Raw genomic sequence first — 57671 nt, 5'->3', positions numbered from 1 at the left:
TTAGGATAATCCGGCAAACGGCTTAACCAACTTTCTTTGTTTGAAAAATCGATATACGCTTCATCTATAACTACAATCCCCGGGAAATTTTGCAACAGCTCTTCTATTTTCTCAGCATTAAAAGCATTCCCCGTTGGGTTGTTGGGCGAACACAAAAATAGGAGCTTGCTGTTTTTATCGGCAACGCTTATAATTTTCTTTACATCGGGCTCAAAACTTTTGGTTAGAAGTACTTCCTTGTTTTCAATATCATTGGTTTCGGCCAATACTTTGTACATACCGTATGTTGGGGGAAGCGTAATGATATTGTCTTGCCTGGGTTCGCAAAAAGCCCTGAAAATAAGGTCTAAAACTTCGTCGCTTCCATTCCCAAGGAGAATCTGGTTGGATTTAACATTTTTTTGCCCAGCCAGTGCTTGTTTTAGGGAACGCTGCTGCGGATCGGGATAACGGTTCACGCCGTTGTTAAAAGGGTTTTCGTTGGCATCAAGAAAAACCATCTCCTTGTCGAAATCCTTAAACTCGTCCCTTGCAGAAGAATATGGCTTGAGTTTTTTAACGTTCTCCCGAACTAAAGTATTTATATTGAATGTTGTTGTCATTTGTTCGTTGTTTGTTGCTCGTTGTTGTTGCTTTTATGCTTCACTCAAATATTTGCGAAGCCCTATTTCTTCATCAAACTACAACTCACTTTAAATCTTTCAAGCGTATGGTTACTGCATTTTTATGTGCCTGCAAGCCTTCGGCTTCTGCCATAAGTTCTATGGCCGGCCCTATGTTTTTTATTCCGTCTTTTGTTATTTTTTGAAATGTCATGCTCTTCATAAAACTATCCAAATTTACACCGCTGTATTGTTTGGCATAGCCGTTTGTAGGAAGCGTATGATTGGTTCCCGACGCATAATCGCCGGCGCTTTCGGGCGTATAGTCGCCAATAAAAACCGATCCGGCATTTACTATCCCGTCTACATAAAAATTTTCATTGCTTACCGTGATTATAAAATGCTCGGGGCCATATTCATTAATCAATTCCAGTGCATCTTCCTTGGTATCGACATAAATAAGCCGGGAATTTTCTATTGCTTTTTCTGCAATTTCCCTGCGCGGTAAACCCTTAATTTGTTCCTCAATCTGGTCGGCCACGGAATCTATCATTTCCTTTGAAGTGGATACCATAACCACTTGGCTATCGATACCGTGCTCTGCCTGCGACAACAAATCGGACGCTACATATGAAGGATTTGCGGTTTCATCGGCCACCACCAATAACTCCGAAGGCCCCGCAGGCATGTCTATGGCTACATTGTAGCGTGTTGCCAATTGTTTGGCCACGGTAACAAATTGGTTCCCCGGGCCAAATATTTTATAAACTTTTGGCACAGTTTCGGTACCGAAAGTCATCGCGGCTATAGCTTGTATCCCCCCTATTTTATAAATTTTATCCACCCCGCACAGAGAAGCTGTGTAAAGAATGGCCGGGTTTACCTTCCCTTCCTTGTTTGGCGGCGTACACAATACTACCTCTTTGCAACCGGCCAATTGTGCAGGAATGGCCAACATTAAAATCGTGGAAAATAAAGGTGCCGTTCCGCCAGGGATGTAAAGGCCAATTTTTTCTATTGGGCGCTTTTCCTGCCAACAAGAAACCCCATTTACGGTATCTACCTTTATGCCGTTTGTTTTTTGGGCGGCATGAAAAGCTTCAATATTGTTTTTTGCGGTATTAATGGCTTCTTTAAGTTCTGAGGGGATTTGCTTTATGGCATCTTTAATTTCTGCATTAGAAACCTTGTTGTTCTTTAGGTCCACCCCGTCAAAAAGACTTGTATATTTTTTGATAGCTTCATCGCCTTTCTGGCTTACCTCGTTAAAAACCTCGCTCACGGTTGCCTCTATGTCTTCAATGGTCTGTGTAGGCCTTTTTAAAACCTCGTTCCATTGGCTTCTTGTTGGATTGTATATTTTGTTCATTTTGTTCGTTGTTCGTTGTTCGTTGTTCGTTGTTCGTTAATAAGATAAAAACCTTAATTCTTTAACTTAATTCCTTTTATCATTTTTAATAAATCACACCACCATTTTTTCAATAGGGCAAACCAAAATACCTTCTGCCCCAATGGCCTTGAGTTCGTCTATAATTTCCCAAAAACGGTCTTTGTTGATAACCGTATGTATGGAGCTCCAGCCTTCTTCTGCCAAAGGAAGCACTGTTGGGCTGCGCATTCCCGGTAAAAGCTCTATTATTTTGTCAATTTTATCATTTGGAGCATTTAAAAGCACATATTTAGAGTCGCGGGCCTTTAAAACAGATTGTATCCTAAACCTAAGTTTTTCTATGGATGTCCGCATTTCCGGACTTATTGTTGGGGAGGCTACCAAAACGGCTTCGCTCCTTAAAATGGTAATTGCTTCTTTTAAATTATTTTTAAACAACGTGCTCCCACTGGAAACAATATCAACAATGGCATCGGCCAAACCTATATTCGGGGCAATCTCCACCGAACCGTTAATTATATGAAGCTCGGCATTTATTTTTTCCCTTTGAAGGAATTCATTGACTGTATTTGGATACGAAGTGGCTATTTTTTTACCTTCCAAATCTTTTACCGATTTGAATTTAAAGTTTTTGGGCACTGCCAAAGACACCTTGCATTTAGAAAACCCCAATTTTTCAATTACTTCCAGGTCCCTGCCTTTTTCAATCAATAAGTTTTCCCCCACAATGGCCAAGTCTACCACGCCATCCCTTAAATATTGTGGGATGTCCCCGTTTCGCAAATACATAACTTCCAACGGGAAATTGCGTGCCGATGCCTTTAATTGATCTCTGCCATTATCAATGGATATCCCGCAATCTTTAAGAATCCGTAAGGAATCTTCGTTAAGCCTGCCCGATTTTTGAATAGCAATCCTTATTTTTTTTTCTTCCATTTCTATTTCGTCTTGTTGGTAATTATTTAATGTAAATAAAAAAACCCGTTTGATGTTACTCAAACGGGTTTTACATATGTTTTAAAATTGTACATAGCATTTTTACCTCGCTTGAGTGCAAGTATAAAAATGATGATGATGTACAGTGTTGAAATTCATTTTCTTTTAATCTTGTTACAAATTTAAGTCATTTAAAAAATGGTTTCCAAATAATATTTTACTTTTTTAGTTAAAATTGTAAAAATATATCGATTTTCCATGCAATAGTTATATTTAAAAAATATGGTACGTTTTTTTTCATATTCATGCATACACACAACCCCTTTAATAGCTCCATAAGGCATGTAAAACGTTATTGACATAACAAAATTACATAATAAAGGTTTGGTTCTTTTTATGCCATATAATTAAAAAATAATATCTTGTGCCACATTTAAACATTAAAAACAAATTTTACATTAATACAATGAGAACTTTATATGCTATTTTATTGGTAGTATTTGCTAGCACAACCGTTTTTGCACAAAGCAAGAAAGACTTAAAAGAAGAGGTCGCAAAATTGAACGATCAGCTTAAAGTTTTAAACCAAACCCAGGCCGACCTAAGTTTGGCACAAACAAAAGTTTCTAGCTTAGAAAACCAAGTAGATGAGCTTAAACACACAAACGAGCAATTGCTCAACAACATGAACAAGTTTTTGTCTACATCCACGCAACAATCCAACAGTATTGGTAAAACACTGGAGGCCCTAAACAAAAAAGAAGCACAATTAAAACAAGTAAGAGACGTCTACAGTGCCAACGACTCCATTGCTTTTTTGGTTCTTACTGACCTTAAAAAAACCTTAGGAGAAAATGCCCAGATTGGTGTTGAAAAAGGGTCTATTTTAATTAAAATGGACAATGGTTTTCTTTATGGAGACAAGGCAGATAATGCTAAAATAGAAGAACCGGCCAAAGAATTTGTAGGAAGAATTTCTGCAGTAATCAATAAATACGAATCCCTTATGGTTTCTGTTCAAAGCAGCGGAGGCGACTGGAATACCAATTCGTTAAGGGCGGCTTCGATCTCGGAATTATTGTTGGAAAGTTACAATGTAGCGCCTGCCAGACTTAAATCTACAATTACGGCGGGGGGAAGCAATGTTTCCTATGTTTTTCTTCATCCGGACTTTAATGCTTTCTACCTTGACATACGTGACGAATTAAAAAGCACAAACTAAAAACACATATAAGTATCATCCATTTTGGATAAAGAATTAATTATTTTAAGGCTTCCATGTTTAATATGGAGGCCTTTTTTTAGTTCTTGAAACAATAAAAACGTCACATATATTATCTATCAGCCTTATTCATCAATTTAATTATCTCAATTTTATTAAAATTAGTCAGTAATTAGTATTTTTATATACCCAAACTAATATTTAATGATTACTGAATAATGATAAAACTTACCCTTTTTCTCCTTCAAATAGACAGCACACCCCTTTTTAAAATAGATAATAACAACCACTTGTATATTTTTATTGCAGGACTGGTTATAGCATTTATTATAGGGTACAGAATTGGATATTCCATAAAAAAACATGCCCATAAAAGTGAACTGGAAAAATGCATGCTCGAAAAAACCAGGCTTTCCAATCATTTAAAAAAAGAACCCCTTTCCTTCACTGAAGACAATACCATTAAAGCAATTCAAACGCGCGGAAGAAGCGGCATGGCCTTGGATACAGATATTAAGGTAGCTACTGTAAAAAAACAAAAAATCACAAAAAAACTGGATTTCTCTAAAATTGGTGTCGCCACCGAAGCAAACAAAGACGATTTAAAGCGTATTGAAGGGATTGGCCCTTTTATTGAAAAAAAACTAAACAGTATTGGTCTTTTTAAATACGATCAACTTAGCAGATTAACCGATGATGACATTGAAGTAGTAACGGAGCTTATCGAGTTTTTCCCCGGCAGGATCAAAAGAGACGATTGGAAAGGGAAAGCACAAAAACTTAAAGAAGAAAATACTAAAAAGGTATAGCAGGGTTTTCTTTAACTATTTTATCGGAAAAATTAATCAAAAAATAAATCCCGGAACAAACTTAAAATTTTTCCGGGATTTATTTTTTTTATACCAATGGAAGATTATCCTTCAAGAATTTGTGCGGCATGGTCCTTGGTCTTTACTTTATCAATTACGCGCTCCACTACTCCATTTTTATCAATAATAAAAGTTTTTCTGTGAATTCCGTCGTATTCCCTGCCCATAAATTTTTTACGCCCCCAAACTCCAAAAGCATTGATCACCGTTTTATCTTCATCAGCTAGAAGCGGAAAGGGAAATTCGTATTTATTTTTAAAATTAGTTTGCCTCCTCTGGGAATCGGCACTAACGCCAAGCAAATTATATCCTTTTGCCTTTAACTCTTGATAGTTGTCCCTCAAATTACATGCTTCGGCGGTACAGCCGGGCGTGCTTGCTTTTGGGTAAAAAAATACAATGAGTTTTTTTCCTTTGTAATCGGCCAAGGTTATGCTATTTCCATCTTGGTCCTTTGCCGTAAATGCAGGTACTTTGTCTCCTGCTTGCAGTGTATCCATAAACAATTTTTTATTTGTAATATGTTCGGTTATTTTTGTCTAAAATTACAAAAAATGACCAAAGCAGAAAAGGTTGACTTTATCAGGAACACATTAAATAGCATATATCCCACGGTACCAATCCCTTTAGACCATACAGATCCATATACGCTTTTAATTGCCGTATTGCTTTCTGCACAAAGTACAGATGCGCGCGTTAACCAAATAACCCCGTTATTGTTCAGCAGGGCTTCGAACCCGTACCAAATGGTGAAATTGTCAATAGACGAAATACGAGATATTATAAGGCCCGTGGGGCTATCGCCTATGAAATCTAAAGGAATATACGGGTTGTCCCGTATTTTAATCGATAAATACAATGGAGAAGTCCCCGCAGATTTTGAAGCTTTGGAATCGTTGCCTGCCGTTGGCCATAAAACGGCCAGTGTAGTTATGTCTCAAGCTTTTGGCATTCCTGCTTTTCCAGTTGACACCCATATCCATAGGCTGATGTACCGATGGGGCCTGTCTAACGGGAAAAATGTAACCCAGACCGAAAAAGACGCTAAAAGGCTGTTCCCAAAAGCATCGTGGAACAAGCTTCATCTGCAAATTATTTATTATGCACGGGAATTTTCACCGGCACGGGGCTGGAATCTTGAAAAAGACATTATCACAAATACTATCGGTAGAAAATCGGTGATTAAGGAATATCAGTCCAAAACTAAAAAGACCCGCTAAAATATTAGCAGGTCTTTTCAGAAAAAGTTTAATTGAGTAAGGACTCAAATTCATACTCTTTGTACTTCATAACACTTAAAGCCTTAGAATAACTAAGTAAAAATTCAATAGTTGATTCTTTGGGATTTAATAAATCTGATTTTGATTCTTGAAAAGTGTAAAGTTTAGCCATGCCCCAAATTTTTATAATATATTTAAATAACGGGGCTTGCATATTAATATTGTGCTAGTTTGTTAAAACTATGTTATTCTTTTCTACCATCTTCCTCAAATTAATTATTGCATAACGCATTCTTCCCAAAGCTGTATTAATACTTACGTTTGTTTGTTCTGATATTTCTTTGAAGCTCATGTCTTTGTACAAGCGCATGATAAGCACCTCTTTCTGGTCTTCCGGCAATTCGTCTATAAGCTTTTTTACATCGGTCTCCACTTGATTTTTAATAAGTTGCTTTTCAGCATTCAAAGAAGGGTCACCAAGCACGGAAAAAATATTAAAATCGTCGCTGCCTTCAAATTTGGGCATCCTGGAGCTCTTTCTAAAATGATCTATTACAAGGTTATGGGCAATGCGCATAACCCAAGGCAAGAATTTACCTTCCTCGTTGTAATTACCTCTTTTTAATGTTTTAATGACTTTAATAAAAGTGTCTTGAAAAATATCTTCAGTAATATCCCTGTCGTAAACTTTTGAAAATATAAAACTATAAATCCTGTGCGAATGTCTGTTAATTAAAATTTCCAATGATTTTTCGTCGCCTTTTATATAACTCGCCACTAAGGCAGAGTCTTGAAGAATTTGCTCCATACAATTACTTTTTAATAATAAAACACCAATCCCCATCAGGGATGCGCTTTGTTAATTCATTAATTTTTAAAAAGTAATCTTATGATATAGGCGTTCGTTTTAGCAATGATAGGCACCAAATATAATATTTTTCTTAAAAAAATCACAAATTTTTTTCTCAAAAGCTCAATTTTCTTTTTAACCCCCAACTTCTAAAGCTGAAATTAGATTGTTATCTTTGTGGTTTGTTTTATTGTTATGACAGATATTTCTACTGTAAATCCGAAGGAAAATATTATAATTAAAGGGGCCAAACTTCACAACCTAAAAAACATCAATGTTGTTATTCCCCGAAACAAACTGGTTGTAATTACCGGGCTTTCCGGTAGCGGGAAATCCTCTTTGGCCTTTGATACGCTTTATGCAGAAGGACAGCGCCGTTATGTAGAAAGCCTTTCTTCGTATGCGCGTCAATTTTTGGGCCGGCTTAACAAACCCAAGGTAGATTATATAAAAGGTATTGCTCCTGCCATTGCCATAGAACAAAAAGTAAATTCCACCAATCCCCGGTCTACCGTTGGGACTACTACCGAAATATATGACTATTTAAAACTCTTGTATGCCCGCATAGGCCGCACCTATTCCCCTATTTCGGGCCAAGAAGTTAAAAAAAATACCGTTACCGATGTTATCAATTTTGTAAAAAGCTTCGAGGAACGTAGTAAATTGTTGTTGTTGGCCCAAGTACATATACCGGAAGATAGAAGCGTTTTAAAAACACTGGAAATATTATCGCAACAAGGCTATGCCCGAATTAAATATAAAAATGAAGTACTTAGAATTGATGAAATCGAAGAAGAAATAGGTCATGATTTCTATTTGGTGATAGATCGGATTATTGTGAAGGACGATGAAGATTTTTACAACCGTTTGGCCGATGCCGTCGATACTGCTTTTTTTGAAGGGAAAGGAAAATGTATTATTGAAAACCTTGATAATAACAAACAAACACTTTTTAGCAATAAATTTGAATTGGACGGGATGCAGTTCCTGGAACCCAACATTCATCTTTTTAGTTTTAACAACCCCTACGGAGCTTGCCCGCGTTGCGAAGGTTATGGGGATGTAATTGGCCTTGACGAAGATTTAATAGTTCCCAACACAGGATTGTCTATTTACGAAAATGCCATTTTTGCATGGCGTGGCGAAAGCATGAGCTGGTACCGCGATCAATTAGTGAACAATGCCTATAAATTTGATTTTCCTATCCATAAACCGTGGTTTGAACTATCGGAAGCGCAAAAGGAACTGGTCTGGAAAGGGAATAAATATTTTACCGGATTGACCGATTTTTTTAATGAACTGGAAGAAAAAAGCTATAAAATACAAAACCGGGTGATGCTCTCCCGCTACCGCGGAAAAACTAAATGTTCGCTCTGTAAGGGGAAAAGGCTTCGCGAGGAAGCCAATTATGTAAAAGTTGACGGGAAAACCATTACCGATTTGGTTGAAATGCCGTTGCATACCTTAAAGAATCATTTCAATGGCATTTCATTAAACGAAAACGAGATTGCTATTTCCCAGCGTTTATTAAAGGAAATCAACAATCGTTTAGGCTTTTTAAGCAATGTAGGCCTAGATTACCTCACCCTCAACAGAAAATCCAACACACTCTCTGGAGGTGAATCCCAGCGGATAAACTTGGCTACATCGCTCGGGAGCAGTTTGGTGGGGTCTATGTATATTTTGGACGAGCCCAGTATTGGACTCCACCCAAAAGATACCGAAAAGCTCATTACCGTATTACAATCTTTACGGGACTTGGGCAATACGGTTATTGTGGTGGAACACGACGAAGATATCATGAAAGCCGCCGATGAAATTATAGATATTGGCCCAGAGGCCGGAACGCTCGGTGGCGAAGTGGTTGCTACGGGAAGTTTTGGAGAGATTGTAAAATTAAACTCGCTTACCGCCAAATACCTAAGCGGTAAAGACCAAATTACGGTGCCGGGAGAACGTAGAAAATGCAAAAACTATATAAAAATAAAAGGCGCGCGCGAAAATAACCTTAACAATATAGATATTACCTTTCCCTTGAACACCTTAACCATAGTTACAGGTGTCTCGGGAAGCGGTAAAAGTACGTTGGTAAAAAAATTGTTATACCCCGCTATTTTAAAAGAAACCGGCGGATATGGTGAAAAAGCCGGGCAATTTTCGGGAATAGAAGGAGAATACGGCAGTTTGGCATCGGTAGAATTTGTAGACCAAAATCCCATTGGGCGCTCTTCACGTTCCAATCCGGTAACTTACATAAAAGCTTACGACGACATAAGAACCCTTTTTTCCAAACAAAAACTTTCAAAAATGAGGGGCTATCAGCCAAAGCATTTTTCGTTCAATGTTGATGGTGGTCGCTGCGAAACCTGTAAAGGAGAAGGCGAAGTAACCATTGAAATGCAGTTCATGGCCGATGTCCATTTGGAATGCGAGACCTGTGGCGGGAAACGTTTTAAAAAAGATATCCTGGAAGTTAAGTTTAACGATAAAAACATTGATGATATCCTCAATTTAACCATTGATGATGCCGTTGCTTTTTTTCAAAAAAACAAGGAAAAGAAAATTGTATCCAAGCTTCAACCGTTACAAGACGTAGGCCTTGGTTATGTAACCCTTGGGCAATCATCCTCTACCCTTTCCGGTGGCGAGGCCCAACGTATAAAACTGGCTTCGTTCTTGGTGAAAGGGCAAACTAAAAAGAAAACGCTCTTTATTTTTGACGAGCCCACAACGGGACTTCATTTTCACGACATAAAAAAACTGCTAAAGTCCTTTAATGCTTTAATAGAAAAAGGACATTCCATTATTGTCGTGGAGCACAACCTGGACCTTATAAAATGTGCCGATTACATTATCGACCTTGGCCCCGGCGGTGGCGAAAAGGGCGGAAATCTTGTGGCTGCAGGAACTCCAGAAGAAATTGTTAAAGTAAAGGAAAGCCATACCGGTCATTTTTTAAAAGATAAACTATAAAGTAACTCTTACTGAAATTAAAAGAGTTGAACTGAAGTATTCGTCTGAAAGTGAAATTATTGGTTCCTGTGGAGAAAAGACAACGGAAAAACTATATTTTAACGAGAACAATCTACTGGAAAGCAATTGGAAGGCTTGCGATGGCCCGGACTTGTATATAAAGTGACCATAATTGACTAATTTTTTCATAACCTGAGTTCGATTAATATTCCAGGGTGATTTTTATCATATAAAAAAAGAAATAGCCGTATATTTAATTAACTGATAACTAATAGTTTAACGGCTATTTCTTATGATAAACTTTGATGAAATTACGGATATTTTTTGTCTTGCCGACGAGTTTTGCCAACAATTCACCCCTTTTCTTGAAAAACACAGCATTGGTAACAAGCCCAAACGGCCGCCTACCATGTCAAAGAGCGAGATCATCACCATCATGGTCATCTTCCACCTTAGCGGGTTCCGTTGCTTCAAGCACTTTTACATTTATTATGTGCAAAAGCACATGAGGCCCGAATTCCCCAATACCGTTTCCTATAACAGGTTTACCGAACTTATGCAGTCCAACGTCCTGCCCCTTGCCATGTTCCTGAAAACATGCTGTATGGGCAAGTGCACGGGCATTTCCTTTGTGGACTCCACCGCCGTGAAGGTCTGCAAGAACAAGCGCATCAAGCGAAACAAGGTGTTCAGGGAACTGGCACAAGTGGGCAAGTCCACCATGGGGTGGTTCTATGGGTTCAAACTACACTTGGCCATCAACGACTGCGGCGAGATCCTGAGCTTTACCATTACACCGGCCAACGTGGACGACCGTGAACCGTTGAAGAGCGAAGGGTTCTTGCGGGGCATTTACGGAAAACTCTTCGGCGATAGGGGCCACATATCCAAACAACTGGCCGAAATCCTGTTCGTGGACGGCATCCACCTGATCACCCAATTGCGCAACAACATGAAGAACAGCCTGATGACCCTGTCGGACAAGATAACCCTCAGAAAACGCTCAATCATAGAGACCGTCAATGATGAACTGAAAAACATGTGTCAAATCGAACACTCAAGGCACCGTTCCGTGGGGAATTTCTTTACCAATCTCATCGCTGGGCTTATTGCCTACTCCTTCTTCCCGAAAAAACCTTCGCTCAAATATCAAAATGCATTGGTAACCAATCAGATAAACGCTTTCTGATTAATCGAACTCAGGTTCATATGTATTAACAACAACGAACCCTCACCTATTTTAACACATTAAAAACCAAATATTTAGTTAAAATTACGCTATGCTCATTTTTTGGCATACTGTTTGAATCAATCCAATTAAATTTCATAGTTGAATTTTTTTTGGTTGGTTAGTTGAGAAAACTCCGCATTCTATGCATAGCATAAGCGGGGTTTTCTTGTTTTTGGCAACTTCATCAAAAAAAGTTTTAGATGATACTTTTTTAGTGGTTTGCTGTGTTATTTAAACTGCCATCTATTTTTTGGGTTTCTAAAATTCACTTCATAAATAAAAAAATATTTTAACGGTAACATTTTCAGTAATATGCACCGCACGAATCATTCACCTTTAATTTTTGGCACGCAGTTTGATTCTTATGTAACAACAATTAATAATTACCTTACAAACCAACGAGGTTTTTATAATTAAACGAATGAAATCCGGTTAGGCCGGATAGCAATAACTCCCAATTAGCGGGAATAAAACCTAGAAATTATGAAGTATTTATATATCTTTTTTGTGTCTGTTTTTCTTGGTTCCAATCTAGGATTTGCAAGCACGGACAACAATAGCACTTATAGCCCTAGTAACGGTTACGGAGACTCCTTTATATTTGTGGAAAACGGTATTACATTTTCTGTTTTTCCCAATGGCGAATTCGATTTTTATATAGACAACCCTTCTTACATTGGGGCAAGTGTAAATACAGGGAATGTAAATATAACTTTTAACTCTGGATTTAGCTACGATGCTTATGTTCAATATGATGATTATGGGGCCGTGATTCAAATAGAGAACACTCCTATTTATTACGATTTTTATGGACGTGTTTCCAGAATTGGGGGCATTAACATCTATTATCAAGGAAATTATGTAAATAGGATTGGTGGTCTAAATATTTATTTCAATTCAAACGGCGTATACAATTACAGTACCGGATACATCAATGTATATAACAGGGTGTACGTATACAGGCCTTATTACAGATATTTTGTAAGGCCAAGACCTGCCTACTGCCTGGTATATTACCAACCATACAGGAGGTATTACAGACCTGTTAGGTATACCTATTACAAGCCATATAGAAATAATAACAGAAGGGCTTATGCCAGTGTTGGAAGAACATATCATTATAAAGAAAATAATGCCAGAAGGGCTGTATATACAAACGACAGAAGGGTAAGTGTAAGAAACGACAGGCAAGTGGCCAATAGCGTAAGGAGCAGAAGCTTGACATACGAAAAAACCAGGTCTTCTACCCCAAGTGCTAGAAATAGCAGCAATACTGCTAGAAATACCCGGAATAGTTATTCCAGGTCCACAAGCACCAATAGTAGAAATACCACCCCTACAAAAGGATACTCTAGTTCCACGAGGTATTCCAACAGGTCTTCTGCGGGAAATTCAACTGCTAGGAGTTCTGCTTCGGGAAACAGAAACACACAAACATATTCTTCAAGCTCAAGAGCTTCAAGAAGTAGCGGTAATTCTTATCCCAGCGCAAGTAGAAGCAGTTCCAGATCTAGCAGTGCATCTTCGGGCAATAACCGCTCAAAGTCAACAAACGTAAGTTCCCCTAGATCTACTTCAAGTAGTAGGTCTTCTTCTGCAACAAGATCTTCATCGTCTAGGTCTTCTTCATCTAGATCTTCTTCTGGATCAAGTAGAAGTGGCGGAAGGGGCTAATACAATTTTAGTTAAATAGTTCGTTAATAAGAGCCTGTAAGTATTGCACTTACGGGCTTTTTATCTTAATGTATTTATGGATCAAGGAATTAATATCTTCCGAAAGTTTTAACTTATAAATCATTCCCCCAAAGAAAATACCAATTAGCGCCGACTTTAATACAATGTTGATTATTGGATTAAAATTAAAGTCCCAATAATAAAAAATGGCCAACGTAATTATAATCAGCATAGCCGTTTTAAAGGTTTTAATGGTAAACGGTTGCATTTCAAGTTTTACCTTTACAAAATAAAGCTTTACCCCGTTGTAGATTGAAAAAGCCAAAAATGTTGCAAAAGCAGCCCCGTTGATGCCCCAAAGCGGGATAAATATCATATTAAGCAAAACTGTTATAAAAGCTAAAAAAACACCAAAGAAAAGTACCATCCGGTAATAATCCGAGTTAAAAATAATTGCATTGTTGTTTCCAATTAAATTGTCGAACAGCTTCGCCAAGGAAATTAAAAACACCACCGTTACCCCTCCGCTGTACTCGCTTGGCAACAACTTGTACATTTCATTAATATTCAACAAAATCAATAGAAAAATAAAGCCGCCTATAATAAATAAGTTTATGGAGCTTTTTTTATAAAGTACGTCCAGTTCCTTAAAGTTCCTGCCATTTAACAAACTGCTCGTTATTGGATATACAATTTGGTGCATCGACCTGGCGGGAACGGCAATTACAACCGCAATAAAAACGGCTACATTGTAATAGGCTATGTTTTCTATCTCTTTAAACATCCCCAGCATTACCTTATCTATATCCAACAAAACTGCTGCAATTGAACCCGCTAAAATAATAAGGAACGAGTATTTTAACACATTGCCATAATTGGCGGGCAGCTTAAATATAAATACGGGTTTTTTAAGCAAATAGGCACTTATGAGCATTAAGAGCATCCTTGAAAAATAGACGCCCATCATGGAATATATAAAGCCTTGAACCGATAAAATATTGAAAAACACCATAAACAGAAGCACCATTACCACAACCCGGTGATAAACTTCTTTCAAAAAATTTCCGTAAACCGATTTCATATTAACTTTTGCCCAAGCGTAAAAAACTTCAAAATAGGCCATGGAAAAAGCTAAAACATATATGGTCCATACATACGGTTGAAGGATTTCGTTTTTTTGAGTTAAGTAAGAAACAATCCAATCGTAAGAAACGGCTCCCAAAATCCCCACGGGAACAATAATAACCAAAGGCAATAAAAGCATGAATGCAGTAAAGGCGCTTTGCTCATTTTTATCTTTATAAGAAGTATAAAACTTTATCAATGCATTTTGAACCCCAAATGCCAAAATTGGCATCATAATATTCGACGCCGATAACAAATAGGCCACCACACCATAATAATCGTCTTTTAAAAAATTGGTATATAAAAACAAGGTGTTCAGGGCACCAATTGCAAAACCAATATAGGTTACTACGGTATTTTTGAATGTTTGATTAACTACTATGCCCATAACTAAATAATGGTTGCTAAATGCGAAGTAAGGTTTTTACGGTGATATTTTGATACACCAACCGAATTTACATACAATTTATCAGTTTTATAGGCCTCGTAACTGGAAAGTAATTGTTTCTTTAATTTATTTTTTTCTTCATAATTAAAATAAAAGCCTGTTTTTGTATCGTTTAAAATCTTTTCAACATCCCATTTTACGGGGCCAATAGCCATAATTGGCCGTTTGGAGGCCATATATTCAAATAATTTTCCGGGAATAATCCCCCGTGTCTTTTCAGCATTTATTTCTATCAACAACAGTACCTGGGAAGACCGTTGCATTTTTAACGCTTCATTATGCGAAATGTAGCCGAGAACTTCCAAATGCGCTCCAATACCACATTTTTTAATGCTTTCCAGCACATTATTACTAACTGCACCGGCTAGCCGAAGGCGAAAATCTTTGGCAAAATCATTATTTTCGCTTAGCAATTCCCCTATTGCTTCCCATAAAATTAAAGGATTTCTGCCCGACAATAACGACCCAATATGGGCACAGGTAAATTTATTGTCTAAAGAAACCGCTTCAAATTCTTCATCCAGAAAACCATTGGTAATTACTTCTATGGGCGTATTGGTTATTGTTGAAAATTCGGTCTTAGTGGTAAAACTGGTTACTACAACCCTATTGGCGTTATCGAGAACATCCCGTTCTAGCTTTTTGTGCTTTTGTTGCGACCTGCGGCTTAATTTAAGCTCGGAATGATACCCAATATTTGTCCATGGATCTCTAAAATCTGCTATCCATTTAACATTTAGCTCCTTCTTTAAATGCAGCCCAATAAGATGTAACGAATGTGGCGGTCCCGTTGTAATAATAGTATCTATGCCCTCTTTTTGGATATACGACCTTAAATATGCCACGGATGGCTTTACCCAAAATTTTCTGGCATCAGGGATAAAGAAATTGCCCCTTATCCATAACAGCATCTTTTCCATAAAAGACTGTTTTTTTGAAGTTATGATGCCTTTACTGATTTGTTGGGTCTTCTTTTTTGAAAAGATTGAAGCCAATTTATAGGGTTCGAATATAGGTTGCTTTATCACCTTTACTTCTTTTGGTACTTCGGCTACAAATGAAGCATCTTCCATTGGATATTCGGGGTTTTCGGGTACATATACCACCGGTGTAACTCCAAATTGGGGTAAATATTTAGCAAAGTTTAACCAACGTTGTACTCCCGGCCCACCCGCGGGCGGCCAGTAGTATGTTATGATTAATACTTTTTTCATTCACTAAAATTAAAAGAATTGTTAGGTCTATCTCAACAAGAAAGGTGTTTCAATTTAGGCCTCTGTTTCCTTTGTATGTTTATAACCGTAAAAAATTCCGCCCAGTAACAATAAAAACAATAACACGTTACTTGCCAAGGTAATTGTACTTCCTGTTTTTACCACCTGCGGATCAAACTTAAATACAATTTCATGTGTCCCGGCCGGTATTTTTAGCGCCCTTAATGCGTAATTAACCCTAAATTCATCGGTTTGTTGGCCATCAATGGTTACTTTCCAGCCATGTGGATAATACATTTCAGAAAAAACGGCCACTCCTTCATTTTTATTGTTTGCCTTATACATAAGCATATTGGGCTTGTAATCCGTAAGCTCAATAGTTGCCGTAGAATCTACATGGAAACTTTCCGGGGCAATTTCAGAAAATTTAGATTTGTCAAAAACAGCAGTTGTTTTTACATTCAGGCTGTCCAGCGCACCCATTTCTTCATTGGCAGAATTTGTAGCTTTTAATTCATTGACAAACCAAGCAGATCCGTTTGCATACGGGTTTTTTGCAGGATACAATTCACCTTTGTCATTTGGCCTTATAATATACTTTACATTAAGCATATTTAGCACGGCAACATTGTTTTTGGCTATTTGGTATTCAAATAAATCTTGCAAACGCATAGGCTTTCCTGCATGATAACCCCCTATGGATTTATGTAGAAACGACGTAGAAGCCCCGTTGATGCTCTCTTGGGTATTAAAAACCCGGTAATATCCTTTATCTTCAAGTATTTGCTTGTCTATTGCGGTAGTTGGAAAGGGATTGTCCAGATACCTGGCCGAAACAAAATCGTCTTGGTTTACATAACGTTTGTCCACTCCTACCAAATCTATCAAGATCAATACGCCAACTATTAAAAGTGCATAGTTGGTTTTTAGTTTTTCTTTCATTAATAACCAAACAGCCGCGGCCGCCAATGCAACTAAAACAAAACTCCTAAACAGATCTTTTGTATACAAGGCCGCACGGTCTTCCTTAATACTTTTCATTAACTGGTTAAGTCCCATTTGGTCAAACTGCTGACGGTAGTACGCATCGTTTACATGAGAAAAGTCGAGCGTTCCCTTGACCAGAAACAGCCCAACTAAAGTACCCAAAGAAATTAGCACGCTCCACTTCAAGGCATTTAGTTTTTCCTTTTTTTCTACGGAAGTGTCTAAAAGTTCTTTCAACCCCAAAATTGCCAATATGGGAAAACACAGCTCAAGGAGTACCTGTATGGAAGTAACCGCCCTGAATTTATCGTATAATGGGAAGTAATCAATCATAAAATTGGTCAGCAGGTTAAAATTATGTCCCCAAGACAAGGCCAAAGAGATTAACGAGCCTATTAACAGCCACCATTTAAGCTTTCCTTTCAACAGAAATAAACTAAACACAAACAAGAAAATTATAATTGCTCCAATATACGCAGGTCCCGCAGTACCGGGTTGAGCACCCCAGTACATCATATGCGCCGCTTGGCCTTCAACAAAGTCTTTTGCTTGCGCCGGAGGCACACCTTGTTTTGTTAAATACTGATATGTATTGGAGTTATCGCCTATTTTTTCATCGTTTCCACCGCCCAGTAGTCTCGGCACGTATAAATCCAGCGATTCAAAAAGTCCATAACTATACTGTGTTATATATATTTTGTCTAGTCCGCTTGTGTTTTCTTTTGGAGATCCGTCGGGGTTAATAGTTAAGTCGCTTATTCCCCTTGTGCTCCATTTGGCATATTCCTGCGTGGCCATTAAATTGGTAGCATTTGTAGCCACCGCCAAAATTACCGCAACTGCCAAAATACCTATAGTTTTAAAAAAATGTGGCAACTGTTTTTTCTTAAAAGCATCTATAAGAAATACAATCCCCATTACCAAGACCAACAAAAATAAATAATATGTCATTTGGTAGTGATTGGCATTTATTTCCAGGGCCATTGCAAAAGCGGTAAGCAAAAAACCAGCTATGTACTTTTTTTTAAATGCAAGTAAAATTCCGGCCAGCACAAAAGGAAAATAGCCAATGGCATGCGCTTTGGCATTATGCCCAACCCCTAAAATAATAATAAGGTATGTTGAAAAACCAAAGGCCAATGCCCCTATTCCAGCCAGTTTCCAATCTACATTAAGCATTAAGAGCAATATGTAAAAACCAATAAAGTATAAAAACAGATAATCTGCCGGACGGGGCAGAAAACGTATGGTTTTATCCAGTTTTTTTATATAGTCGTGTGGGTAATTGGCTCCTAATTGGTAAGTTGGCATCCCCCCAAAGGCACTGTTGGTCCAATAGGATTCTTCTCCTGTTTTTTCTTTGTAATCGTTGCGTTCTTTGGACATTCCAATATATTGCGCAATATCACTTTGAAATATTTTTTTGCCTTGAAGAACCGGAGAAAAATATATTAATGAGGCTAAGATAAAAACTAAAAATACCACAATATGTGGTACTATTTTCCTTAATTGGTCAGTCATTAAAGTTAAATTTAGTTAGTCAATTTCTTCAAATTCAATATATTCTCCAACTTTTTCTGAAGATTTTTTTGAATCAGTATTTTGTGGTTTTTTATCAATTACTGTTTCCCCTTCCCTATATTGCTGTGCTTGTTTATGTTGCTGTTGCTGTTGCCCAAATTGTTCGCCAAATTTCTTTTCCATCTTCTTGGAAGCATACTTAAACAAATATGGTCCAAAAAGGCGGGACAAGATTTTAAACCCGTACCAAACAAAAAGTATGATTAAGATTGTTCTTAATAACTGCATTGAATTCTATTTTGAAAATACTTTCAAAAATACAATAGATTAAGCGTAAAACAGGATATAAAACCTTAAAAAAATAATAAAAAGTATAAAAATACGATTTCATATAAAACATTCGTCATAATTATTCTGTAAACAACATATTTTTCGGGGTCGTTTTGATATAGTTTACCTTAAAAAAATTATTTTCGTTAATTGAAAAGCAATTTAACATGAAAAAACTTTATTACTTAACTGCTATGCTTGTTACTTGTTCCCTACAAGTAAACGCCCAATATACCGATGTTATAAATTCTAACCGTCCCGGAGCATCCTACAGTGCCTTTGCCGTTGGTAAAAATGTAATCCAGGGAGAAGGTGGCTTTTATTACGAACGTATGGAACATTCTTTGCTAGAAACCGAAGCCAACCGTTATGGAATGGATTATGCCATTCGATATGGCCTGCTGTTCGAACAACTTGAAATTATTCTCGACGGTACTTTTACAAAGGAAAACATGACAAATTATTCCGTATCTCCTTCTACTGAATATTCTAGAAGCAACTTTACCAAAAACACCATTGGCGCCAAATATTTAATATACGATCCCTATAAAAATCCAGAGAAAAACAAACCAAACCTGTATAGTTGGAAGGCAAACCACCATGTACAATGGAAAGACTTAATTCCTGCGGTTGCCGTGTATGCCGGAGCCAATTTTAATTTTGGAGACAACCCGTTTTTCCCTGACGATTCGCAAATAAGCCCCAAAGTAATGATAGCCACACAAAACCATTTTACGGCAAATTGGGTGTTGGTCATGAATTTTATATACGATAAGTTTACGGGAGACGACCCCATGTTTAACTACATAATTACCCTTACACATGCTTTTACCGACCCCCGTTATTCCATATTTATAGAAAATCAAGGATATAAAAGCGACGCATATGCCGATGGGATTTTTCGGGCCGGTGCCGCTAGGCTGTTTAATAAAAACTTGCAGGTAGACGCATCCATGGGTATTAATATAAAAGATACCCCATCCCGTTTATTCGGTTCCATTGGGATTTCCTACAGGCTGGACCGCCATGTAGATCCACGGCCTAGAATAGACAATGTTTCTGATGAAGACAAGGAGTTTATTAAGGAAGCCAAGAAAAAACGAAAAAAGAATAAAAATCCATTTGAAGAAATCGATATTAATGATTAAGAATATATGATTGAAGTTAAAGAAGTAACTACTAAAAAGGAGCTGGAACAATTTGTAAAGTTTCCGTTTGAACTTTACAAAGATTCCGAAAACTGGGTGCCGCCAATTATAAAAGAAGAACTTAACAACTTCAACAAAGACAAAAACCCGGCTTTTAAAGATGCAGAAGCCTGGTTTTTCCTTGCCCATAAAAACAATAAAATTGCAGGCCGTGTATGCGCTATTATTAATTGGAACGAAGTAAAAAAGATGGGCAACAGCAAACTTCGTTTTGGTTGGTTTGATGCCATTGACGATCCAGAAGTCAGTAAAGCCCTTTTCGACAAGGTTTTTAGCATTGGAAAGGAAAAACAACTGGAGTATATTGAAGGGCCGGCAGGATTTTCCAATATGGACAAGGCCGGGATGCTTATTGAAGGATTTGACCGGATTGGCAGCATGCCCACCAATTATAACTTTGAATACTATCCCGGACTCGTGGAGCAATCGGGATTTGAAAAAGAAGTTGATTGGAAGGAATATGAAATTGTTGTTCCAGAGACGGTTCCTGATAAGTTGGCCAAATTTTCAGAATTATTACTGAAAAAATATAGGCTAAAGCTACTTGAGATTCCAAATACAAAGACCTTATTGCCTTATGCCGAAAAGATTTTCGATTTAATGAACCGCTCGCATCAGCATTTAGAATCTTTCACACCTATCAAGCCATACCAAATAGAACATTACAAGAACAAATACTTAAAATTTTTAGACCCCGATTTTGTTGTTCTTATTGCTGATGAAGATGATAATTTAGTTGGATTTTCCGTAATTATGCCTTCGTTTGCAAAAGCGCTTCAAAAAGCAAACGGAAAACTTTTTCCTTTTGGTTTTTATCACTTATTGAAAGCACAAAAGAAAAACGATAAAGTTACACTGCTATTAATTGGCATTGCACCCGAATACATGCGAAAAGGGTTAACTGCCATTATTTTTAATGAAACCTATAAAACATTCTTGAAAAAAGGAACCAAAGTAATGGAGACCAATCCAGAGTTGGAAACCAACAACCAAGTACAGGCACTTTGGAAAGATTACAATCCACAGCTTATAAAAAAGTGGAGGACTTATAGAAAGTATTTATAAGATAGAAGTTTAAAACACAAAAAATCCGCCTTATCGGGCGGATTTTTTATATGTTATAAATATATTCTTTCTTATTTATCGCCCATGGCAGCTTCAACTGCTGCAGAAAGACGTTTGTAAGTTCCGTTTTCCAATCGGTCGCGAATAGCCGAAAATGCTTCTAAAGTTGCATTGATATCGTCCATGGTATGTGTTGCGGTAGGAATCATCCTAAGTAAAATCAACCCTTTTGGAATTACCGGATACACCACAATAGAGCAGAAAATTCCGTAATTCTCCCTCAAGTCTTTCACTAGAGCCATTGCTTCGGGAATACTTCCGTTAAGGTAAACTGGAGTTACACAACTTTGTGTGGTACCAATATCAAAACCCCTTGCTTTTAGTCCATTTTGCAATGCATCTACATTTCCCCAAAGTTTTGCTTTTAGTTCTGGCATGCTCCTTAGCATGTCCAAACGCTTTAAGGCTCCTTTTACAAAAATCATGGGCAATGACTTGGCAAACATTTGAGAGCGCAAATTGTATTTTAAGTAATCTATTACTTCCTTGTCTCCTGCCAAAAATGCACCGATACTTGCCATAGATTTCGCAAAAGTTGCAAAATAAACATCTATCTGGTCCTGTACGCCTTGTTCTTCGCCTGCTCCTGCTCCGGTTGCGCCAAGTGTGCCAAATCCGTGGGCATCATCGACTAGCAACCTAAAATTAAATTTTTGTTTTAGGGCAACAATTTCTTTCAATCGTCCTTGCTCGCCACGCATTCCAAAAACACCTTCAGAGATGACAAGAATACCTCCCCCGGTCTGTTCTGCCATTTTAGTGGCGCGTTCCAGGTTTTTCTCAAGGCTGTCCATATCATTGTGCTGATAGGTAAAACGTTTTCCCATGTGTAAACGCACACCGTCTATTATACAAGCATGCGAATCTACATCATACACAATAATATCATCTTTGGTAACCAGTGCATCGATGGCCGATACCATTCCCTGATACCCGAAATTAAGTAAATACGTAGCTTCTTTATTTACAAACTGTGCAAGCTCGTTCTGTAATTGTTCATGAAGGTCGGTGTGCCCGCTCATCATCCTGGCACCCATTGGATAGGCGGCACCATGCTCGGCAGCAGCCTCGGCATCGGCCTTTAATACTTCCGGATGATTGGCAAGCCCAAGGTAATCATTGATACTCCAGGTAATTACTTCTTTCCCATTAAACTTCATTCTATTTGAAATATGTCCTTCCAATTTTGGAAACACAAAATATCCCTCTGCCTGAGAAGCCCATTTTCCTAATGGCCCTTTGTTCTCAATAATCCTATCAAATAAATCTCTCATGTAAATGGAGGTTTTCTTTTAAAATTTGAAATAAATGTTAAATTTACAGCACGCAAAAGTAACGAAATTTAAACTCTTATCATAAAATATTTACTTTTCTTCTACAAGTTTTTTAAATTGCTTTTGAAACATTTTATCTAAAAACTTATCAGGAAAAACATGAATTGCCAACCAAAATAACCATTTTTTTGGGGCTACCAAATATCTTGTCTTTTTTTTCTTTCCTTCAAAAATTCCGTAGATTAAATCCGAAACCTTACTGGCGTCCAACGCTATACTTTCCATTCCCTGTACGGCCTTGTCCATATTGTCGTAAATTTTTTCATAAGGAGTGCCTTTGTATTTGTTTACCTGTGTTGATGCATCGGCTTTTGCTTTGCTCCATATTTCTGATTTTATGGGCCCGGGTTCTATTACGGTAACGTTTATGCCAAAGTCAAGCAGTTCGCGCCTCAATCCGTCAGAAATTGCTTCCACGGCATATTTTGAAGCAGAATAAGGAGCCATGAACGGTCTGGTAACCCGTCCAGAACCACTACTTATATTTATAATCCTGCCTTTTTCCTTGTTTGTATTGAACCCCAATAGTGGAAGAAAGGCCTGCGTTACCCGTAAAACCCCTAGAACGTTAATGTCCAACTGGTTTGAAAATTCTTCAACGGGAATATAAGCCAAAGGGCCGTTTACAGAAACCCCGGCATTGTTAACAAGGCAATGCAGGGAAGCGCCTCCTAAAACTCCTTCAACTTCAATAACGGCTTTATTTATGGCCACTTGATCCACAACGTCAAAAATCAACGGAAAAAAATTACCGCCCAATGCCGTTTTTAGTTTTTCTACATCTTCTTTTTTACGCACGCTGCCAAAAACCCTAAACCCTTTGTCTAAAAAAAGCTTGGCAGTACTGTATCCTATTCCCGAGGAAACTCCGGTAATCAATATGTTTTTCATTTTTTGTTTTTTCTGATGAAGTTCTTAATTATAATTCCAACTTAACTTCATTCATTGCTTTAATGGCATTCTGCTCGGCCTTATTGTCTTTATACTCCTTCCATTTCTTTCCGGCTATGTAATTCATGCCGTTGTCTACGGTAAACAAACGTATGAGGTTTGTTAACCCCTGAGCCTTGGTCTTTATGGAGTTATTGGCCCGTAAGGCTAGCGAATATCCCCCTTCGGAATAATACACATAGTGCCACCACAGTCTTGGAATAAATAGTGTTTCCCCGTGTTCTATTGTGGCCTCGTAGCCTTTTGCATATTTAAACGCAGGGTATTTCTCCAGATCGGGATGAAGCACATTTACGTGCGAATGGTTGGTAAATGGTAGTTTATACAATAATTGTGATTGGTCTGGATGGTACAAATAGACTTTCTTTTGTGTTTGAAAATGTGTTAAAAACACATGAGAGCAATCTATATCGTAATGCAGGTTTAATGCAGAGCCCTTGCCCCCAAAAAACATTAATGCAAACTTAAAAAAGCCATCCATTATCGTTGGCGTTTCGTAATCGTTTGCTAATTCGGGTGCCCGTTTCATTATTTGAAAATTATGAAATCTAAGGCTTGTTGGTTTGGTTTCTATAATATCCAGATAATCGCTAAATTTTTTATATGAAACCGGTTTCATATAACCATTCCCGGGGTTATGATAGGAATCATCATACATAGGAATTTCCCAATCTCCGTAATTTTCTTTAAAAAAGTCAAAAGTCCACTTCGTAGTCGCTTTCCAATTTTTGGCTAAATCTTTAAATACTACAGGTGTATTGGTTGAAAGATATTTTTCTTTAAATTCCTCCTTGGTGATGTTCTCTACTTTATCAACCAAATTGAAATTTGACATTGCTTTTTTATATTTTAATTTTTTCTTTTACTTTATATACTCTATTTTTTGTGTTTCTTCTGTGTTCACAGAATCAAAGAATCCTTGGGCACGCATCCAGTCGTCGCTATAAATTTTGCTCATGTACCTCGACCCGTGATCAGGGAAAATCATAACTACATTGCTGTTTTTATCAAACTCGCCTTCTTCGGCCAGTTGTTTAACGGCCTGCATTACAGCACCGCTTGTATAACCAACAAAACAACCTTCGGTTTTAGAGATTTCACGGGCAGTATGCGCGCTATCTTCATCCGTCACTTTAACAAATTTATCGATGATGTCAAAATCTGTTGCCGTGGGGATTAAATTTTTACCAAGTCCTTCTATTCTATATGGATAGATTTCATCGGCATCAAATTCCTTGGTTTCATGGTATTTTTTAAGCACGGAACCATAGGCGTCTACACCAATAATTTTAATGTCCGGGTTTTTCTCCTTTAAAAAACGTGCCGTTCCAGATATAGTTCCGCCTGTACCACTACATGCAACAAAATGCGTAATCTGGCCTGCTGTTTGTTCCCATATTTCAGGTCCAGTAGTCCTGTAATGTGCATCTATATTAAGCTCGTTGAAATATTGGTTAATGTAGACCGAACCTTTAATTTCTTCGTGCATACGTCTTGCAACTTGGTAATACGACCTGGAATCGTCTGCGCTAACGTGGGCCGGACAAACATATACTTTGGCACCCATTGCACGAAGCATGTCTATTTTATCGGGAGACGATTTAGAGCTTACCGCCAAAATGCAATCGTAGCCCTTTATAACGCTTACCATTGCGATACTGAATCCCGTGTTTCCAGAAGTAGTTTCTATTATGGTATCGCCGGGTTTTAAAACTCCCTTGCGCTCGGCTTCTTCTATAATGTGTAGTGCAATTCTATCTTTACTGGAATGTCCTGGATTAAAGGCTTCTACCTTAGCATAAAAATTTCCGATAAGATCCTGGGTTATTTTCTTTAGTCTTAGAAGTGGGGTATTCCCTATTAAATCTAAAACATTATCGTAAGCTTTTATCTTTTCTTTCATAAAAATTTGGTTAGATACAAACTTGTATTGAATTCCTCCAAACCTTGCAAATTTAGTTATTTTTTTTAATTACTCTTGGATTCCTTCCAAATCTAAAAGGAAAGCATATTCTTGAGCAACCTCTTTTAAAGCTTCAAATCTTCCCGAAGCTCCGCCATGGCCTGCATCCATGTTTATTTGAAACAACAGCAGGTTATCGCCTTTTTTAACATTTCTTAACTTTGCCACCCACTTGGCAGGTTCCCAATATTGTACTTGGGAATCGTGCAGCCCCGTAGTGACCAATAAATTTGGATATACTTTTGCTTCTACGTTATCGTAGGGCGAATAGGATTTTATATAATTGTAATATTCCTTGTCGTTCGGGTTTCCCCACTCATCGTACTCGCCTGTTGTAAGTGGTATGGACTCGTCCAGCATCGTTGTAACCACATCTACAAAAGGAACTGCGGCTATAACCCCATTATACAGCTTTGGTGCCAAGTTTACAACGGCCCCCATTAAAAGGCCTCCTGCCGACCCGCCCATTGCGTACATATGTTCTGGCGAAGTGTAATTTTCTTCAATTAAGTATTTTGTACAATCTACAAAATCGGTAAATGTGTTCTTTTTTGTAAGCAGTTTTCCGTTCTCATACCAGTTTCTTCCTAAGTATTCCCCACCACGGATATGGGCTATGGCGTATATAAACCCTCTATCCAGCAATGACAACCTAACGGATGAAAAATAGGGGTCGATCGTAGCGCCGTACGATCCATATCCATATAGCAGTAATGGATTTTTACCGTTTTTCTCGATACCTTTTTTATAGACCATTGAAATAGGGATCATGGTCCCATCGGAAGCTTTTGCCCAAACCCTTTCTGATGTATAATTGTCTTTGTTAAACTTTCCGCCAAGTACTTCTTGCTCTTTTTTAACCACTTTTTCTTTGGTTATCATATTAAAATCAATGGTACTTGCCGGGGTGGTTATAGAATTATATACGTAACGCAATGTATCTGTGTCGAATTCCAAATTAGTCGATGTAAATGCCGTATAGGTCTCGTTATCGAACGGGATATCGTAATCGGCCGTGTTGTCCCACCGCTTTATGTGTATTTTGTTCAATCCGTTTGTGCGCTCGCTTACTACCAAATAATCCTTAAATATATCGATGTCCTCCAACAGAACATCATCCCTGTGCGGAATTACTTCTTCCCAGTTTTCCTTGGTTGTTTTATCAACTGGAGTTTTCATCAATTTAAAATTGGTGGCCTTATCGGCATTGGTAATAACGTAAAAAGAATCATCATAATGAGCAATACTGTACTCTAATCCTCTTGTACGGGGCTCAAAAACTGTTAATTTGCTGTCCGGCTTATCGGCATCCAAAAAGCTATATTCTGATGTAAGTGTACTGCTGGAACCAAAAACTATATATTTTTTAGATTTTGTTTTATACACAAAAGCATTAAAAGTTTCATCTTCTTCAAAATACACCAACTTGTCTTCCGGAGATTCCTGCCCGAGCACATGCTTGAATATTTTATCAGAACGTAGTGTTTGTTCGTCTTTACGGGTATAAAACAAGGTTTTGTTATCGTTTGCCCATGTACTTCCGCCGGTGGTATTTTCTATTTTTATGGGAAGTATCTCCCCGGTTTCCAAATTTTTTACTTGCAGGATGTATTTTCTTCTGCTTAACGTGTCTACTCCAAAAGCAGCCAATTTATTATCCGGACTTATATTAATGCTCCTTAAATTAAAAAACGAATGCCCTTCTGCCATTTTATTGCAATCAAACATAACTTCTTCTTTTGCCCCTTCTTCATCTTTCTTCCTTAAATAAATTGGGTAGTCCTTCCCCTCTTCATACTTTGTAATATACCAATACCCATTATATCTGTACGGTACAGACTCGTCGTCTTCCTTAATGCGCCCTTTCATCTCCTTGAACAGCTTTTCTTCCAAAGAATCTGTATGGGCCGTCATTTGCTTGTAATATTCGTTTTCCCGCTCCAAATAATCTATTACTTCAGGGTTTTCACGCTCGTTCATCCAATAATAGTTGTCTATCCTAATATCCCCATGTTTTTCTAGGTTCATTGGTTTTTTTTCAGCAATAGGTGGCATTATTTCTTTCATTTCTTTTTGTTCTTTCTTTTTACAGGAAGTCGCAAAAATAAGACATAGAATAAGAATGGTTGGCTGTATTTTCATATAATTTTAGTTAATAATTATGACCTAATTTAGTAATTTTGTCGATATAAAATAAAAAAATATGTTTGGAGACTTCATGGGAATGATGGGGAAACTTAAAGAAACCCAGCAAAAAATAGAGGAAACAAAAAAAAGACTTGACACGGTAACACTTTCGGAAGAAAGTGCTGATAAATTGATACATATAACCATAACGGCCAATAGGGAAATTAAATCTATTGAAATAAACGATGAACTTTTAAAAGATAAAGAACAACTGGAAGATTATCTTGTTCTACATGTCAATAAAGCAATAGCACAGGCCACAAAGGTAAACGAAACCGAATTGGGTGCCGTGGCCAAGGAAGGGATGCCGAACATTCCGGGAATGGACATGTTTAAATAATTTTTATTTTTGGCTTGATGTTTGCCATTGATTGAATAAAACAAACGAAATGAAATTTTTTTCAATACTTTTTTTAGCCATAAGCCTTCTGCTAGCCGAGACATCTCCTTCGGTTAATTGGTTGACCGATTACCCCGAAGCAAAGGCCATTGCCAAACAGGAAAAGAAAAACATCTTAATGTATTTTACAGGAAGCGATTGGTGCGGCCCATGCAAAATGCTAAAGTAAGATTTGTTTGATACAGACAAGTTTAAGGAACTTTCTAAAAATTATGTACTGGTTAAAGTAGATATTCCCCGAAGAATAGACATTATAACACCCGAGCAATTAGAAAAGAACAAAGAATTGCTAAAAAAATATAATTCCCAACAGGCATTTCCCAAAATTGTGTTTTTAAACCATCGAGGGAAAAAAATTGATGAAGTCGAAGGTTACAATTCTTTACGGGACCCCCGCAATTATTTCTCTAAAATAGAGAAAAACCAATAAAAAGGTTTCAGCTTTAATCAAGCCAACCCCTCGACTTTTCTGTATCCAACAGGCAAGCAATTACTTTAGGCATTATTAGCAAACGATTTTTATTTCTTTTCTATATTTGGCAATACCCAAGAGTTGTCATACCAGCTTTCTTTTGGTCCGTAGACTCTAAACCATACAAAATAAGCTTGTTTATGATTGGTCTGTATCCAATTCTTATCGGCTACTCCATTAGGTTTTTCAGGGCTGAAATAAGGTTTTATAGAGCCGTCTTTTTCTTGTTGAATACCTTCTATGTTAGAATTTACTCCCCATTTATATTGTTCATTTAATACCATAGAATGGTATTTAGCATCGTATAAAATAACCGACCAAAAATTGGTTTCAGGTACATTAGGTGGAATTTCCATCATGTAAGTGTTGCTTCCATTTAGCCATTGTCCTTCACTGTCTTTGGTTGCTGTAATATATTGTGAACCTGCTCCTTTGGGTGCCTGGGTCATTCCTTTCGAATTAAATGTAGCTTGATATGCCCAAACTTGTTGTTGGGTAGCGGTATACTTACCAGTTGTCCTACTTGTAAAGTTTTCGTCCAGAAAGTTATTTGCCCATTGTCAATTACTTTTTCCTGGCCATTTGAGAGCATCTGGTACCCGATTGTTAAATGTAAGGGTACGCTGGCGTAACTCGCCTAATTCTGCTGCTTTTTTCAACAATTCTTTATCGACTTTACCTTCGAAAAAGCCCATATCATAAAGGTAGCTCATAATTACATCGTGCCTTTTATAACATGCCCCATTATTGAGTTTTACAAATTCCTTTATCAAGTCAAAAACTTGGGTTTCATCATACAGCATATCCATGAAATGTCCATCTGCCATTTTGTTGGAAGTATTATAGAATGTGGTAGCTGGAGGATTATCAGCATCTTTTAATGAATAGGTTTTTATACCCTCTTGCATAAATTTCACGGTTGCTTTTCTATCTCCATTTTTCACAAAACCACGAAGTAACCACACTATGGTATTGGCTGGAGATTTGTAATGAAAGTATCCTTCAGGAATTTCACCATTGTATTCAGGGGATGTAAATAAGTATTTACCACCTTTTCCTTTGTCTGGCCCCATTCCCCCTATATCTATAATATTTACCCAACCAGGAGCATTTGCCATTCCCATCATTCCAGCGGGAACTTCTACAACTACTGCACCTCCTTGTTCATTAAGGTTAACGGGATGTACTGCATATATAGTGGTACTATTTGCTGTTAAAACTTTTAGTTTAGCATTTACTGAAGTTTCCATGATACCTATATTTTGAGCTGTGGAACCTTCTTTAAGATATGAATTATACAAGGCCATAAAAGCGGCTTCAGGTTGCAAATCGCAATATGCACGTGTAAGGTTTTCCAAATCCCATTGTTTATAGATTTTTGTTGGGTCTAATGGTGGGTAGTGTCCATCCTCATGCTGTGCGAAAATGACAGTGTTACAGCAAAAAAAAAGTATTGAAATTTTGAAATGAATGTGCATTAAAGTTATTTTTTTCATTTTTAACTGGTTTTATCGTAAAATCTTTGCTAGTTGCCCATTATTCTTAATCATTTATAAGCCTAAATTCGGTTCTTCGGTTTACGGCATGTTCCCTTTCTGTACAAGAAACGCCATCGGCACATCTGTTTTTAAGTTTCGTTTCGCCGTAACCATTGGCTACCAATAGACTGGAATTAACTCTCTTGGAGATTAAATAGTTTGCAACTGCTTGTGCCCTTCTTTCTGACAATATCTGGTTGCTTTGCTTTGATCCACTGGAATCGGTATGCGAAGCCAATTCTATTTTAACTCCCGGATTTTGTTTAATTACGGGAATAAGATTGTCGTCTATAATTTTTTTGGCCTCAAGGGTCAAGGTATAACTGGCAAGATTCCAGTTAATCGGTAAAGCATTATATTCCACAAGCTTACATTCTACTTCTTTCCAAGTTGTAAGACCGCCTTTATCTTTTAAGACTTCTTTAGTTATCGTTTGGTACTCGGCTGGAACGGTTTCTTCTACCGTATATACATCTTTCACCAAAACGGTCTTTGTAACCTCGTCGTACTCTGCCGGAATCTCTACTTCCACTACTTTTGCAGGCTCAATAATTATTTTCTTGGTATAAGAAATTTGCTTCTCTGCAACTGGAGTTGAAACAGTGCTGGCATCTACATTTATCACCTCTTTAGGAAATGTTTCGTACTCGGCAGGGTAACCTTTATAGCACCAATACCTACAATCGTCGGGATTGGAAGACTCGCAATCGGGTGCGGGCGCCCCCAATTCCCATTGGGCATAGGCCGGTTTTATTTCTATAGTCTCAGAGCTTTGGGAGAATGTTGCAGGTACAACTTTTAAAATATTGGACCTTTCCTTTGATACATATGAAACAGTTTCTGTTTCCTATTTAGCAGGAACTACAGTTAGTTTTTACTAGCTTCTTTAACCAATACGCTTTCTGTTACTGTTTTATATTCAGCTGGATAGGTTTTTAATACTTTATGTGCTGGTTTTATCATTATTTGTACATCTTCATTCACATATGTGTCTGGAGTTGTACACCTTACATAACATTTCCCGGGCTCGGGATTGTTTGGGAGATCCTGTGCATAAATACCACAAGAAATAAATGTTAACAATAGTAATAATATTCTTTTCATTTTTTTATCTAAAAGATTAATAATGATTTCAAGAAAAACATATATGGATTTTAAATATTCTGCGCAGAACTGCCCATATTGTTAAGACAGCTAAATATTTTTTATAAAACCCAAAAATGCATTTCAAATTTTCCTATATTTATACTTATAGGATTTAACAAAAATAATATATTTCCATAATGTTTGAATTTTTTTACTCTGAAAAATCGAGTCAATTCTATTTTAATTTAAAAGCTCAGAACGGACAAATTATTTTGTCCAGTGAAATGTACCAGAACAAACAAGGAGCAGAAAACGGTGTAGCATCAGTAAAAAGGAATGCTGAAGATATGAGCAAGTATGAACGGAAGACTGCCTCCAATGGAAAGTTTTATTTTAACCTAAAGGCATCAAACGGGCAGATTATTGGGAAAAGCCAGATGTATTCTTCTGAAGCAGGCATGGAAAATGGCATCAATTCTGTAAAAAACAATGCTCCAATGGCCGGAGTTATCGATTTAAGTTGATTTTTTCAATAAACATATTTTCTCTCACTTAAAGAGAAATCATATATATTAAACGATATCTACAGGCCTGTTATAGTTTTTAAAACCTTTTCATGCATTTCATCCGTATAATCCAAATGGGTAACAATACGTAATTTTCCCTGCCCCATATGGATAATGGATATACCGTTTTTTTGGAGGGATTCCATAAATGGAGCAATCTCGACATCATCATTTAAATAGAAAATAAGAATATTTGTTTCTACCGGGTCTATGGCTTTTATATACGATGTTTTTTCAAGGACTTCGGCTATTTCCTTGGCTTTTTTATGGTCAATGGCCAATCTTTCAATATGGTTGTCCAACGCATATATTCCAGCGGCGGCCAAATAACCCGCTTGCCGCATGCCGCCCCCCAATACTTTCCTTATCCGTAGGGCTTTTTCCATAAATTCCTTGCTGCCCATTAATACAGAGCCCACGGGGCAGCCAAGGCCTTTGCTTAAGCAAACCGATATGGAATCAAATACTTTTCCGTATTGTTCGGCTGTTTCATTTTTTGCAACCAGCGCATTCCATAACCGGGCACCATCCAAATGTAACCCAAGCGAATTTTCATCGCATACCTTTCTTATCTTAATAATTTCAGGAAAATCCCAACAGGCACCTCCACCCCTATTTGCCGTGTTTTCGAGACATACCAATGTGGTAAGCGGACTGTGGTAAAAATCTGGTGGATTGATGGAATCTTCAACCGCTTCGGCTGTAAAACGACCATTATCCCCATTTATCAACTTGCAACTTACACCGCTGTTAAAGCTTACCCCGCCACCTTCGTAATTAAAAATATGCGCATCTTTATCGGCTATTAACTGCTCTCCCGGTTGTGTGTGCACTTTTATGGCGGTTTGGTTGGCCATGGTACCGCTCGGGAAAAACAAAGCAGCTTCTTTGCCAAACATTTGCGCAACTTTATGCTCTAGTTCGTTCACGGCAGGATCGTCCTTAAAAACATCGTCGCCAACCCTTGCGTTCATCATCGCTTCGAGCATTTCTTTTGTGGGCTTGGTAACGGTATCGCTAATAAGATTTATCTTCATGGAAGTTTCTATTTAGATGATAAAGTTAATACACAACGTTTAAAAAATACCCATCATTTAAAAAAGTGTTTTACTTTTGAAAAAAATAAAATTATATGATTACCACCGATCAGGTAAAAAATCTTGCTGAACGTACCGCCGATCTTAAAAAGTATCTCGACATTGAGCAAAAACTCATTGAAATACAAAATGAAGAAGAAAAAACCTTTGCCCCCGATTTTTGGGACAATCCAAAAGAGGCCGAGGTAATCATGAAAGAACTGCGGACCCAAAAAAAATGGGTGGAAGATTACAACAAGGCTAATACTTTAATAGCCGACCTGGAAGTTTTATTTGAATTTTACAAAGAAGGCGAAGCCACCGAAGAAGACATTGTTACACAATACGAAAAAGCAGCGGTCCTTATTGAAGCCATGGAATTTAAGAACATGCTCTCTGAAGAAGGCGATAACATGAGTGCCGTATTGCAAATAACCGCAGGTGCGGGCGGTACCGAAAGTTGCGATTGGGCCTCGATGCTTATGCGCATGTATCTTATGTGGGGCGAAAAGCACGGCTATAAAATTAAGGAACTCAACCATCAGGAAGGCGACGTGGCGGGCATTAAAACCGTTACATTGGAATTTGATGGCGATTTTGCCTTTGGGTGGCTAAAAAGTGAAAATGGCGTGCACCGGTTGGTAAGGATTTCTCCTTTTGACAGTAATGCCAAGCGCCATACCTCATTTGCATCGGTATATGTATATCCACTGGCCGACGATTCTATTGAAATCGATATCAACCCGGCCGATATTTCATGGGACTTCGCCCGTTCCAGCGGTGCCGGCGGTCAAAATGTAAACAAAGTAGAAACCAAGGCCATTCTAACGCACCATCCTACCGGAATTATCATTCATAACTCCGAAACCCGCTCTCAGCTAGAAAACAGGGAAAAAGCCATGCAGATGCTAAAATCGCAACTATACGAAATAGAACTTAAAAAAAGGCAAGCGGCAAGAGATGAAATAGAATCGTCTAAAATGAAAATTGAATGGGGATCGCAGATTAGAAACTACGTAATGCATCCCTATAAACTGGTGAAAGACGTTCGTACCAGCCACGAAACGGGCAATGTAGATAATGTTATGGATGGCGGAATAGACGAATTCTTAAAAGCTTATTTAATGATGATGGGCCAAAAAGACGAAGCTTAAAAAACGCCATAAACAATAACTATTCAATAATAAAAAATAACATATTCATATCCTTTGGCAAAGGGATTGATATATGAATATTTGTACGGAAACAAACAATAAAAAATGATAAAAATATATCACAACCCCCGCTGTAGAAAATCAAGGGAAGGACTACAGATATTGGAAGAATCGGGAAAAGATTTTGAAGTTGTAAAATACCTTGAAGAAATTCCAACAGAAAAAGAGCTCCGCAAAATAATAAATTGCCTGGGCATTAAGCCCATCAACCTTATCCGGAAAAATGAAACCATCTGGAAAGAAGAATACAAAAACAAAGTCCTTAACGATGATCAAATTATCGAGGCAATGCTAGAAAATCCCAAGCTTATTGAACGCCCAATTGTTATAAAAAACAATGTGGCCGTAATAGGGAGGCCCCCTGAAAATATTAAGGGAATTTTATGAAAAGTTTAACCATTTCGGGTTAAACCATGGTCTAAATTTGGCGTCTTACTTTTAAAAGTAATCAAAACTACTAATTCGCGCTTACTATGAAATTTAGACACTTCTGCTTTATTGCAGCTACATTGTTTTCAGCATTTATACATGCACAAAGACCCAATGCTGAAAAACAAATTACATTAACCGGTACCGTTATCGATTCAGAAACTGGTGAACCATTGGAATATGCCACCCTTGTGCTTCAAAGCATAGATAATCCAGAGCAGGTAACCGGTGGCGTTACAGACCAAACAGGTACCTTTAGTGTTGAGGCCCCTGCCGGAAAATACAATGTTAGGGTAGAATACATCTCCTATCGCCCATACACACTTAACAACCAGAATTTAACGCAATCAAAAGATTTTGGCACCATAAAACTTTCCTTGGACGTTGCCCAGCTTGATGCCGTAGAAGTTGTTGGGGAAAAAACAACGGTCGAAGTCCGCTTAGACAAAAAAGTATACAATATAGGTAAAGACCTTACTACAAGCGGTGCAACAGTTTCAGATGCTTTAAGCAATGTACCGTCTGTTACCGTAGATGTAGAAGGGGCCATAAGCTTGCGTGGTAACGAGAACGTTCGTATCCTTATTAATGGTAAACCTTCGGCCCTTGCCGGGTTTGGTTCTACGGATGCTTTACGCCAATTACCTGCCGATGCCATCGAGAAAGTAGAAGTAATTACCAGTCCCTCTGCCCGGTACGATGCAGAAGGTACTGCCGGAATTTTGAACATTGTCCTTAAAAAAGAAAAAACGCTTGGTTTTAACGGCTCTGTCAATATCAACACGGGATACCCAATTAACAGCAGGGTCAATGCCAATTTAAACTTAAGGACAAACAAATTCAACCTGTTTACAACCTTGGGGCATTTTTATAACGAGCCTCCCGGATATGCGTATTTTGACAATACTTATTTCGACTCAAAATATAGCAGGATTACCGAAGACAGAGATATGAACCGATTGAACAAAGGGGTAAATGCAAATATTGGGATGGAATATTTCTTGACTGATAAATCTTCAATAACAGGAAGTTTTTTTACGCGCTTTTCTGATGAACAAGACGGTACCGAAAACAATACCACCCGCTATATAGATACCGATATTGACAGTAGGACTTTGCGTAGGGAAATTGAAAACGAAGACGATAATACATATCAATACTCATTAAACTACACAAATAATTTTAATGATGAAGGCCATAAACTAACGGCCGATTTTCAATATTCAACAGATAAAGAAGATGTTAATACCGATATTGACGAAAATCAGTACTATCCAGATGATGAACTTATCAACTTAGAAAAGGTAACAGAAGTTGAAAAAGAAAACGAGTACCTTCTTCAGGCCGATTATGTTCTACCAATGGGAGATGCACAATTTGAAGCCGGTTACCGTGGTAATTTCGAAAAAAACACAAACGATTATCAATTAGATACTTACAACTTTTCCAGCGGAGAATTTGAAACCAACTACAATCTTTCAAATAAATTTACATACGAGCAAAATGTAAATGCTGTTTATTCGCAATACGGAAATAAACTGGGCAAAAAGTTTTCTTTCTTATTGGGCTTAAGGTTGGAAAACACCCGATTAAAAGGAAAGGTCGATTCTGAATTAGACGACGAGCAGCTCATCGATACTTTAGGATTTGATTTTGATCCCGATTTTGACAAAAATTACTTAGGCCTCTTCCCTACCGTAAACCTAACATATGAAATTAAGGAAAACGAAAATATAACTTTAGGATATAACAGAAGGATAAACCGCCCGCGTGGCTGGTTTGTAAACCCATTTCCTTCCAGGTCGAGCCGGGCCAATATTTTTCAGGGGAATCCAGATCTAGAACCTGCCTTTTCTGATGCTTTCGACCTTGGGTATTTAAAAAGATGGGAAAAACTCACCTTGACATCTTCAATTTATTACCAAAGGGAAACCGATGCCTTCGAAAGGGTCCAAACAGAAACGGGCCAACAAACATCCGACGGAATAGATATTATAAGGACCATCCCCATAAATCTTTCTACCAATCAAAGGTTTGGCGGCGAGGTCGGGGTTATGTACAATGCCATTAAGTGGTTGCAGTTTAACGGAAGTTTTAATTTCTTTAAGTTCAATACCGACGGGGAATACCAAGGCGTAGACTATGGAACCGAAAGCACCAGCTGGTTTTCCCGCTTGAGTGCAAAAGTAGACCTTCCGTCAAGTATAGACTGGCAAACCAATGGTTTTTATATGGGGCCAAGGCAAAATTCGCAAACAAAGTCAGACGGGATGATGTCTATCGACATGGCGCTTAGCAAGGATATTATGGGCGATAACGCTACGGTTTCCTTAAATGTAAGCGACTTGCTCAACAGCAGGAAAAGAAGGTCTTATACAGAATCTTACGACGATATGGGGAATCTTTCTTTTACTTCCGATAGTGAATTTCAATGGAGACAAAGACAATTTACAGTTTCGTTTATATACCGTTTCAACCAACCCAAAAACCAACGTGGAAACCGTGGTAACAGAAATGGTGGTGGCAATAATGGCGGAGATGAAGGCGGAGGGGAATTTGAAGGATAAAAACCCGAAAACAGAGATAAAAAAAAAGAAGCCAATTGGCTTCTTTTTTTATTTTTCTGATTTTGCTCTTTTGGCTTCTCTTTTTTCCTTAATCAATTCGATGATCGAGCCACCCAACCAATAAGGAATTACAAAGGTTAATAGAAATATCATCAACCAAAATCCTATGGTTAGGACGGTCATGATTGCTAAAAAGCCAAGATATTGGTCAAATTCAAACATAGTTTCCGGAAATTTTTCTGAATTCGCCTCAAAGATAAGCACAATTCTTAAGTTTTCGACCAATAAATTAAATTATTTATTTATGCCTCTATTTATAAAATCCCATTATAATTGCTATTTTTATATATGAATTAAATTCATAGAAGAATTTTAATCACATATAAACCAACCTTAAAATTATCACTTATGAAAAAATTATTCTTAATCGGCATTCTATTAAGCTTTATAACGGTAAACGCCCAAGACGACCAAGATTATGCCGACTTGTTAAAATCGACCGCAAAAGTTGAAGTCAAGTCGTTTATCTACGACGAACTTGAGCTTACCGAAACCGAAGAAAATGCATTCAACCCCGTATTTGATAAATATCTTGAAGAAAGCGGGAAAATTTCCGTGGAAAAAGCTGCATTATTCGATTCTTATGCAGACAACATGGACAATTATTCATCCGACCAAATAAATACACTCAACAAAGACGTGTTAAAAACTGATTTACAAAAAGTAAAAACCGACAAAAAATATTACAATAAGTTTGTTAAGGCCATTGGGGTTGAAAAAACCACTCAATTCTTTTTCCTAAAAAAGTATCTGGACAACATAGTAGAAGGGGCTAAACTGGATTTTTTGGCAGAATAGCTTCCCAAAATATTTCATTCAAAATATAAGGTCCACCATTAAATATAGAATAATAAACAAATAAAAATGTAAATTTGTACATCAAAAAAAGTTTATTAAATCTATGGATTTTAGAATAGAGAAAGATACTATGGGGGAAGTTCAGGTTCCTTCAAACAAACTATGGGGTGCACAAACAGAGCGTTCCAGAAATAATTTTAAAATAGGTACGCCGGCATCCATGCCAATAGAAATTGTGCATGGTTTTGCATATTTAAAAAAGGCCGCAGCATATACCAATTGCGAATTGGGCGTTTTACCCATTGATAAAAGGGACATGATTGCCCAAGTGTGCGACGAAATTCTTGAAGGCAAGCACGACGACCAGTTTCCATTGGTTATTTGGCAAACGGGATCGGGCACGCAGAGCAATATGAATGTGAATGAAGTTATTGCTAACCGTGCACACCAATTGGCAGGCAAAAAAATTGGCGAAGGCGAAAAAACACTTCAGCCAAACGATGATGTCAACAAGTCGCAATCTTCCAACGATACCTTTCCAACAGGAATGCATATAGCCGCCTACAAAATGGTAGTAGAAAATACCATTCCAGGGGTTACACAACTTAGAAATACCTTAAAAAAGAAATCTGCAGAATTTAAAGAAGTAGTAAAAATAGGGAGAACACACCTTATGGATGCTACGCCCCTAACATTGGGGCAAGAGTTTTCAGGTTATGTTTCTCAACTGGATCACGGGTTAAAAGCCCTTAATAATACTTTAGAACATTTATCTGAACTGGCATTGGGCGGTACAGCCGTTGGAACTGGTTTAAATACCCCGAAAGGGTATGCAAAACGTGTAGCCGAATTTATTGCTAAATTTACGGAACACCCTTTTAAATCGGCAGACAATAAATTTGAAGCCTTGGCCGCACATGATGCTTTGGTGGAAACACACGGTGCCCTAAAGCAATTGGCGGTTTCATTGAATAAAATTGCCAATGATATCAGGTTAATGGCTTCGGGACCAAGAAGCGGTATTGGCGAAATTATAATCCCGGCCAATGAGCCCGGAAGCTCGATCATGCCCGGAAAAGTAAATCCGACCCAATGCGAAGCCTTGACCATGGTCTGCGCACAAGTAATGGGTAACGACGTAGCCATAAGCGTTGGCGGAACTCAAGGTCATTACGAACTTAACGTATTTAAACCAATGATGGCCGCAAACCTTTTGCAATCGGCAAGGCTTATCGGCGATGCATGTATAAGCTTTGAAGAACATTGTGCCAACGGAATAGAACCCAATACCAAACGCATTAACGAGCTGGTAAACAATTCATTAATGCTTGTAACGGCCTTAAATACCAAAATAGGATATTATAAGGCTGCCGAAATTGCAAACAAAGCTCATGAAGAAGGGACTACTTTAAAAGAAGCTGCATTGGCCTTAAAGTATGTTAGCAACGAAGAATTTGATGAATGGGTTAAACCCGAAGATATGGTCGGTGGCCTAAAATAGGCCTATTCCAGTTGTATAAAATAAGAAAAGCTGTTTGAAATTACTTTCATGCAGCTTTTTTTATTAATTTCATTTTAAATTCTTTAAACACAGAAGTAGCAATCCAAACAATATTCAACAATGAAGTATTCAGGAAAAATCATATTAATTTTAAGCATTTTAGCATTTACAGCTTGTAAAAAAGAACCCAAAAAAGAAGAAATAAGGGAATTAGAACAAATTTCTACAGATGAAATTATTGATAACCTTCCAGAAGTTACTTGCTATTTGTATGTAAAAGGGAAAGACTCCATCCAAATGATGTTAGAGCAGGAAAACGATTCTATTACCGGGACTTTGGCCTATAAGTTTTATGAAAAAGATAAAAGTCATGGCACATTATCCGGAAAAATTAACGGTGATATTTTAAAAGCAGATTATAATTTTATGGCTGAAGGAACTACTTCCATTCGGGAAGTCATTTTTATGAAAAAGGGAAATTCTTATGTTCCGGGGTACGGTGAAACACTTGAGAAAAATGGAAAATTTATTTTTAAGGAAAATTCCAAAATAAACTTTATGGACGAACAAGCACTTAAGAAAGTGGATTGCGATTAAAAAATTATTTCTTGGAACCGGCTATTCCCAAGGCTACACCGTTGAGGAATTTTAAGATTAAAAGGAGCCAATAATCCTTATAAAAACAATATAACATTTAAAAGAGGCTGTCCAAAAAGGATAGTCTCTTTTTTTATCCTCATGCCTTCAGATAAATCAGATGAACTTGATTATTATAGATTTTGGTAGAAAAGTTGATTTTCATATACTTTTTAAGGTATTTGCTAAAAACGGCTAAATTTTCAGAGGTATATAGGGATAAAGTAGCCGTTAACTTGCGTAGGTTGTGTCCAATGGCCATTAATGCGAACTCCAAGTTAACTTTGGATAAGCCTCTATGTGTAAACCGATTAAATTTATTATTGAATTTGAGTTGCCCGAAGACCGCCTCCGGCTCTATGGGTCGGTTACTACGGTGTACCAGGCCCTGGTGACTGATTAAAGGCTTTTTGGCTTGTGCCCTGAGTTGAACCAATCGGTTATTTACCTTAATGATTCGGTTTCCTTCTGCTTTGTGGCACATCCCCCGGAGCGGGCAATCTTCACACCTGATGGCCTGATAATGAGTAACTGTGGAGGCATATCCGGTGCTGCTTTTGCGTTTTTCGGTTGCTATGTTTTCAAAATATTGCCCCATGGGGCATACATAATAGTCTTCCTTGGCATTGTAATAGAGGTTCTGCACTAAAAACGGATTGTTTTTATATTTTCGCTTTTGTTCCTGATGGAAGTAATTGTATTTTACATAGACAGTAATTCCCTTGTCTTGCATGAGTTCATAGTTTTCTTCACTACCGTAACCTGCATCGGCCACTACTTCCTTGCTCTGTTTGTTGTAGTGCTGCTCAAAACCTGTTAAGTGGGGTTTGAGCGTGGTGGTATCCCCTGGATTTTGGTGGATAGAAAAGTGAGCGATAAACTGTTTTTCAGTACTGATCTGTGCGTTGTAGGCGGGTTTCAACTGACCGTTTTTCATATGGTCGTCCTTCATCCGCATAAAGGCGGCCTCCTTATCGGTCTTACTGTAACTATTGCGGTTGCCTAAGACCGCTAGTTGGCTTTCGTATTTCTCCAACCGGGGCAGGTGTTTTCCTTGGAGTTCTTTGAACTGTTTTTTCTTTTGCTTATCTAAAGCAGGGCTGTCCTTTAACTTTTTATTGATCCGGGCCAGTTCCTCTTTGAGCAGCTGGCCATTAATTTTTTTGGGCAGGGCGTCTTGATTGCTCTGTTGGTTTTCAGAGGCTATATATGTGCATCAATAGAAGCCAAAACGGCTTGTATTTTTTCTTCCAGTTTTGTTTTGTGCCTTTCAACGGATTTGCGCCATACAAAGGTGTAACGGTTCGAGGCCGCCTCTATCTTGGTACCATCGATATATTGCACCTCCAGGCTTACATACCCCATCTTTTGCAATAACCGGACGACCTCTGCAAACAGATGATGGATCTGACCTTTCAGGCGTTTGCCCCTAAAATAATTGATGGTCCTAAAATCAGGCGTGCTATTACCGGAGATCCACATAAAATGGATATTCTCCCGTAAGGATTTTTCGATTTTCCGGCAAGAATAGATGTTGCTCAGATAGCTGCAGAACAATACTTTAAGCAGCATGCGGGGATGGTAACTGCTGGTGCCGCCTCCTTTGTAGGTACGCAGTAGAACACTAATGTCGAGTAAATCGACTACTTGGGACACCAATCGTACAGGATGGTTGGTTGGGATTCTTTCAAAAATATCTTCTGGAAATAAACTCGGGTTATCTAAAGACCCGGATCTGAAAACAGGCTTGGGCATAACACATTGTTTTATACCTTCAAGACACCCATTTTTAGAGTTTTATAAAAATAAAAAGACTGCCTAATTTCCTTTTTAGACAGCCTCTTTTATATTAGATTTATATGGAAATTATATTTTTTCGTACATTTTTTTACGCTGTTCCTTTATTGAAGCATCATTCATATAATCATCAAATGATAAATATCGATCGATAGCACCATTTGGGGTTAATTCTATTACCCTATTGGCAACGGTTTGTGCAAACTCATGGTCGTGAGTTGTAAGCATAATGGTTCCAGGGAATTTTTTCAACGAATTATTAAAAGCCGTAATACTTTCCAGGTCCAAATGGTTTGTGGGTTCATCGAGCATTAGTACATTTCCGCGTAGCATCATCATCCTACTTAGCATGCAACGTACTTTTTCACCTCCAGATAGTACACGCCCTGTTTTTAAGGCTTCTTCTCCACTAAAAAGCATTTTGCCCAAAAAGCCACGAACATATACTTCTTCTCTTTCTTCTTCGGTTTTTGCCCATTGGCGCAACCAATCGACCAAAGTTAGGTCGTTATCAAAAAAACCTGAATTATCAACCGGAAGATATGCTTGCGTTGTGGTAATTCCCCATTGAAACTTACCCGAGTCTGGTTTTAAATTTTCGTTTATAATTTCATAAAAAGCTGTTGTTGCCCTAGAGTCCTTAGAAATTACGGCAACCTTATCCCCTTTTGCAAGGTTAATATCTACCTTTTTAAATAAAATATCCCCATCAATACTAGCCGACAGGCCTTCTACGTTTAATATTTGGTCTCCAGCTTCGCGTTCACGCTCAAAAATAATGGCGGGATAACGCCTGCTGGAAGGTTTTATATCGTCTATTTTTAATTTTTCCAGCATTTTTTTCCTGGAAGTGGCCTGCTTACTTTTAGCAACGTTTGCACTAAACCGCTGTATAAACTCTTGCAATTCTTTTGCTTTATCTTCTGCCTTTTTATTTTGTTGCGCCCGTTGTCTAGCTGCCAATTGGCTACTTTCGTACCAAAAAGTATAGTTACCGCTATATAAATTTATTTTTCCAAAATCAATATCTGCAATACTGGTACAAACCGAATCTAAAAAGTGTCTGTCATGAGAAACCACTATTACTGTATTATCGTAATTTGCCAAAAAATTCTCCAACCAAGAAATAGTTTCAAAATCTAAGTCGTTGGTAGGCTCATCCATAATCAATACATCTGGGTTACCAAATAATGCCTGTGCCAACAACACCCTTACTTTTTGCTTACCATCGAGGTCGCCCATTAAAGTATAATGTAAATCTTCCGTTATGCCAAGGTTTGATAGTAAAGCCGCAGCATCGCTATCGGCATTCCACCCGTTCATTTCTTCAAATTCAACTTGTAACTCTCCTATCCTGTCCGCATTTTCATCAGAATAATCCGCATATAATTCATCCATTTCCTTTTTAACAGTAAAAAGAGGCTTATTTCCACGGAGTACGGTCTCCAGAACTGGATATTCATCATAGGCATAGTGATCCTGCTCTAAAACAGACATACGTTTTCCCGGTTCCAAATGCACATGCCCACTGGTTGGCTCTTGAACACCCGATAATATTTTTAAAAATGTTGATTTTCCTGCTCCATTGGCTCCAATAATTCCATAACAATTCCCTTGAGTAAAGGTAACGTTCACTTCATCAAATAAGATTCTTTTGCCAAATTGAACAGATAAATTAGAAACTGATAACATTCATTTTTTCTTTTACAAATTACGGGTGCAAAAGTAACAAATTATAACATGTTATCCAGTATCTATTTAAAGAACTCATTTAAAAAAGAAAGAGGAACTATTTCTAGTTCCTCCTCCCAACGTTAAAAAAATATATTAATCATTACTTACTTCTTCTATAATAAATTCACTTCGTCTGTTTTCTTGATGTTCGGATTCGCTACATTGTACACCGTAAAGGTTACTATTAAGGATTTTGGATTCATACATACAAACCCATTTTTATTTTTTTAAGAGGTAACGTATAGGATTATGACCAATTATTTCATTTCTATTTACTGCCTTAAAATGGCAATAAAAGTTTCTTGAAATTTTGTATTTACCTCACCTGTCCCGATGGTTATCGGGACTGCCAAAAGAGACAGTTACGACCGCTCCAAAGGAGAAAGAAATATGACCTACATACAATCAATAAACGTTAAATGCTCTTATTTAACTTCCCCTTAACATTAAACTAGAAGTGGCTTTTATAGATTTGTTGGAACTGATGCTTGAAAACATCATATCGTTATATGAAGTACTTTTACTTAACGTTAATTATCGCCCTTTCCTATAGTTGTACAAAATCTCCCTCGAAGGCTTATTTTGCAGGGGAAATTGTAAACCCTAACAATGATTTTGTCTATCTATACTACAATAATGCTGTTATAGATTCTTCTAAAATAGACCAGAACAACCGGTTCTTTTTTGAAGTTGACGATATACATGACGGGCTTTATCATTTTGACCATAATGAATATCAATACATAATACTTGAAAAGGGCGATAGCCTTTTAATGCGGCTTAACACCTTGGATTTTGATGAATCTTTGGTCTATTCAGGCATTGGTGCCAGTAAAAACAATTTTTTGATTGATATGTTCCTTATTTATGAGGACGAAGAAAAAGCCGTAAACAAGTTTAGTGAATTGGATCCTGATGAATTTGTAAAAAAAATAGATTCGCTTAGGAGCATGAAGCAGGAACTGCTAAACGATATTAACCAGGAAAACATATTATCGCCCGTAGCATTACACATTACTCAAGGGGCTATTAATTATAGGTATTTTACCGATATGGAAGAATACCCGTTTATAAACAAAAGAAGGAACGGACTCCATGAAGTATCTGAACTTCCCAAAAATTTTTACCAGTTTAGAAGGCAAGTAGACTACAATGATACCTTATTAACCTATTACCGGCCTTATTTTAATTACCTGGTAACCCATTTTAATAATTTGTCTTATAACTATTGTAAAAATCAATGTAACGGGGATTTGGTTAAAATTCAAAGGTCTTTGCATTACAGCACACATAAATTACGACTTATAGACAGTGCTATTACAAAAAATAAAACCATACGGGACAATCTAACAAGAAATGTGGCGTATTCTTATCTTCTCGGAGACCATACCGCCAACTATAACCAAAGGTTTCTTGATTCTTTCAGTAAATATGCGCCAGACAACCAACATCAAAAGGAAATCACTACTTTTTACAATAACGTACAACAGCTTCAAAAAGGGCTTACACTGCCCCCCATCCATCTCATTAACTTGAAAGGGGAAAAAGTTACAATCGACTCTACCTCGTATTCAAAGAATACTGTTTTTTATTTTTGGAACCTGCATCAAAGAAACCATCAAACAAATGTGTTAATGCGTATAGCAAGGTTGAAAAGAGATTATCCAAACTATAATTACATTGGTATAAATGTGAACGAAAACCGCAAGGAATGGCAACAGAGCCTAGCTTCCATTTCTAAATTGGACGATACTTTAAGTCAGTATCAAACAGATAATATTGAAGAATTATTGGCCACCTTGGTGATAAAGAGCCTGAACAAGATAATTATCGTTGACAAAAATGGAAAAATTATTGAAGGTTTTGGAGATATCTACCACAGTAAACGACTGGAAATAAGCCTTTCTGAAAGCATGAAAAAATAAAAAAACTTGCTTTTAATGACATTTTCATAAGAAATCTAAAAGTGATTCTTTTCTGTCAAATACAGCCCTATCCGAAAAATCTATTCAATCGGGTTGTTAAAATTTTCAAACCTCCGGTTTTCAATATAATACTTCAACAACTTACCTGAACAATATAATCGGATAGGGCTCAAGATGACATTATTTTAAGTTTTTGGTGCTTTTTTAATGTTCCGTAGTATTTTATTCTTTCCAAGCATCCTTATAAGCAAAGTCCTTTTGGGGAATACGCTCCCTTTCACTTTTTTCCATATCGAGCAAATCTTCGTTTAATTTTTCGAAATCCCCTCCGTAATATCCTGCGGCTATAGCCGTGGCTACATGGTACCCTTTTGGTATTTTAAATGTTTTTTGGGCTTTTTCCCAATCAATGCCTGCCATTTGGTGTATGCCTATATTCATATATTGTGCCTGCACGCTCATATTCCCAACAGCGAGGCCAAGATCGTGGAGCGCATGAAAATTAACCTCCCCATCTTCCCTTTTTTCCTTATAAGCTGTTATTATAAGTATAGGTGCATTAATCACCCAGCTTTTATTAAAGTTGCTTAAGCAAGCTACTATTTTATCGTAAGCATCGGTTCCCTTTTCAGCATAAATAAAACGCCACGGTTGAAGATTGGACGAACTGGCAGCCCATCTTGCTGCTTCAAAAAGTTGTTTTATTTCTTTTTCGGGAATTTTATCGTCCTTAAACATACGCGGACTCCAACGTTGCTTTAAAAGTGCGTATATTTCATGATCGGTTTTTGCTATTTTATCCAATTGTAATTGTTCTAATCCTGTCATAACTATTATTTATTAAGATGCTAGTTTTTCTTTAAAATCATTTATAATTCCACCTTTAAGAATTAAATTAACCTGTCTAACGCTTAGACTATGCATGGCTTCTATGGCAATTTCTTTGTTTTTATATGATATATGTACCTTGATAGGGTTTCCGTTCTTTACATCGTCTCTTAGGCCTTCAAGCCTTAAAATTGCCCCTTGATGGATTTTCTCATAATCAGAAGGGTTAGTAAATTCTAAAGGAAGTATACCAAAATTTACCAAATTCTGCCAAGCAATACGCGCATAACTTTTGGCAATTACCGCTACTTGTCCTAAATATTTTGGAGCAATGGCCGCATGTTCCCGGCTACTTCCCTGTGCATAATTTTCACCGGCAACAACTACATGTCCACCATATTGATTTTTGGCTTCCATCGCCCTATCGTAAAAAGTTTCATCAATAACCGTGTACGAAAATTTGCTTATCTCCGGGATATTGCTCCTGAACGGAAGTACCTCTGCACCGGCCTTCAAAATTTCGTCGGTAGAAATATTATCCTTCATTTTTAACAAAACTGGAACTTCATACGAGTCTTTTAACACATCTATATGTGGCAGTGTTTTAATATTCGGACCTTTTTTTAAGCTTAACTCTTCCGTATTTTTGGAAGGCGCTACCAACATATCGGTATTTATAATATCAATTTCCGGGGCTTCATACTTGGGATATTTTAAATTGAAAAGCTTTTCCAGATCCCGCGGATCTGTAATCTTTCCCGTTAATGCAGATGCGGCGGCTGTTTCCGGACTGCATAAATGTACTTGGTCGTCTTTTGTTCCAGAACGGTCCGGGAAGTTTCTTGGCATGGTACGCAAACTTATGGTCCCGCTTGCCGGTGCCTGGCCCATTCCTATACAGCCCATACATCCTGATTGATGAAATCTGGCTCCTGCTTTTATTAAATTGGCAAAAGCCCGGTTTTCAATCATGTTTTGGATAATCTGACGTGAAGTTGGATTGATGTCGAAAGATACATCGGGATTAACAGATTTATCTTTTACAATGGCTCCGGCAATCCAAAAATCCCGTAAACCGGGATTGGCCGATGAACCAATTACTACCTGGCTAATGCTTTTCCCTTCTACTTCCCTTACCGGGACAACATTGCCCGGACTCGTTGGAAGTGCTATAAGCGGAATGAGTTCATCCAAAATAATTTCATCTTCCAAATCGTAATTGCAACCATTGTCTGCTTTTAGTTCTGTCCAATCTTCTTCCCTGTGCTGCGATTTTAAAAACCGTCGGGTCTCCTCATCACTAGGAAAAACAGTGGTTGTTGCGCCCAATTCTGCTCCCATATTGGCAATAACATGCCTGTCCATGGCGCTTAGGTGCTTTAGACCATCGCCGTAATATTCAATTATTTTTCCTACCCCGCCTTTTACGTCATAACGACGTAACATTTCCAAAATAATGTCTTTTGCACTTACCCAATCAGGAAGTTTTCCTGTAAGTTTTACGCCCATAACCTGTGGCATTTTCACAAAATATGGCTGACCGGCAATTGCTGCGGCCACATCGAGCCCCCCGGTACCAATGGCCAACATTCCCAACGACCCGGCTGCTGGGGTATGGCTATCTGAACCGACGAGCGTTTTTCCTGGCTTCCCGAAGCGTTCCATATGAACGGGGTGGCTTACACCGTTTCCCGGTCGGCTATACCACAAGCCAAATTTTTGTGCTGCTGAATGCAAAAAAACATGGTCGTCGGCATTTTTAAAATCTGTTTGTAATAAATTATGGTCCACATATTGAACGGCAACTTCCGTCTTGGCACTGTCAAGCCCCATTGCTTCTAGCTCTAATTGTACCAATGTTCCGGTAGCATCCTGCAAAAGGGCTTGGTCTATTTTCAGGCCAATTTCCTTTCCGGGGGTCATTTCCCCCTCTAAAAGATGCGTTTTAATTAGTTTTTGCGCTACGTTTAGTGGCTTGTTCATTTTGTTGTTCTTTTTTTGAGTTTGTTATGCTTTAAGGTACAATAGATTTTACATCTAAAGGCTTATTTTAAAGTACTTTAACACGGTTTAAGGATTGTTTAACATTCTCTTAAAAAAACAAAAACCGATTGAACCTAAGTCAATCGGTTTTCTTATTATTATTTTATAAAAAATTGAAGTATGCCCCTAAAAAACTTCGGCAAGGAGTTTTTTAAGTTCCGCCCAAGATTTTTCGTCAGCTTCTTGATTGTATGCCAAAGGAAGATTGAATTTTTCGCCCAAAGAATCGGCTTCTTCACTTGTAAAGGCATGAACGGCATCTTCATAAACAATATATTCGTAATCCACGTTCAAACTATCTAAAGCATTTGTGTAATCAATTACAGATTCTTCCGGTATAAACGGGTCGTCGGCACCATTGCATACCAAAATTTTGGCTTTTATGTCTTTTGTTGGCATCACCGGTAATTTCACCCCGCTATGAAAAGCGGCAACGGCATCCAAGTCTTCGCCCATATTTGCCATGGTGAGCACCACGCTACCACCAAAACAATATCCTATGGCCGCAATTTTACTGGCATCTACATGAGGGTTTTCCTTTAGGGCCTTCATGGCAGCATCAAACCTGGCCTTGCCCACTTCTATGTTGTTCATTACCATTCCCGAAAACTTGCCGGCATCATCCGGGTGTTTTGCCTGTTTTCCATCTCCGTACATATCTACCGCTAAGGCTACATAGCCCAGTTTTGCAAGCATATCGGCTCGCATTCGGCTGTAATCGTTATGCCCCCACCACTCGTGCACCACTAAAACCCCTGGGCGTTTGCCCTTAAGGTTTTCATTATAGGCAATATATCCTTTTAGAGTCGTGGTATCTGCTTTATAGGTAATTTCACTGCCTTTTATTTTAATATCCTCAACGGGTTTTTCTACCGTTTTTTCATCTATGGGGTCCTTTTCTTTTTTATCTGATTTACATCCTGTTAAAATCAAGGCAATCAGTAAAATTGATAAAAATCTATATTTCTTGCTGAACATATTTTTTGGTTTTTAGTTGATTAAGAACGTATTGATTTACAAACAAAAAGAGTCCGATTGAAAAATCGGACTCTAAATTTAATAAAATATTATTTTATTCAGATTTTGCTTCCTGTATCATTTCGTCGCTCGCAACAATACCCAATTCCACACGTCTGTTTTTTACACGTCCTTCTTCGGTATTGTTATCGTATTTTGGTTGTGTTTCTCCGTACCATTTGGTTGTCATCCGCGAAGAAGCAACTCCATGCGATGCCAAAAAGTCCCTTACGGATTTTGCACGTTTTTCTGAAAGCGTCATGTTGTAAGCATCAGATCCTGAACTATCTGTATGTCCTTCAATTAAAATATTAGTTTCATCGTACTCTACAAATACTTCGGCCATTTTACCGAGCGTTTCTTGACCTTCAGCAGAAATATCGGCCGAGTTCAGAGCAAATTTCACACCGCTGTTTTCGTCAAAAGTAACATTAATCCCTTCCCCGATCCTGGTTACTTCTGCTCCTGGAATTGCCTCTTCAATGGCTTCGGCGTTTCTGTCCATTTTGTTTCCAATCCTGTTCCCTACGGCGCCACCAACGGCTGCACCAATAATTGCGCCTAAAACCGAATTGTTCCCGTCGCCAACGTTATTCCCGATAACACCTCCAATAACTGCTCCAGAACCAGCACCAATGGCCGTTCCACGCTGGGTGTTGTTAGAATTTTTAATAGCTTCACAACTTGCAAGCATCAACAACGAAGTTAATACAAGGCTGCTTTTATACAATATTTTTTTCATAATGTTAATTTAGTTTTATTTTAAAGTGATGATATTTTGTTGTAGGTATATACTACGGTTACCATTTCCCCCTCTACATTGGCATTGGTACTAATTACCATTTGCTGTGCAGATAAAGAGTTGATATTAAACACATAGCCGTACCCCCCACCTATATCGTTTTTCTTTTCGTCGATAAACTTAAATTGAAATTTACTCGGGTTACCACTGGCATCGTCTTGGATAGACCAACGTATGTTCCGCTGTCCGGGAGCACACTCGCCCGGTTTTTGGATATTGTAATACCCCGTGCTGTTGTTGGAACGAAAAAACCATTCGCTCCCTTCAAAACATTTTGAAGATACATCGTTGAACAAAACCGATTTAAAATAACCCTGATTGTTTTGATAATCTATATGGGTAAGTTGCCAAGTACCGTCTAAGGATTTTCTGGAATCTCTATTCTCCTTACTTAAGCCGCAAGAGGCCATAATTATTGAAGAAAAAAGCATAACAATATATACTTTACTTTTCATGATTGTTTAGTTTATAGTTAAAATATCTTCCATCTAAGGTAATAAAAACGCGCTTTAATTAAAGTATTCGCTTGTTAAATTAACATTTTTTTAAACATAAATTCTATCAATATGCCAACAAATTTATTAACATTTTCTCAAACCTTGATTTCGCTAAAAAATTAGATTCTAAAGACTTGGCAAAAGGTATGGGCGTATCTAAACTTGCCACCCGTTGCACAGGCGCATCCAAATACTCGAAACAATTTTCCATAAGTAATGCGGAAATATCGCTGGCAACACCGCCAAACAATGTATCTTCCTGTAATATCAATGCTTTCCCTGTTTTTTTTATTGAAGTGAATATCGCTTCTGTATCCAATGGAGAAAGTGTTCTCAAATCGATTAAGTCGGCTGAAATGTTTTCGTTTAGGTTTAAAAATTCCAGTGCCCAATGCACGCCTGCCCCATAAGTGATAATACTTACATCTTGCCCCTGCTTTAACAAAGAGGCTTTGCCCAAAGGCAAATTGTAATAATTTTTGGGTATTTCCTGGGTAATGCTTCTGTATAATGCTTTGTGCTCAAAAAACAATACGGGATTGGGATCTTCTATAGCAGATTCCAAAAGCCCCTTGGCATCGTATGGAAATGCCGGATACACTACTTTTAAGCCCGGTGTTTTTGTAAACCAGGCTTCATTGGTTTGCGAGTGGAACGGTCCGGCCCCTACTCCAGCCCCACAGGGCATCCTCACGACAACATCGGCAGATTGCCCCCAACGGTAATGCGACTTTGCCAAATAATTTACAATGGGATTGAAACCGCTTGAAACAAAATCGGCAAACTGCATCTCTATTACTGCTTTCATCCCGTTTATGGAAAGTCCCATGCCTGTGGAAATAATGGCCGATTCGCATATGGGCGTATTCCGTACGCGGTCTTTTCCAAATTGGTCCACAAACCCTTCAGAAACTTTAAAGACCCCTCCATATTCGGCAATGTCCTGCCCCATAAAAACAAGATTCCCGTGCTTTTCCATGGCCTGCCTCAAACCTAATGAAACAGCATCTACAAAACGGGCCTCGATTATATCGTCTTCACTTTTAACTTCCTTGTATGCGTAATCTTTATAAACATCGTTTAGTTCTTCATTTTCATTGCATGCAATATCGTTTTCAGCGTAGGCAATTTGCAAATTTTCATCTATTTCTGCCTGGATTTCGTTTCTGTACCTTTCTTCAACTTCATCCAACAAAATGGCTTCATCGTGTAAAAAACGGGTATAATTGCTAATGGGATCTTTTTCTTTCCAGGTTTCCATCAATGCATCGGGAACATATTTTGTGCCACTTGCCTCCTCATGCCCGCGTATCCTAAATGTTTTAAATTCCAGTAAAACCGGACGTGGGTTTTCGCGCATACCGGCAGTAATTTCCGATACGCGGTTGTAGACCTCCAATATATTATTTCCTTCAATAATATGTGCTTCCATGCCATAACCTTTACCTTTATGGGCTATATGCTTGCAATTAAATTGCTCGGCAATTGGGGTAGAAAGCCCATAACCGTTATTTTCTACGCAAAATAAAACCGGCAACGACCATACAGACGCAACGTTCATGGCCTCATGGAAATCGCCTTCACTGGTGCCGCCCTCCCCGGTAAAAACGGCTGTAACCTTTTTTTCATTCCTTATTTTATGGGCAAGGGCAATACCATCGGCAACGCCCAGTTGCGGGCCCAAATGAGAGATCATCCCGATTATTTTATAATCCTGTGTGCCAAAATGAAAGCTTCGGTCCCTTCCTTTGGTAAACCCCCCGGCTTTTCCCTGCCATTGCGCGAACAAACGGTGCAAAGGTATTTGCCTTGTGGTAAATACCCCCAAATTACGGTGCATGGGCAATATATATTCATCGTTGGCCAACGCCATTGTTACACCTACAGAAATGGCTTCCTGCCCAATCCCGCTAAACCATTTGGAGACTTTTCCCTGCCGTAAAAGAATCAGCATTTTTTCTTCTATCATCCTGGATTTGAGCATGTTTTTGTACAGCTCCAAAAGTATTTGGTTACTTATAAAACGGTTGTCGTAATCAAATGGATATGAAATAGATGGTTTTGAGATCATAACTTGGCGTTTGACTCAAATGTAGAAAAAATAATTTTAGCTTTTGTTTATTCTTTTTTGAAATACTTCTTATTTGAAATTGTGGAATAGTACTATAAATCGCTACATTTGTTATATGTGTTAGGCTCTGGCCACTAAAATTTTACAAAGATGAATAAAGTACCCAGCGTAGATTTGAAAGATTTCCTTTCGGACGACCCAGCCCGCAAGCAAAAATTTATTGATGAAATAGGAAAAGCCTATGAAGATATTGGTTTTGTTGCCTTAAAGGGACACTTCTTATCAGATGAATTGATAGACGATTTATATAGCGAAATAAAAAAATTCTTCAATCTTCCGCAGGAAATAAAAGACCAGTACGAAATTGAAGGCATTGGAGGACAACGCGGCTATACTTCTTTTGGGAAAGAACACGCAAAAGGCAGAAAAGAAGGCGATCTAAAAGAATTTTGGCATTTTGGGCAATATGTGGAAGACAACCCAAAGCTGGAAAAAGAATACCCTCCCAACGTTGCAGTTAAGGAACTCCCCAAATTTAACGAAGTGGGAAAAGAAACCTATAAGCAACTGGAAAAAACCGCCAAATATGTTTTAAGGGCATTGGCGTTGCATTTGGACCTTGAAGAAACTTATTTTGACAAGTACATAAAAAACGGGAACTCCATTTTGCGGCCTATTCATTACCCGCCCATTATTACAGAGCCAAAAAATGCCGTAAGGGCCGCAGCGCATGGCGATATTAATTTGATTACGCTGCTAATGGGCGCCCAAGGACGCGGACTACAGGTGCAAAACCACGAAGGGGAATGGATCGATGCTATTGCAGAACCCGATGAATTAATGATCAATGTTGGGGATATGCTATCAAGGCATACCAATAATAAATTAAAATCTACCATACACCAAGTTATAAACCCGCCAAAAGAGCTTTGGGGCACTTCAAGGTATTCGGTACCTTTCTTTATGCACCCCATTAGCGATATGCCATTGGACGTGCTCGATAACTGTGTAGATAACGAACACCCGAAATTGTATGAAGATATAACCGCTGGCGAATTTTTACATGAACGGCTTATAGAATTAGGGTTGATAAAAGTATAACGTGAAAATTCATAGTAAACTACCTCGGTGCAAGCACACTAGGCATTGGTAGGAAACAAATTTTTAATTTCGAGGCAAGCCTCGGGGTATTATACCCTTTGGCGGTGCCAATAAAAAGAGTTATGGACGTGGCACAAACCTTTTTTAACTCTTAATTATAATTTTTCGGCAATAAAATAAACAACGATTACGCTTTTATAGCGTAACAATAAAAAGGAATACAAAATAAACATGGACTTACAAGATCAATTGAAGAATCTATTTCCAGAGCATGATTTTCAAGAAGAAAACCACGATGAAGGGACTGAAAATAGCATTTGGATGCAGGAAGCTCCCCTACTTTGTAAGTATGAAAAAAGAAAAGGCAAACCAATAACCATAATAGACGGTTATACCGGGGCCACAGAAGATTTTAAAACATTGGCAAAGGAGCTCAAAACAAAATTGAGCGTTGGAGGCTCTTTTAAAGATGATAAAATTATTATTCAGGGTGATTTTCGTGATAAAATCATGGAAATGCTAAAAGAAAAAGGATTTAAGGTAAAAAGGGTCGGTGGTTAATAAATTGTACCGAAATGCATTTGCATCGATTTAACATGCTTTGGTATTGCATTTTGTATGATAATTAATACATTTACCTTCCAAATCTATTAATTAAATGGCTAAAACACTTCATATTACAAACGGAGACAGCTTTACTTCCATATTAAAGAAGCTGGATATTTCAGGTGATATTATAACTTGGCGCGAGATGCTGTGCGAAGGAAAAACTATTAACGAAGTTGGTAGTGAGTCTTTTTGGCGCCAACGATACGAGTTTTTAAACAGGACATACAAAATAAGTAAGGATACCTTTATAAACCGTACCCTAAAAGAATATAGAAATTTATGCAATCAAAAAAGCCAAGAAGAAATTGTACTCTGGTTTGAATACGATTTATTTTGCCAGGTAAACATGATGGCCGTTTTAAGCTGGCTAAAGAAAAACCGGCCCGATGCCGATATTTTTCTTGCTTGCTCGGGAAATCAGGATAATTCAGAAAAATTATACGGCCTTGCCGAACTTTCAAAAGAACAATTAAAAAAACTCTACGAAAACAAAGTCCTGCTCTCCAAAGACGATATTGAGTACGGGGACTATATATGGCAATTGTATTGCGAGAACAACCCGATAAGACTTCAAAATGCAATAAAACAAAACCAAAGTCAGCTTTCCTATTTATCAAAAGCCATTGAAGCACATTTACACAGGTTCCCAAGCTTAAAGAACGGCTTAAACGAATTGGAAAACAAAATGCTTCAAAAAACAATACAGCAAAAACCCGAATCGAAAGATCAATTGGTCGTAGAAATGCTAAAAGATCAGGGTTTATATGGTTTTGGAGATATGCAATTTACCAAAATGGCCAATAGCTTAAGACCATTGTTTAGATCTTTTAACCCTGCAAAACTTACAAAAACTGGAGTCAAAGTAGCCGAAAAAATAGAAAATTATTATCCAAACATACGCAACGAAAAAGAATATTTAGGAGGTACACCAAAATATTCTTTTTTATTTTTAGATGATTCTTCACAATTGCTAAAATTATAAAATGGGTAATAGTATTGCTGATTCTGAATTGATACTGAACGCAGACGGCAGTATTTATCATTTAAACATTTTATCAGAAGACATTTCGCCTACCATTATTACCGTAGGCGATCCGGACCGGGTTGCGCACGTGTCTAAACATTTTGACCGTATTGAAATAAAAAAGCAAAAACGCGAATTTGTTACCCACACTGGATACATTGGCAAAAAGCGCATTACGGTTATTTCCACGGGAATAGGCACCGATAACATTGATATTGTTTTGAACGAACTGGATGCCTTGGTCAACATAGACTTTAAAACCAAAACTGTTAAACAGAAACTCCGGTCGCTCGATATTGTCCGTATTGGAACAACCGGAAGCATTCAACCGGAAATTCAAGTAGACACTTTTCTCATGAGCGAATATGCCGTTGGTTTTGATAGCCTTTTGCATTTTTACAAAAGCAGGCATGTTCAGCAACAAGAAATTCAGCAAGAAATTATTAAACAAACAAACTGGAACAAGGACAAATCGGTTCCCTATGTTGTAAAGTACGACGAGGGACTGGGAAAAAAATTGCTTTCAAAGAAAGTTCAACTTGGCTTTACGGCTACCAATGTTGGTTTTTATGGGCCGCAATCGCGTAAGCTGCGCCTAGATACCCAAGACCCGAGCCTAAACAATAAGCTTGCTGCATTTAAATTTAAAGGGTTAAAAATTACCAATCTGGAAATGGAAACTGCCGGAATTTATGGGCTTTCCAAATTGTTGGGGCATAAAGCCGTTTCCATGAACTGTATCTTGGCCAACCGTGCCAACGGAACTTTTTCTAAAAACCCGGAAGCCGCTACCGAAAAGCTTATACAATACACCCTGGACAAAATAGCATCAATACAATAATTATAGCAAATGCATGAAATTTAATAGATTTATCAATAGTGCTGTTAAAATTATAAAATATACAGCTATTTACTATTTATCGGTAAAGATGATTGTATTTGCAATAGCAAAAATTTTACGGTTACAATTTACTATACCTTATGTAGACTCTTATACGCCTTTAGCTGAACTTTCTGGACATCAACATATGTGGTCATTTTTTGGAAGATCGTATAGTTATAATCTATTCATCGCGATTTCCGAATTGTTAATAGGAATACTTATTGTATCAAAAAAAACAAGGTTAGTAGCTTTATTACTATGTTTTACGGTTTGTTTAAACGTAGCCATATTAAGTTTTGGATTTAATATCTACTTTGCCCAATGGCATGCAGTTATGGACCTTCTTATAACAATGGCATTCTTAAGCCATTATGTTCCGGATTTATACAAGTTTTTTATACAAAACGAAGGGAAAATTTATCAAACAAACAAGAACAAAACAGCTACAATTAAATTGTGGCTCCCATACATTATCATAATAACGCTTACTTCTGTCTATTTCATCTTTTGGTACAATTACACAAGTCCCCAAACAAGTAATAAAATTGCAGGAGCTTACGAAGTAAAAAGTATAAAAATAAATGATTCCACAATCTATTTTAAAAAAGGAAAGGTGGGGATAAAACCCATGCTTTTTTTAGAGCAATATAATGCAGCTGTTTTTTCAATCGAAGATTCTATTTATTATGGGTCATATTATCAAAATAATGACACTTTGAGAATTGCAATTAAAAACCCAGCAATTAAGAGTATGGAGTTTATGAATGGAATTATAAAAAATGATAGTATTATTGCAGGAAAAACAAGAAATAATGAAAGTGACTTTCAGTTATTTTATAAAAGAATTAGCAGTAAACATAATTATTTAAATGGTTTATAATGAAAAATATACAAATTGTCGGGGTACCAGAACATTTTAACCTACCGTGGCATTTGGCCATTGAAGAAGGTGCTTTTGAAGAACGGGGAATAGATTTACAGTGGACAGATGTCCCGGAAGGAACGGGGAAAATGTGTACAATGCTCCGTGAAGGCAAAACAGATATTGCCGTGATTTTAACCGAGGGAATCGTAAAGGATATCGTGGCCGGAAACCCGTCCAAAATAGTGCAGGTTTTTGTTCAGTCGCCATTATATTGGGGCATTCATGTTGGCAAGACATCTGTACACAATACTCTTGAAGACTTAAAAGGCAAAAAAGCGGCCATTTCCAGATATGGTAGCGGCAGCCACTTAATGGCTTACATAAACGCCGACAATAACGGTTGGAGTTACAATGATTTGCAATTTGAGGTCATAAACAACCTACAAGGTGCAATCGATGCACTGACCAACGGGACCGCCGATTATTTTATGTGGGAACATTTTACCACAAAACCAATTGTAGACAAAGGCATTTTTAGACGAATAAGCGATTGCCCCACCCCATGGCCATGTTTTGTTATTGCCGTAAGAGACGAAGTACTTAAAAAAAGCCCGGCAATTGTTAAGCATGTTCTGGAAGTTATAAATGTTTATACTTCCGATTTTAAGGATATCCCGAGCATTGATAGAATGCTTGCAAATAGATACAAGCAAAAGGTTCAGGACATTCAGGAATGGCTTTCCATTACACGGTGGAGCCAAGAAAACATAGC

General features: G+C 37.8%; 53 protein-coding genes and 1 pseudogene (2 of these 54 only partly in view). 25 read left to right on the top strand and 29 right to left on the bottom strand.

The features are described from left to right. The 3 genes from hisC to hisG form a co-directional block, all read right to left on the bottom strand. A protein-coding gene (gene hisC, locus PSF86_RS05980) for a histidinol-phosphate transaminase (protein ID WP_277899146.1) crosses the window boundary here: on the bottom strand, positions 1-602 show its 5' portion. It extends 445 nt beyond the left edge of the window; 602 of the gene's 1047 nt are visible here — the first part of the coding sequence; its start codon is at positions 600-602; the stop codon falls past the left edge of the window. Positions 603-687: 85 nt separating this feature from the next. Continuing rightward, positions 688-1971 (bottom strand): histidinol dehydrogenase, encoded by a 1284-nt coding sequence (hisD, locus tag PSF86_RS05975; RefSeq protein WP_277899145.1) that lies wholly within the window; start codon positions 1969-1971, stop codon positions 688-690. A gap of 93 nt (positions 1972-2064) precedes the next feature. Then, positions 2065-2928, bottom strand: a complete 864-nt coding sequence (gene hisG, locus PSF86_RS05970; protein WP_277899604.1) for an ATP phosphoribosyltransferase — start codon at positions 2926-2928, stop codon at positions 2065-2067. A gap of 466 nt (positions 2929-3394) precedes the next feature. Between hisG and PSF86_RS05965 the strand changes: the two genes are divergently transcribed. Further along, positions 3395-4150 carry a hypothetical protein gene (locus tag PSF86_RS05965; RefSeq protein WP_277899144.1) on the top strand — a complete coding sequence of 252 codons (756 nt, stop codon included), beginning with the start codon at positions 3395-3397 and terminating at the stop codon, positions 4148-4150. Positions 4151-4368: 218 nt separating this feature from the next. Beyond that, a complete protein-coding gene (locus PSF86_RS05960; RefSeq protein ID WP_277899143.1) occupies positions 4369-4959 on the top strand; it encodes a helix-hairpin-helix domain-containing protein in 591 nt (196 codons plus the stop codon). 104 nt (positions 4960-5063) lie between these two features. On the opposite strand, the gene bcp is transcribed toward PSF86_RS05960, so the two are convergent. Beyond that, complete coding sequence (bcp, locus tag PSF86_RS05955; RefSeq protein WP_277899142.1) at positions 5064-5519, bottom strand: thioredoxin-dependent thiol peroxidase; 456 nt, start codon at positions 5517-5519, stop codon at positions 5064-5066. A 54-nt stretch (positions 5520-5573) separates the two neighbouring features. On the opposite strand from bcp, the gene PSF86_RS05950 reads away from it, so the two are divergent. After that, positions 5574-6239, top strand: coding sequence for an endonuclease III domain-containing protein (locus tag PSF86_RS05950; protein WP_277899141.1), 666 nt, complete (start codon positions 5574-5576; stop codon positions 6237-6239). 28 nt (positions 6240-6267) lie between these two features. On the opposite strand, the gene PSF86_RS05945 is transcribed toward PSF86_RS05950, so the two are convergent. After that, a complete protein-coding gene (locus tag PSF86_RS05945) occupies positions 6268-6411 on the bottom strand; it encodes a hypothetical protein (protein ID WP_277899140.1) in 144 nt (47 codons plus the stop codon). Between the two features lie 54 nt (positions 6412-6465). After that, on the bottom strand, positions 6466-7047 hold the full coding sequence (locus PSF86_RS05940) for an RNA polymerase sigma factor (RefSeq protein ID WP_277899139.1): 582 nt from the start codon (positions 7045-7047) through the stop codon (positions 6466-6468). 237 nt (positions 7048-7284) lie between these two features. Between PSF86_RS05940 and uvrA the strand changes: the two genes are divergently transcribed. The 3 genes from uvrA (at position 7285) to PSF86_RS05925 (ending at position 12967) form a co-directional block, all read left to right on the top strand. After that, on the top strand, positions 7285-10062 hold the full coding sequence (gene uvrA / locus PSF86_RS05935) for an excinuclease ABC subunit UvrA (protein WP_277899138.1): 2778 nt from the start codon (positions 7285-7287) through the stop codon (positions 10060-10062). A gap of 292 nt (positions 10063-10354) precedes the next feature. After that, positions 10355-11251, top strand: a complete 897-nt coding sequence (locus PSF86_RS05930) for an IS982 family transposase (RefSeq protein WP_277899137.1) — start codon at positions 10355-10357, stop codon at positions 11249-11251. Between the two features lie 525 nt (positions 11252-11776). Next, a complete protein-coding gene (locus PSF86_RS05925; protein WP_277899136.1) occupies positions 11777-12967 on the top strand; it encodes a hypothetical protein in 1191 nt (396 codons plus the stop codon). Between the two features lie 49 nt (positions 12968-13016). Here PSF86_RS05925 and PSF86_RS05920 read toward each other — a convergent pair whose 3' ends face one another. Genes PSF86_RS05920 through PSF86_RS05905 form a run of 4 tightly spaced genes read right to left on the bottom strand, consistent with a single transcriptional unit; the run spans position 13017 to position 18550 of the window. Then, the gene (locus tag PSF86_RS05920; protein ID WP_277899135.1) at positions 13017-14480 is read right to left on the bottom strand and encodes a lipopolysaccharide biosynthesis protein; all 1464 of its coding nucleotides are present in this window, start codon (positions 14478-14480) and stop codon (positions 13017-13019) included. A gap of 2 nt (positions 14481-14482) precedes the next feature. Beyond that, entirely contained in the window at positions 14483-15754 is a 1272-nt protein-coding gene (locus PSF86_RS05915; protein WP_277899134.1) for a glycosyltransferase, read from the bottom strand. Positions 15755-15808: 54 nt separating this feature from the next. Then, positions 15809-18262, bottom strand: a complete 2454-nt coding sequence (locus PSF86_RS05910; RefSeq protein WP_277899133.1) for a YfhO family protein — start codon at positions 18260-18262, stop codon at positions 15809-15811. 15 nt (positions 18263-18277) lie between these two features. Beyond that, positions 18278-18550 carry a DUF4834 family protein gene (locus PSF86_RS05905; RefSeq protein WP_277899132.1) on the bottom strand — a complete coding sequence of 91 codons (273 nt, stop codon included), beginning with the start codon at positions 18548-18550 and terminating at the stop codon, positions 18278-18280. A gap of 209 nt (positions 18551-18759) precedes the next feature. On the opposite strand from PSF86_RS05905, the gene PSF86_RS05900 reads away from it, so the two are divergent. Together PSF86_RS05900 and PSF86_RS05895 are read left to right on the top strand one after the other, a co-directional pair. Then, entirely contained in the window at positions 18760-19740 is a 981-nt protein-coding gene (locus tag PSF86_RS05900) for a transporter (RefSeq protein WP_277899131.1), read from the top strand. A 6-nt stretch (positions 19741-19746) separates the two neighbouring features. Further along, positions 19747-20865 (top strand): GTP cyclohydrolase, encoded by a 1119-nt coding sequence (locus tag PSF86_RS05895; protein WP_277899130.1) that lies wholly within the window; start codon positions 19747-19749, stop codon positions 20863-20865. A gap of 71 nt (positions 20866-20936) precedes the next feature. Here PSF86_RS05895 and capB read toward each other — a convergent pair whose 3' ends face one another. The 5 genes from capB to PSF86_RS05870 form a co-directional block, all read right to left on the bottom strand. Beyond that, the gene (gene capB, locus PSF86_RS05890) at positions 20937-22199 is read right to left on the bottom strand and encodes a cysteate-C-fatty acyltransferase (RefSeq protein WP_277899129.1); all 1263 of its coding nucleotides are present in this window, start codon (positions 22197-22199) and stop codon (positions 20937-20939) included. Positions 22200-22289: 90 nt separating this feature from the next. Next, positions 22290-23150, bottom strand: coding sequence for an SDR family oxidoreductase (locus PSF86_RS05885; RefSeq protein ID WP_277899128.1), 861 nt, complete (start codon positions 23148-23150; stop codon positions 22290-22292). A 28-nt stretch (positions 23151-23178) separates the two neighbouring features. After that, on the bottom strand, positions 23179-24045 hold the full coding sequence (locus PSF86_RS05880) for a cupin-like domain-containing protein (RefSeq protein ID WP_277899127.1): 867 nt from the start codon (positions 24043-24045) through the stop codon (positions 23179-23181). Between the two features lie 27 nt (positions 24046-24072). Then, on the bottom strand, positions 24073-25113 hold the full coding sequence (gene capA / locus PSF86_RS05875; RefSeq protein ID WP_277899126.1) for a cysteate synthase: 1041 nt from the start codon (positions 25111-25113) through the stop codon (positions 24073-24075). 69 nt (positions 25114-25182) lie between these two features. After that, the gene (locus tag PSF86_RS05870) at positions 25183-27315 is read right to left on the bottom strand and encodes a S9 family peptidase (protein WP_277899125.1); all 2133 of its coding nucleotides are present in this window, start codon (positions 27313-27315) and stop codon (positions 25183-25185) included. Positions 27316-27376: 61 nt separating this feature from the next. Between PSF86_RS05870 and PSF86_RS05865 the strand changes: the two genes are divergently transcribed. From PSF86_RS05865 to PSF86_RS05855, 3 genes are read left to right on the top strand one after another with little or no spacing between them, the layout of a single operon-like run. Beyond that, positions 27377-27700, top strand: a complete 324-nt coding sequence (locus PSF86_RS05865) for a YbaB/EbfC family nucleoid-associated protein (RefSeq protein WP_277899124.1) — start codon at positions 27377-27379, stop codon at positions 27698-27700. 49 nt (positions 27701-27749) lie between these two features. Next, entirely contained in the window at positions 27750-27929 is a 180-nt protein-coding gene (locus PSF86_RS05860) for a thioredoxin family protein (RefSeq protein WP_277899123.1), read from the top strand. A gap of 3 nt (positions 27930-27932) precedes the next feature. Beyond that, positions 27933-28190, top strand: coding sequence for a hypothetical protein (locus PSF86_RS05855; RefSeq protein ID WP_277899122.1), 258 nt, complete (start codon positions 27933-27935; stop codon positions 28188-28190). An 89-nt stretch (positions 28191-28279) separates the two neighbouring features. Here PSF86_RS05855 and PSF86_RS05850 read toward each other — a convergent pair whose 3' ends face one another. From PSF86_RS05850 to PSF86_RS05840, 3 genes and pseudogenes are all read right to left on the bottom strand, one after another. Then, positions 28280-28681 (bottom strand): DUF1214 domain-containing protein, encoded by a 402-nt coding sequence (locus PSF86_RS05850; protein WP_277899121.1) that lies wholly within the window; start codon positions 28679-28681, stop codon positions 28280-28282. Between the two features lie 111 nt (positions 28682-28792). Beyond that, a complete protein-coding gene (locus PSF86_RS05845) occupies positions 28793-29728 on the bottom strand; it encodes a DUF1254 domain-containing protein (protein ID WP_277899120.1) in 936 nt (311 codons plus the stop codon). A gap of 46 nt (positions 29729-29774) precedes the next feature. Next, positions 29775-30874, bottom strand: a pseudogene (locus PSF86_RS05840) (OmpA family protein). A 179-nt stretch (positions 30875-31053) separates the two neighbouring features. Between PSF86_RS05840 and PSF86_RS05835 the strand changes: the two are divergent. Continuing rightward, positions 31054-31380 (top strand): YegP family protein, encoded by a 327-nt coding sequence (locus PSF86_RS05835; protein WP_277899119.1) that lies wholly within the window; start codon positions 31054-31056, stop codon positions 31378-31380. A 59-nt stretch (positions 31381-31439) separates the two neighbouring features. Here the strand turns inward: PSF86_RS05835 and PSF86_RS05830 are convergent, their stop codons facing one another. Then, positions 31440-32459 carry a threonine aldolase family protein gene (locus tag PSF86_RS05830; RefSeq protein WP_277899118.1) on the bottom strand — a complete coding sequence of 340 codons (1020 nt, stop codon included), beginning with the start codon at positions 32457-32459 and terminating at the stop codon, positions 31440-31442. A 95-nt stretch (positions 32460-32554) separates the two neighbouring features. Between PSF86_RS05830 and prfB the strand changes: the two genes are divergently transcribed. The 3 genes from prfB to PSF86_RS05815 all read left to right on the top strand — a co-directional run bounded on the left by prfB (position 32555) and on the right by PSF86_RS05815 (position 36708). Beyond that, a complete protein-coding gene (gene prfB / locus PSF86_RS05825; protein ID WP_277899117.1) occupies positions 32555-33652 on the top strand; it encodes a peptide chain release factor 2 in 1098 nt (365 codons plus the stop codon). Positions 33653-33757: 105 nt separating this feature from the next. Further along, positions 33758-34099, top strand: a complete 342-nt coding sequence (gene arsC, locus PSF86_RS05820) for an arsenate reductase (glutaredoxin) (protein WP_277899116.1) — start codon at positions 33758-33760, stop codon at positions 34097-34099. Positions 34100-34185: 86 nt separating this feature from the next. Beyond that, positions 34186-36708 (top strand): TonB-dependent receptor, encoded by a 2523-nt coding sequence (locus PSF86_RS05815; protein WP_277899115.1) that lies wholly within the window; start codon positions 34186-34188, stop codon positions 36706-36708. A gap of 48 nt (positions 36709-36756) precedes the next feature. Here PSF86_RS05815 and PSF86_RS05810 read toward each other — a convergent pair whose 3' ends face one another. After that, positions 36757-36930 (bottom strand): hypothetical protein, encoded by a 174-nt coding sequence (locus PSF86_RS05810; RefSeq protein WP_277899114.1) that lies wholly within the window; start codon positions 36928-36930, stop codon positions 36757-36759. A 186-nt stretch (positions 36931-37116) separates the two neighbouring features. Between PSF86_RS05810 and PSF86_RS05805 the strand changes: the two genes are divergently transcribed. From PSF86_RS05805 to PSF86_RS05795, 3 genes are all read left to right on the top strand, one after another. Next, entirely contained in the window at positions 37117-37566 is a 450-nt protein-coding gene (locus PSF86_RS05805) for a hypothetical protein (RefSeq protein ID WP_277899113.1), read from the top strand. A 103-nt stretch (positions 37567-37669) separates the two neighbouring features. After that, on the top strand, positions 37670-39067 hold the full coding sequence (fumC, locus tag PSF86_RS05800) for a class II fumarate hydratase (RefSeq protein ID WP_277899112.1): 1398 nt from the start codon (positions 37670-37672) through the stop codon (positions 39065-39067). A 120-nt stretch (positions 39068-39187) separates the two neighbouring features. Beyond that, complete coding sequence (locus PSF86_RS05795) at positions 39188-39664, top strand: hypothetical protein (protein WP_277899111.1); 477 nt, start codon at positions 39188-39190, stop codon at positions 39662-39664. 139 nt (positions 39665-39803) lie between these two features. Here PSF86_RS05795 and PSF86_RS05790 read toward each other — a convergent pair whose 3' ends face one another. From PSF86_RS05790 to PSF86_RS05780, 3 genes are all read right to left on the bottom strand, one after another. Further along, the gene (locus tag PSF86_RS05790; protein ID WP_277899110.1) at positions 39804-40739 is read right to left on the bottom strand and encodes a transposase; all 936 of its coding nucleotides are present in this window, start codon (positions 40737-40739) and stop codon (positions 39804-39806) included. 167 nt (positions 40740-40906) lie between these two features. Next, positions 40907-41458, bottom strand: a complete 552-nt coding sequence (locus tag PSF86_RS05785) for a transposase (RefSeq protein ID WP_277899109.1) — start codon at positions 41456-41458, stop codon at positions 40907-40909. 111 nt (positions 41459-41569) lie between these two features. Then, entirely contained in the window at positions 41570-43192 is a 1623-nt protein-coding gene (locus PSF86_RS05780) for an ABC-F family ATP-binding cassette domain-containing protein (protein ID WP_277899108.1), read from the bottom strand. Positions 43193-43743: 551 nt separating this feature from the next. On the opposite strand from PSF86_RS05780, the gene PSF86_RS05775 reads away from it, so the two are divergent. Beyond that, positions 43744-45159 (top strand): TlpA family protein disulfide reductase, encoded by a 1416-nt coding sequence (locus PSF86_RS05775; protein WP_277899107.1) that lies wholly within the window; start codon positions 43744-43746, stop codon positions 45157-45159. 222 nt (positions 45160-45381) lie between these two features. Here PSF86_RS05775 and PSF86_RS05770 read toward each other — a convergent pair whose 3' ends face one another. The 6 genes from PSF86_RS05770 to PSF86_RS05745 all read right to left on the bottom strand — a co-directional run bounded on the left by PSF86_RS05770 (position 45382) and on the right by PSF86_RS05745 (position 52417). Beyond that, positions 45382-45987 carry a nitroreductase family protein gene (locus PSF86_RS05770; protein WP_277899106.1) on the bottom strand — a complete coding sequence of 202 codons (606 nt, stop codon included), beginning with the start codon at positions 45985-45987 and terminating at the stop codon, positions 45382-45384. 12 nt (positions 45988-45999) lie between these two features. Continuing rightward, entirely contained in the window at positions 46000-47970 is a 1971-nt protein-coding gene (locus PSF86_RS05765; RefSeq protein WP_277899105.1) for an aconitate hydratase, read from the bottom strand. A 186-nt stretch (positions 47971-48156) separates the two neighbouring features. Then, complete coding sequence (locus PSF86_RS05760) at positions 48157-49008, bottom strand: dienelactone hydrolase family protein (RefSeq protein ID WP_277899104.1); 852 nt, start codon at positions 49006-49008, stop codon at positions 48157-48159. A gap of 94 nt (positions 49009-49102) precedes the next feature. Then, complete coding sequence (locus PSF86_RS05755; RefSeq protein WP_277899103.1) at positions 49103-49789, bottom strand: YiaD family glycine zipper/OmpA-like lipoprotein; 687 nt, start codon at positions 49787-49789, stop codon at positions 49103-49105. A 20-nt stretch (positions 49790-49809) separates the two neighbouring features. After that, complete coding sequence (locus PSF86_RS05750; RefSeq protein WP_277899102.1) at positions 49810-50304, bottom strand: lipocalin-like domain-containing protein; 495 nt, start codon at positions 50302-50304, stop codon at positions 49810-49812. A gap of 106 nt (positions 50305-50410) precedes the next feature. Beyond that, a complete protein-coding gene (locus tag PSF86_RS05745) occupies positions 50411-52417 on the bottom strand; it encodes an alpha-ketoacid dehydrogenase subunit alpha/beta (RefSeq protein ID WP_277899101.1) in 2007 nt (668 codons plus the stop codon). A 150-nt stretch (positions 52418-52567) separates the two neighbouring features. On the opposite strand from PSF86_RS05745, the gene PSF86_RS05740 reads away from it, so the two are divergent. From PSF86_RS05740 to PSF86_RS05715, 6 genes are all read left to right on the top strand, one after another. Further along, entirely contained in the window at positions 52568-53518 is a 951-nt protein-coding gene (locus PSF86_RS05740) for an isopenicillin N synthase family dioxygenase (protein WP_277899100.1), read from the top strand. Positions 53519-53749: 231 nt separating this feature from the next. Next, positions 53750-54079 (top strand): translation initiation factor, encoded by a 330-nt coding sequence (locus PSF86_RS05735; RefSeq protein ID WP_277899099.1) that lies wholly within the window; start codon positions 53750-53752, stop codon positions 54077-54079. Between the two features lie 97 nt (positions 54080-54176). Then, positions 54177-55109: a DUF1835 domain-containing protein gene (locus PSF86_RS05730; protein WP_277899098.1), complete on the top strand. Its 933-nt coding sequence runs from the start codon at positions 54177-54179 to the stop codon at positions 55107-55109. 1 nt (position 55110) lies between these two features. Beyond that, positions 55111-55992: a nucleoside phosphorylase gene (locus PSF86_RS05725; RefSeq protein ID WP_277899097.1), complete on the top strand. Its 882-nt coding sequence runs from the start codon at positions 55111-55113 to the stop codon at positions 55990-55992. Between the two features lie 13 nt (positions 55993-56005). Then, a complete protein-coding gene (locus PSF86_RS05720) occupies positions 56006-56914 on the top strand; it encodes a hypothetical protein (protein ID WP_277899096.1) in 909 nt (302 codons plus the stop codon). Next, positions 56914-57671, top strand: the 5' portion of a protein-coding gene (locus tag PSF86_RS05715) for a substrate-binding domain-containing protein (protein WP_277899095.1). The gene runs 94 nt beyond the window's last position; only the first 758 of its 852 coding nucleotides appear in the window; the start codon lies at positions 56914-56916; its stop codon lies off the right edge, out of view. The genes PSF86_RS05720 and PSF86_RS05715 overlap by 1 nt, the downstream gene beginning before the upstream one ends.

Origin of the sequence: Galbibacter pacificus, from assembly GCF_029603165.1 — a bacterium.
Lineage (GTDB): Bacteria > Bacteroidota > Bacteroidia > Flavobacteriales > Flavobacteriaceae > Galbibacter > Galbibacter pacificus.
The sequence above is the reverse complement of the archived record's forward strand: the minus strand, read 5'-3'. Positions and strand labels throughout refer to the sequence as shown.

What these genes read in the sequence shown, in the direction of transcription:
- hisD (WP_277899145.1), bottom strand. Translation starts at nt 1,971, where the DNA reads ATGAACAAAATATACAATCCAACAAGAAGCCAATGGAACGAGGTTTTA.
- hisG (WP_277899604.1), bottom strand. Translation starts at nt 2,928, where the DNA reads ATGGAAGAAAAAAAAATAAGGATTGCTATTCAAAAATCGGGCAGGCTT.
- PSF86_RS05965 (WP_277899144.1), top strand. Translation starts at nt 3,395, where the DNA reads ATGAGAACTTTATATGCTATTTTATTGGTAGTATTTGCTAGCACAACC.
- PSF86_RS05960 (WP_277899143.1), top strand. Translation starts at nt 4,369, where the DNA reads ATGATAAAACTTACCCTTTTTCTCCTTCAAATAGACAGCACACCCCTT.
- bcp (WP_277899142.1), bottom strand. Translation starts at nt 5,519, where the DNA reads ATGGATACACTGCAAGCAGGAGACAAAGTACCTGCATTTACGGCAAAG.
- PSF86_RS05950 (WP_277899141.1), top strand. Translation starts at nt 5,574, where the DNA reads ATGACCAAAGCAGAAAAGGTTGACTTTATCAGGAACACATTAAATAGC.
- PSF86_RS05945 (WP_277899140.1), bottom strand. Translation starts at nt 6,411, where the DNA reads ATGGCTAAACTTTACACTTTTCAAGAATCAAAATCAGATTTATTAAAT.
- PSF86_RS05940 (WP_277899139.1), bottom strand. Translation starts at nt 7,047, where the DNA reads ATGGAGCAAATTCTTCAAGACTCTGCCTTAGTGGCGAGTTATATAAAA.
- uvrA (WP_277899138.1), top strand. Translation starts at nt 7,285, where the DNA reads ATGACAGATATTTCTACTGTAAATCCGAAGGAAAATATTATAATTAAA.
- PSF86_RS05930 (WP_277899137.1), top strand. Translation starts at nt 10,355, where the DNA reads ATGATAAACTTTGATGAAATTACGGATATTTTTTGTCTTGCCGACGAG.
- PSF86_RS05925 (WP_277899136.1), top strand. Translation starts at nt 11,777, where the DNA reads ATGAAGTATTTATATATCTTTTTTGTGTCTGTTTTTCTTGGTTCCAAT.
- PSF86_RS05920 (WP_277899135.1), bottom strand. Translation starts at nt 14,480, where the DNA reads ATGGGCATAGTAGTTAATCAAACATTCAAAAATACCGTAGTAACCTAT.
- PSF86_RS05915 (WP_277899134.1), bottom strand. Translation starts at nt 15,754, where the DNA reads ATGAAAAAAGTATTAATCATAACATACTACTGGCCGCCCGCGGGTGGG.
- PSF86_RS05910 (WP_277899133.1), bottom strand. Translation starts at nt 18,262, where the DNA reads ATGACTGACCAATTAAGGAAAATAGTACCACATATTGTGGTATTTTTA.
- PSF86_RS05905 (WP_277899132.1), bottom strand. Translation starts at nt 18,550, where the DNA reads ATGCAGTTATTAAGAACAATCTTAATCATACTTTTTGTTTGGTACGGG.
- PSF86_RS05900 (WP_277899131.1), top strand. Translation starts at nt 18,760, where the DNA reads ATGAAAAAACTTTATTACTTAACTGCTATGCTTGTTACTTGTTCCCTA.
- PSF86_RS05895 (WP_277899130.1), top strand. Translation starts at nt 19,747, where the DNA reads ATGATTGAAGTTAAAGAAGTAACTACTAAAAAGGAGCTGGAACAATTT.
- capB (WP_277899129.1), bottom strand. Translation starts at nt 22,199, where the DNA reads ATGAGAGATTTATTTGATAGGATTATTGAGAACAAAGGGCCATTAGGA.
- PSF86_RS05885 (WP_277899128.1), bottom strand. Translation starts at nt 23,150, where the DNA reads ATGAAAAACATATTGATTACCGGAGTTTCCTCGGGAATAGGATACAGT.
- PSF86_RS05880 (WP_277899127.1), bottom strand. Translation starts at nt 24,045, where the DNA reads ATGTCAAATTTCAATTTGGTTGATAAAGTAGAGAACATCACCAAGGAG.
- capA (WP_277899126.1), bottom strand. Translation starts at nt 25,113, where the DNA reads ATGAAAGAAAAGATAAAAGCTTACGATAATGTTTTAGATTTAATAGGG.
- PSF86_RS05870 (WP_277899125.1), bottom strand. Translation starts at nt 27,315, where the DNA reads ATGAAAATACAGCCAACCATTCTTATTCTATGTCTTATTTTTGCGACT.
- PSF86_RS05865 (WP_277899124.1), top strand. Translation starts at nt 27,377, where the DNA reads ATGTTTGGAGACTTCATGGGAATGATGGGGAAACTTAAAGAAACCCAG.
- PSF86_RS05860 (WP_277899123.1), top strand. Translation starts at nt 27,750, where the DNA reads ATGAAATTTTTTTCAATACTTTTTTTAGCCATAAGCCTTCTGCTAGCC.
- PSF86_RS05850 (WP_277899121.1), bottom strand. Translation starts at nt 28,681, where the DNA reads ATGACCCAGGCACCCAAAGGAGCAGGTTCACAATATATTACAGCAACC.
- PSF86_RS05845 (WP_277899120.1), bottom strand. Translation starts at nt 29,728, where the DNA reads ATGAAAAAAATAACTTTAATGCACATTCATTTCAAAATTTCAATACTT.
- PSF86_RS05835 (WP_277899119.1), top strand. Translation starts at nt 31,054, where the DNA reads ATGTTTGAATTTTTTTACTCTGAAAAATCGAGTCAATTCTATTTTAAT.
- PSF86_RS05830 (WP_277899118.1), bottom strand. Translation starts at nt 32,459, where the DNA reads ATGAAGATAAATCTTATTAGCGATACCGTTACCAAGCCCACAAAAGAA.
- prfB (WP_277899117.1), top strand. Translation starts at nt 32,555, where the DNA reads ATGATTACCACCGATCAGGTAAAAAATCTTGCTGAACGTACCGCCGAT.
- arsC (WP_277899116.1), top strand. Translation starts at nt 33,758, where the DNA reads ATGATAAAAATATATCACAACCCCCGCTGTAGAAAATCAAGGGAAGGA.
- PSF86_RS05815 (WP_277899115.1), top strand. Translation starts at nt 34,186, where the DNA reads ATGAAATTTAGACACTTCTGCTTTATTGCAGCTACATTGTTTTCAGCA.
- PSF86_RS05810 (WP_277899114.1), bottom strand. Translation starts at nt 36,930, where the DNA reads ATGTTTGAATTTGACCAATATCTTGGCTTTTTAGCAATCATGACCGTC.
- PSF86_RS05805 (WP_277899113.1), top strand. Translation starts at nt 37,117, where the DNA reads ATGAAAAAATTATTCTTAATCGGCATTCTATTAAGCTTTATAACGGTA.
- fumC (WP_277899112.1), top strand. Translation starts at nt 37,670, where the DNA reads ATGGATTTTAGAATAGAGAAAGATACTATGGGGGAAGTTCAGGTTCCT.
- PSF86_RS05795 (WP_277899111.1), top strand. Translation starts at nt 39,188, where the DNA reads ATGAAGTATTCAGGAAAAATCATATTAATTTTAAGCATTTTAGCATTT.
- PSF86_RS05785 (WP_277899109.1), bottom strand. Translation starts at nt 41,458, where the DNA reads ATGCCCAAGCCTGTTTTCAGATCCGGGTCTTTAGATAACCCGAGTTTA.
- PSF86_RS05780 (WP_277899108.1), bottom strand. Translation starts at nt 43,192, where the DNA reads ATGTTATCAGTTTCTAATTTATCTGTTCAATTTGGCAAAAGAATCTTA.
- PSF86_RS05775 (WP_277899107.1), top strand. Translation starts at nt 43,744, where the DNA reads ATGAAGTACTTTTACTTAACGTTAATTATCGCCCTTTCCTATAGTTGT.
- PSF86_RS05770 (WP_277899106.1), bottom strand. Translation starts at nt 45,987, where the DNA reads ATGACAGGATTAGAACAATTACAATTGGATAAAATAGCAAAAACCGAT.
- PSF86_RS05765 (WP_277899105.1), bottom strand. Translation starts at nt 47,970, where the DNA reads ATGAACAAGCCACTAAACGTAGCGCAAAAACTAATTAAAACGCATCTT.
- PSF86_RS05760 (WP_277899104.1), bottom strand. Translation starts at nt 49,008, where the DNA reads ATGTTCAGCAAGAAATATAGATTTTTATCAATTTTACTGATTGCCTTG.
- PSF86_RS05755 (WP_277899103.1), bottom strand. Translation starts at nt 49,789, where the DNA reads ATGAAAAAAATATTGTATAAAAGCAGCCTTGTATTAACTTCGTTGTTG.
- PSF86_RS05750 (WP_277899102.1), bottom strand. Translation starts at nt 50,304, where the DNA reads ATGAAAAGTAAAGTATATATTGTTATGCTTTTTTCTTCAATAATTATG.
- PSF86_RS05745 (WP_277899101.1), bottom strand. Translation starts at nt 52,417, where the DNA reads ATGATCTCAAAACCATCTATTTCATATCCATTTGATTACGACAACCGT.
- PSF86_RS05740 (WP_277899100.1), top strand. Translation starts at nt 52,568, where the DNA reads ATGAATAAAGTACCCAGCGTAGATTTGAAAGATTTCCTTTCGGACGAC.
- PSF86_RS05735 (WP_277899099.1), top strand. Translation starts at nt 53,750, where the DNA reads ATGGACTTACAAGATCAATTGAAGAATCTATTTCCAGAGCATGATTTT.
- PSF86_RS05730 (WP_277899098.1), top strand. Translation starts at nt 54,177, where the DNA reads ATGGCTAAAACACTTCATATTACAAACGGAGACAGCTTTACTTCCATA.
- PSF86_RS05725 (WP_277899097.1), top strand. Translation starts at nt 55,111, where the DNA reads ATGGGTAATAGTATTGCTGATTCTGAATTGATACTGAACGCAGACGGC.
- PSF86_RS05720 (WP_277899096.1), top strand. Translation starts at nt 56,006, where the DNA reads ATGAAATTTAATAGATTTATCAATAGTGCTGTTAAAATTATAAAATAT.